Raw genomic sequence first — 57154 nt, 5'->3', positions numbered from 1 at the left:
ACGCTCGGTGACCGCACGATCCTCGGTGGCCCACGCCTCCACGGGAAGCTTGTGGTTGTACTTCAGGTGCGTGTGGCCGGACACGATCGCGTCGACGTTCTCGTTCGCGCCGTTGACGATCTGCGCGAACTTGGAGCCATCGGTCAGCGAGGAGAGCGCCGGCGTCGCGGCACCCTCGTGGACCAGCTCGATGACGAGGTCGCAGCCGTCGTCGGAGCCGCAGCCCCCGGGGCCCTTGAGCCGGTCGGCGGCCGCGTTGACCTCGGCGACGATCGGGGTGACGTCGACCTCCTCGAGCGCGGACGGCGCCACCAGGGACGGCAGGTCCTCGGTGACCGCGCCGATGAACCCGACCGTGTGGCCGTCGTCCAGCGTCTTCCACCAGGTCGCGCCGTCGGAGTGGTCGTAGCCGTGGTCCGCGCGGTCGGACTTCAGCGCGTAGCTGCCGTCCGACTTGAGCCGCACGTTGGCCGCGAGGTAGGGCCAGTTCGCGCCGCCGTACTTGTTGTCGGTGGCGTCGTAGGGCTTCATGACCCGGTCGATCAGGTCGCGGTAGCCCTTGTCGAACTCGTGGTTGCCCGCCGACGAGACGTCCAGGCCGGCCTCGTTCATCGCGTCGATGGTCGGCTTGTCCTTGGCGATGAAGGACTCGAACGTCGAGCCGCCGATGAGGTCGCCGGCCATCGCGAAGAGCGTGTTCGGGTTGTCGGCACGCAGCCCCTTGACCGCGCCGGCCATCGCGGCGGCACCGGCAGCGGCGCTCGCCGGGTCGTCGAGGATCCGGCCGTGGAAGTCGTTCGAGGCGAGCACCTGGACGGTGTCGACGTCCTCGAGCGGCGGGTTCACCGGAGCGTCGACGCCGATGATCTCCGGGTTGTGGTCCGAAGCGCGGAACGGGACGGTGCCGTCGTAGAACTGGGTGAGGTCGTAGTTGTACCGGCTGTACTCGTAGTAGACCGGCTCGTTGGCGTTGATCGGCCAGACGGTCTGACCGGACACCATGCCGACGGCGGCGTCGTTCGCGAAGACGTGGTCCAGCGACCCGGCCAGGCCGGCGAAGGAGTACGACGCCTCGCCGTTCTGCGGCTCGAGGTTGTGCCAGCCGGCGGCCTCGAGGGTCTGCACCGGGTCCTCGTGGCTGTAGGCGTTGTAGTCGCCGGTCATGAAGACCGCCGGGATGCCCTTGTCCTGGGAGACGGAGTCGGCGAACGCGGCGAGGGCCCTGGCCTGCCGCACCCGGTCGCCGTTGTAGTAGCCGGCGCCCTTGCCGGCGTCGTCGTTGTCGGTGCCGACGACGGTCGTCGGGTCCTGCGGAGCGCTCTTGGACTTGAGGTGGTTGACGATGACGACGAAGCCGTCGTCGCGGTTGCCGCCGACCCGCTTGAAGGCCTGGGCCAGCGGCTCACGGGCGTTGCGGAACGGTGCGGAGTTCACCAGGATCTCCGAGCGGCCGACCGTCTCGATCTTGCGGGGGTTGTAGATGAAGGCCGAGCGGATGGCGTCCTGCTCGGCGATCGTCGGCTGGGCCTCCGGCCGCGGGCTGGGCACGAACGCCCAGCGCGGGTTGGCCACCGTGTCCTCGCCGCCGTGTCCGGCGCTCCAGGCCTGGTTCAGCACGTCGACCAGGTGGGCGACCGCGATGTCGCGGTCGGCAGCGGTCGGCGTGACGCCGCCGTAGCCGAGCTTGATCGGGTTCTCGACCTCCTCCAGGCTCATCACGTCCGCGTCCATCGTGTTGATGGCGAGGATCTCCTTGGCCTGCTGGCGCTCGAAGTCGGCGTTGGGGTCGCTCAGGTCCGCGCAGTTGCACTTCTGCGCCGCACCGCGGGGGCCGAGGCCGCCGTCCACGAGCGGGGTCGCTGGGGGCACGACGCCGCGGGTGTCGGTCCACGAGCACGTGTTGGCGGTGACGCGGTTGCCGGGAGCCGTGCTGCCGCTGCGCTCCGTGTAGTACGTGCAGCCCCGGTCGTGTCCGGCCGCGTCGTCGGGCAGGCTCGCCCAGCTCTGCGCGTCGTGCACGAAGTAGTTGAGCATGTTGAACGTGGCGATCTTGACGTTGCCGGTGGTGCCGAGGACGTCGTCGGGGGCGGCCGGCCGGTCCTGCTCGATCGAGACCTTGCCCTCACCGGTGTCGCCGGCGGTCACCGGGTGGATCGGCTGGAGGTTCCACGCGCTGTTGCGGTAGTCGAGGACGACGGGCTCGGGGAACGTGACGGCGGCGCCGACCCGGACGGTGTGGTCCTTGGTCATCCACGGGAAGGCCGCGCTCGTCGAGGCCGTGCCCGACTGGGCGTCGGACAGCGTGATCGCGTGGGCCTCGTTGAACGCCTCGTTGGCGTTGAACGCGGCCAGGTCGTCGCGGGGGTTGACCAGGTCGACGCTGAGGTAGAGCGGCTTGGTCGAGTTCGCGGCCAGGCCGATCTCACCGAAGTTGCTCGAGCCCGAGTCGGCCCACGGGCTGCCGTCGTACCCGTCGGTGACCGTGAACGGGTCGGTCGGCTGGTAGAGCTCGCCCTCGTGCTTCTCGCGCTCGGCGGCCAGGGCCGCGCCGGTGAGGCAGTCGGCGGCCGCGGCGGTGCAGTCGGTGCCGGGCAGGCGCGTGCCGGGGACGGCCGCGGGCAGCGCGGAGGCGAGCGTGGTGACGTCGCCGGCAGTGCTGGGCGTCAGCTCGGTCATCCCGGAGAACTCCGAGACCCGGCCGGTGACCGAGACGGAGGTGCCGACCGCGGGCGAGGTCTTGCTGCCCATGAAGACGAAGATCGCATCGGACGCGTCGGGCGTGGTCTCGGGCCCACCGGTCTGCAGGTAGAAGCCCTTGAAGTCCGTGGCGCCGGTGCCGTACGACGCGGTGACGACGCCCTGCGTCTCGACGATGGCGTTGGGCATCGGCGTGGTGGTGCCGGTGCCCTGGATCTCGGCGATGGTCAGCTCGGGGATCGCCGGTGCGCCGTTCGGCGTCGGGTCGAGGACGTTGAGGTCGGCGCTGTTGTCGTCGGTGTCGGTGCCGCCGGCCAGGCGGGTGATCGCCTTGGCCGGGGTCACGGTGCTGCTGTCGGCCGCTGCCGTCTCGAAGGTGTTGCTGCTGCCCCAGCCCACGAGGTCGGCGCGGAACTGGTCCGCCGTCACCGCGCCCGTGCCCGGGTCGTAGTCGCTGGTCTTCTTGGCCACGAAGAGGGTGCCGCCAGCGCTGTCGAGGTTCGGCCCGGTGCTGCTGAGGTCGTACTGGACGTCCGCGACGGGCGCGCCGGCGGCGCCGTCGGTGCCGAGCTGGACGATGTCGTAGGAGTTGGCCGCCATGCTGCCGGTCAGGTCGACGATCTTCGTGGCGGTGCCGGTGGCGCCCGGTGCGCGGTACTGCAGGCTGAGCCCGCTCATGGTGAGGGTCGAGCCGCTGGTGTTCTGGATCTCGACGTAGTCGTGGTCGTACGCCGCGCCGGTCCTGCCGCCCTCGGTGTAGACCTCGGTGATCTTGAGCGCGGTCGGGGCGATGCAGTCGCAGACCTCCGGCGTACCGGTCGCCGCGACGGTGAAGTCGGTGCCGTTGTTGTCGGTGTCGGTCGCGCCGTTGCCCGCGCGGTTCAGGACCGGCTTCGGAGGGGTGCCTGTCGTGGTCGGAGCCGGGGCCTTGCTGGTCTCGTAGAGGTTGGGGGTCGTCCCGTAGCCGACCAGATCGATCACGGCGGCCGGGAAGGTCGAGGGGTCGGTCGCGGCCGGCAGGGACAGCAGGGTCTGGCTGTTGGCCAGGACGACGACCCCGCCCGTGCCCGAGAGGTTCATGGCCGTGTTGGCCGCGTCCGGCGTGATGGTCGCCGCGGTGGTGGGCGCCGTCGACGCGCCGCCGACCAGGAAGTGCCCGCCCGCCGGCAGCAGGATCGACGGCAGGTCGACCTTGCTGCTCGCCGCGGTGCCCGTCGCCGACCGGTACTGGACCGACTTGCCGGCCAGCGAGATCGCCGACGCCGTCGGGTTGTAGACCTCGACGTAGTCCTGGTTGTACGCCGCGGCCGCGGCGTTCGCGCCGAAGACCTCGCTGATGACCAGGCCGGTGCTGCCGGCCGCCTGCGCCGGTGCGGCCAGCAGGGCCAGCGGCGAGAGGACGACGGCCAGCACCAGGGCGAGCAGCCCGAGGCGGCGGAGCGGCGTGGAGGGGGCAGTGGACACGCGGGTGGCCTTTCGCGGGGCGGCTGCGGGCATGCCGGAGCAACCGAGATGGAGAGAGTGCTGCGAAGAGATCGGTCCCGAGAGAGCACCCCCGGAAAGTGCGCTCAGCCTAAGCAGCGATCCGGCGTCCTGAAGAGAACCTCAGAAAAAGTATGGACGAACCGTTCGCCGCCGAATTGGCAACAGTTGCCACTTGCTCACCCTTCTGGGTGCCTCATGCCCCCAGATCGGCGGCCCGGAGCGCGGCGACGCGGTCCTCGGGCCCCTCGAAGCTGACGTCCCGGATGGCCGACCGCCCGAACAGGAACAGCACCAGCTCGACCACGGGTCCGCTGACGGTGACCGGGTGGTCGCCCTTGCGCATCGTCGCCGAGGCGCCGGTGTCGGAGCGGCGCAGGACGGTCGGGACCGGGAGCTTGCGGCCGAAGAAGGCACCGCCCCGGCTCAGCTGCGACCAGATCACCTCGGCGTCGGCGGGCGCGAGGTCACGCGGCTCCCAGCCGCCCTCGCCGCGACGCAGGTCCTCGTGGTGCACGACCATCTCGAACGTGTTGATCATCTTGTCGACCGGCCGCAGGGCACGCAGGAGCGGCGACGGCGTCCGGAGCTTCTCGACCTGCACCTCGAAGGACTTCGCCTTCCGGCGCTCCATCGCCCGCGCATTGAGACCCGCGAGCGGGGGCACGATGTTGCCGAGCGACGAGATCGGGTTGCGCTCGCGCACGAGCAGGTGCGCGACCAGGTCCTGGGCGTCCCATCCCTCGCAGAGCGTCGGCGCGTCGGGTCCGAGCGCGAGGGCGAGGTAGCACAGAGCGATCCGCTCGCGCAGCGCCAGGTACTCGGTCATGTCGGGAGGATACGGCGGTCGCGACGGCACCCGTCCCGATGTCAGTGGGTGGGAATAGGCTGACCCGTCCGCGGGTTGGCCCGCGGACAGAGAGGTGGGCAGGTGGCGAAGAGACGGGGTACGACGAGCGCGGGCTTCGCCGTACTCGGGGTCGCGATCCGCCGCGAGCCGCTGATCTTCACCCTCTCCACGATCGGCAGCGTGCTGTTCGGCGCGCTCACCGTCGCCGACGCGTGGGTCCTCGGCTGGGCCACCGACCACGTCGTGCTGCCGGCCTTCGAGAACGGCGAGATCGACAGCTCGCTGCTGTGGGCGGTGTTCGCGCTGTTCCTCGGAGTGGCGCTGCTGCGCGCGGTCGGGATCGTGGCCCGCCGGCTCGGAGCGGGCGTCATGCAGTACCGCATGCAGGCGCACACCCGTCGTGCCGTGACCCGGCAGTACCTCTCCCTCCCGATGGAGTGGCACCAGCGTCACCCGACCGGGCAGCTGCTCTCGAACGCCAACTCCGACGTCGAGGCCGCCTGGGGCCCGATCGCGCCGCTGCCGATGGCGGTCGGCACCGTCGCGATGATGGTGATCGCGATCGTGCAGATGTTCCTCGCGGACGTCGTGATGGCCGTCGTCGGCCTGCTGGTGTTCCCGGCCGTGGTCGTCGCGAACCTCTTCTACCAGCGCTACTCCTCGCCGCTCATGACGAAGGCGCAGCAGCTGCGCGCCGAGCTCAGCGAGGTCGCGCACGAGTCCTTCGACGGCGCGATGGTCGTCAAGACCCTGGGCCGCGAGTCCGAGGAGACGGAGCGGTTCGCCGAGACCGCCCACCGGCTGCGCGACGTCAACATGCGGGCCGGCCGGATCCGCGCGGCGTTCGACCCGACCCTGGCCGCGCTTCCCAGCCTCGGCGTCCTCGTCGTCCTCGCCGTCGGCGTCGAGCGGGTGCTCGGCGGTGCCACCGACGCCGGTGACGTCGTGACCGTCGCCTACCTCCTCACGATCGTCGCGTTCCCGATCCGCTCGATCGGCTGGCTGCTCGGCGAGTTCCCGCGCAGCGTCGTCGGCTTCAACCGGGTGCGCAGCGTGCTGCGCGCCACCGGCGAGATGCAGTACGGCGACGCGCCGGCGGTCCGCTCGCAGGCCGGCGCCCGGCTCGCGGTCGAGGGCCTGGCGTACCGGTACGACCCGGAGCAGCACCTGCTCGAGGACGTGACGTTCACCGTCGAGCCCGGCCGCACGGTCGCGCTGGTCGGTGCGACCGCGTCCGGCAAGAGCACGCTCACCAACCTGATGGCCCGGCTGGTCGACCCCGCCGAGGGCCGGATCCTGCTCGACGGGACCGACCTGCGCGACCTGGCCAGGGGCGAGCTCGCGCGGGTGGTCTCGGTGGTCGCCCAGACGGCGTTCCTCTTCGACGACACGGTGCGCGACAACGTCACCCTCGGGGCGGACGTCTCCGACGAGGCGGTCTGGGCGGCGCTGCGCGCGGCGCAGGCCGACGGGTTCGTCGCCGCCCTGCCGCACGGCCTGGACACCCAGCTGGGGGAGCGCGGCACCTCGCTCTCGGGCGGGCAGCGGCAGCGCATCTCCCTGGCCCGCGCCTTGGTCCGCAAGCCGCGGCTGCTCGTCCTCGACGACGCGACGTCGGCCGTCGACCCGGAGGTCGAGGCACGGATCCTCGAGGCGCTCCGGTCCGGCAGCCACGACAGCACGCTGGTCGTCGTCGCCTACCGCAAGGCCACGATCTCGCTGGCCGACGAGGTCGTGCACCTCGAGGACGGCCGCGTGGCCGACCGGGGCACGCACGCGGAGCTGCTCGCGCGCAGCCCGGCGTACGCCCACCTCGTGAACGCCTACGAGATGCGCGCCGACGTGCCGGCCGAGTCGTCGGCCGAGATGCAGGAGGCGGAGTGAGCACGGCTGCCGGCACGAGCATGGACACCGGCGAGGAGATCGGCGCGATCGCGACGATCCGCCGCGGCGTGCACTTCTCACCCGAGCTGAAGGACGGCATCGGCTGGACGCTGGTGCTCGCGCTCATCGCCTCGATCGGCCAGGTCATCGTCCCGGTGGCGGTGCAGCGGACCATCGACCACGGCCTCAACGGCCCGGACGGCCCGGACGTCGCCTTCACCGTCGAGATGGGCATCGCCGCGGCGCTCGCGCTCGCCGTCACGAGCTTCGCGTCGTACCTGATGACGTCCCGCCTGTTCACCACTTCCGAGCGCGGCCTCGCGACACTGCGGATCAAGGCGTTCCGCCACGTCCACGACCTGCCGCTGCTCACCCAGAACACCGAGCGCCGTGGCGCCCTGGTCTCGCGGGTCACCAGCGACGTCGACCAGGTCAGCCAGTTCCTCGTGTACGGCGGCCTGCTCTTCGTCGTGAGCACCGGCCAGGTGCTGGTCGCGACGATCGTCATGGTCATCTACAGCTGGCAGCTCGCGCTCGTCGTCTGGGTCTGCTTCGCTCCTCTCTTCCTGTCGATCCGCTACTTCCAGCGCAAGCTCTCGGACGCCTACTCCGTGGTGCGCCGGCAGGTCGGCGCGATGCTCTCGGCGATCTCCGAGCCCGTGGTCGGCGCGGCGGTCGTGCGGTCCTACGCCGTCGAGGACCGCACCCAGGCGCGGATCGACCACGCGATCGACGAGTACAAGACGTCGAGCACCAGCGCCCAGCGCTTCACGGTGATCTCGTTCTCCCTCGGCGGCGTCTCGGCGGGCCTGGCCAACGCCGGCGTGCTGATCGTCGGGGTCTGGCTCGGCTTCGCCGGCGACATCACGGCCGGCACGGTGCTGGCGTTCGCCTTCCTCGTGTCGCTGTTCGTCGGCCCGGTGCAGATGGGCACCCAGATCCTCACCGACGCGCAGAACGCGATCGCGTCGTGGCGCCGGGTGATCGGCATCCTCGACACGCCCGCCGACCTCGTGGACCCCGGCCCCGACGGCGCGACCCTGCCGCACGAGCCGGTGGACGTGACGTTCCGCGACGTGACGTTCGCCTACCCGGGCGGCCCGCCGGTGCTCCGCGACATCGACCTGGAGATCGCGGCCGGCACCCGCATCGCGGTCGTCGGCGAGACCGGCTCCGGCAAGTCCACCATCGCCAAGCTGCTCACCCGGCTGATGGACCCGACCGAGGGTGCCGTGCTGCTGGACGGGATCGACGTGCGCGACATCGCGCAGGCCTCGATGCGGCGCAGCGTGGTGCTGGTGCCTCAGGAGGGCTTCCTGTTCGACGACTCGATCGCCGCCAACGTGCGCTACGGCCGTCTCGACGCCACCGACGAGGAGATCGTCGCGGCCGCCGACGACCTCGGCCTCGGCGACTGGCTGGCGGGGCTGCCCGGCGGCATCGCCACCCAGGTGGGCCAGCGCGGCGAGTCGATGTCGGCCGGCGAGCGCCAGCTGGTGGCGCTGTGGCGCGCACAGCTCGCCGACCCCGACCTGCTGGTCCTGGACGAGGCGACGAGTGCCGTCGACCCCGCCCTGGAGATGCGGATCAGCCGGGCGCTCGAGCGGCTGATGCGCGGCCGTACGTCGGTCACGATCGCGCACCGGCTCACGACCGCCGAGGGTGCCGACGAGGTGATCGTGGTCGACAAGGGCCGGATCGTGCAGCGCGGCCCGCACGCCGTCCTCGCCCAGCAGGCGGGCTCGGTGTACGCCGGGCTGTACGCCAGCTGGGTCGCCCAGCAGGCCAGCTGATAGCCACGGCGGGGACAATGGGTGCCGTGACCTCCCTCGACCCGGCGATCGCGGACCGCCTCAAGCGCTCCGCCGACCGACTCGTGCCCGCCGTCGTCCAGCAGCACGACACCGGCGAGGTGCTGATGCTCGGCTGGATGGACGACGAGGCGTTGGCCCGCACGCTGAGCAGCGGGCGGGCGACGTACTGGAGCCGCTCCCGCCAGGAGTACTGGGTCAAGGGCGACACGTCCGGGCACGTGCAGTGGGTCAAGGAGGTCCGGCTCGACTGCGACGGCGACACCCTGCTGGTCAAGGTCGACCAGGTCGGTGCCGCCTGCCACACCGGGGACCGGACCTGCTTCGACGCCGACCTCCTGCTCGCCGATGGCTGACCGCCGGCGTACCTTCGGGCCGGTCGTGCTGCTCGGCCTCGCCGCCGGCACGGTGACCGCGGTCGCCGGCAACCATCCGGCCGTGTCGGGCAGCGGTGCCGCCGCGGGGGCGATGTCGAGCCTGCTGATCTCGTTCGACGCCCACATGCCGCTCGTCACCGCGCTGGGCCTGGTGGTGCTGGCCTGCTGGGGCGTGGTGCTGGTGACCCGCGGCCGGGTACGCCGCGCCGTGGCCGTTCTCGCCGCGCTGGCCTCCACGGGGGCGCTGGTCGCCACGCTCGTCGCCTGGAGCCAGGTGCCCGCCCAGCTGCGCGACGAGCTGGCCCAGGTCGGGGTGACCAGCTCCTCGATCAGCCACACCTGGTGGTGGTGGGCCGCCGCGGTCGGTGCGGTGCTCTCGATGGTGGCCGCGGTGGCTGCGTTCGTGCTCGCGCCGGCGTGGCCGGAGATGGGCGCCCGCTACGACGCGCCCGGGGCAGCCGCCGAGCCGATCGCGGCAGAGCCGGAGGAGCAGTCCTCCCTGGACCTGTGGAAGGCCATGGACGAGGGTCGCGATCCGACGGCCGCCGACCCTGAATAGACTGTCCCAGCAACGCCATGACTTCCCCTGGAGGAGCCCCGCATGTCTGACAACCACGGCAACACCCCCGCTGCCTGGACGGCCGTCACGGTCGCCATGCTCGGCTTCGTGGTCGGCGCCGTGGGCCTGCTGCTGGACCCGGTCAACATGACCATCTTCTGGGTCGGCGTCGCACTCGGCGTCGCGTCGCTGGTGGTGTTCGGCGTGATGGCAAAGCTCGGCTTCCACGAGTCCGGCCACTGAGCCGCTGAGGGTCCAGCCATGACCGTGACCGCGCCGCCGCCCCCGGTGGGTGCGGCGTGGTCGGAGCAGCGCTGGCGCCGGGTCGTCGGACCCGCGGTGACGATCGGCGGGCTCGCGCTCCTCACCGCCGCCCTCCACGTCCGCGACCCGCACGACGGCGGGTCGTGGGGCTACTGCCCCAGTGCGGCGCTGGGCTTCTACTGCCCGGGATGCGGGGGCCTGCGCGCGGTCAACGACCTGACCCGGGGCCAGGTCGGCGCCGCGGCCTCGAGCAACATCCTGTTCGTGGCGTTGCTGCCGCTGCTGGTGTTCCTGCTCGGACGCTGGGGGTACGAGCGGTGGACCGGCCGGGTGCGTGAGCCGAACGTGCGGCTGACCCGGGCCTTCCTGGTCTCGCTCGGCATCGCGGCGGTGGTGTTCACCGTGCTCCGCAACCTCGCGATCGGCGCCTGGCTGGCACCCTGACCGGTCCCGCTGCGTCGGTGGGTCAGCTGACCCGGACGAGGATGTTGACGATGATGCCGACGACCGAGAGCACGGTGCCGATGATGCCGCAGATGTAACCCGCGTTGACCTGGCCGCGACCGCCGTACTGACCGGGGTTGGCGTCGATCTCGGCGAGGGCGCCGCGTCCCAGGATGATCGCCGGGATGCCGGTGAACAGGCCGCAGCACGGGATGCTGAGGATGCCGAGGATCAGCGTCAGCGTGGCTCGCGGGTGGTTCGGCGCCGGCGCTCCACCGTACGGCGGCTGGGGTGCGCCGTACTGCGGCGGCGGGGGAGGCGGTTCGGAGTAGCTCACAGGTGGAACCCTTCGTCGAGGCCGTCCGTCTGCCGGCCGTTGGGCGGGACACTACCCATGCGCGTGGGCCACTGACAGCGTGAAACACTGTGCGTCATGTCCGTGCTCGACGAGATCGTCGCCGGCGTGCGGGTCGACCTCGCCGAGCGGGAGTCCGCGACCAGCCTGGCCGACCTCCGCGCCGCGCTCGCGGACGCCGACCCGCCGCGTGACCCGATGCCGCACCTCCGCGCGCCGGGCTCCAGCGTCATCGCGGAGGTCAAGCGCCGCAGCCCCAGCAAGGGCGACCTGGCCGACATCCCCGACCCGGCCGAGCTCGCGCAGCGGTACGCCGCGGGCGGGGCCGCCGCGATCAGCGTGCTGACCGAGCAGCGCCGCTTCGGCGGCAGCCTCGACGACCTGCGTGCGGTCCGCGCCGCCGTGGACATCCCGGTCCTGCGCAAGGACTTCATCGTCACGAGCTACCAGCTCGTCGAGGCCCGCGCGGCCGGTGCCGACCTGGTGCTGCTGATCGTCGCCGCCCTCGACGACGACACCCTCCGCCGCCTGCACGACGAGGCCAGCGAGCTGGGGCTCACCGTGCTCGTGGAGGTGCATGACGAGGCGGAGACCGAGCGGGCGGTCGCGCTCGGCGCCGAGCTGGTGGGCGTGAACGCCCGCAACCTCAAGACCCTCGCGATCCACGACGACACCTTCGGGCGGCTCGCGCCGCTCGTCCCCGACGACCGCGTCAAGGTCGCGGAGAGCGGGATCTTCAGCCCTGCCGACGTGCGGCGCTTCGCGGCCGAAGGCGCCCGCGCGGTGCTGGTCGGTGAGGCGCTGGTGAAGGACGGCGACCCGGAGGCCGCGGTCGCCGCGATGACAGGAGTGGTGGCATGAGCACGGCACCGACCCGCTTCGACGCCGACGAGCGCGGCTGGTTCGGCGACCCGGTCACGGGGTTCGGGGGCCGGTTCATGCCGGAGGCCCTGGTCGCCGCCCTGGACGAGCTGACCGTCGCCTGGCACGAGGCGATGGCCGATCCCGCGTTCGTCGCGGAGTTCGAGGCGATCCTGCGCGAGTACGCCGGCCTGCCCAGCCCGCTCTACCACGCGGAGCGGCTCAGCCAGCGGCTCGGCGCCCGGATCCTGCTCAAGCGCGAGGACCTCAACCACACCGGCGCACACAAGATCCGCAACGTGCTCGGCCAGGCGCTGCTCACCCGCCGGATGGGCAAGACCCGCGTGATCGCGGAGACCGGCGCCGGCCAGCACGGCGTCGCGAGCGCCACCGCGGCGGCGTACTTCGGCCTGGACTGCACGGTCTACATGGGCTCGGTGGACACCAGGCGCCAGGCACTCAACGTGGCGCGGATGAACCTGCTCGGCGCGACGGTCGTCCCGGTCGACTCCGGCAGCGCGACGCTCAAGGACGCGATCAACGAGGCGCTGCGCGACTGGGTGGCCAGCGTCGACCACACGGCGTACCTCTTCGGCACCGCGGCCGGCCCGCACCCCTTCCCGAGCATGGTCCGCGACTTCACGCGCGGCATCGGCGACGAGGCGCGCGCCCAGTGCCTCGAGCAGTACGGCGTACTCCCGGACGTGATCGCGGCCTGCGTGGGCGGCGGGTCCAACGCGATCGGCCTGTTCACGGCGTTCCTCGACGACGAGGCCGTGGCGATCTACGGGTTCGAGGCCGGGGGAGAGGGCTTCGACACCGGCCGGCACGCCTCGACGATCCACGCCGGAGACCCCGGGGTGCTGCACGGTGCCCGTACGTACGTGCTCCAGGACGACGACGGCCAGACGGTCGAGTCGCACTCGATCTCCGCCGGCCTCGACTACCCGGGGGTCGGCCCCCAGCACGCGCACCTCGCCGCGACCGGCCGGGCGACGTACCTCCCCGCCACCGACGCCGAGGCGATGGACGCGATGGCGCTGCTCGCGCGCACCGAGGGGATCATCCCCGCGATCGAGTCCGCGCACGCCGTCGCCGGCGCCGTCAGGCTCGCGGAGGAGCGACCGGGCCAGACCATCCTGGTCAACCTCTCGGGCCGCGGCGACAAGGACATGGAGACCGCGATGGAGTACTTCGGCCTGAACCGGACGGAGGCGCCGCGGTGACGGCCCGGACCGCGTTCGAGAAGGCCGCGGCCGACGGCCGGGCCGCGCTGGTGGGTTACCTCCCCGCCGGCTTCCCCGACGTCCAGGGCGGCATCGATGCGCTGCGGGCCATGGTCGACGCCGGCTGCGACGTGGTCGAGATCGGGCTGCCGTACAGCGACCCGGTCATGGACGGTCCGACGATCCAGGCCGCGGCGCAGCAGGCACTCGAGGGCGGCGTCCGCACCTCCGACGTGCTCCGCACGGTCGAGGCGGTCGCGGCGACCGGCACGCCCACGCTCGTGATGACCTACTGGAACCCCGTCGTGAGGTACGGCGTCGAGCGCTTCGCCGCGGACCTCGCGAACGCCGGCGGGGCCGGCCTCATCACGCCGGACCTGACCCCGGACAGCGGTCCGGAGTGGATCGCGGCCGCCGACCAGCACGACCTGGACAAGGTCTTCCTGGTGGCGCCGTCCTCGACCGACGAGCGGATCGCGATGACGACGGCCGCCTGCCGCGGCTTCGTCTACGCCACCGCGGTCATGGGCGTCACCGGCGCCCGCACCACCACCAGCGACCTGGCCGGCCCGCTCGTCGCCCGCACCAAGGCCGCGACCGACCTCCCGGTCGGTGTCGGCCTCGGCGTCAGCAACGGCGCCCAGGCCGCCGAGATCGCCAGGTACGCGGACGGCGTGATCGTCGGCTCGGCGTTCGTCCGCGCGCTCCTCGACCACCCCGGCGACGGGGACGCGGGCCTGCGGGCCCTCACCGCGCTCACCGAGGACCTGGCTGCGGGGGTACGGCGTGCGTAGCGCCGCCGCCCTGCTGATCGCCTCCCTCCTCGCGCTCAGCGCCTGCGGCGGATCCGCGCAGGGCGACGGAGAGCTGCACGGGCACGTCCTCGACCCGCCGTTCCCCGTCTCGGCCACGCCGCTGACCGACACCGACGGCCAGCCGTACTCGCTCACCAAGGACACCGACCGCCCCCTGACGCTGGTGTTCTTCGGCTACTCGCACTGCCCGGACATCTGCCAGACGGTGATGTCCAACCTCGGCTCCGCGATGACCCGGCTCGACGAGAATGACCGCGACCGGGTCGACGTGGTCTTCGTGACCACCGACCCCGCCCGCGACACCGCGTCCGCGCTGAAGCAGTACCTCGCGCACTTCGACCCGCAGTTCATCGGCCTCACCGGCGACCTCCGCACGATCATCGACATCGCCAAGCCGATGGGCGTCGGGATCACCCAGGGCGAGAAGCTGCCGACCGGCGGGTACGACGTCACCCACGGCACCACCATCACCGGGGTCGACGCCGACGACGAGGGCTCGGTGTACTGGAACGAGACGACCTCGTCGGCGGACTTCGCCGCCGACATCCACACGCTGCTCGACGACTGACGGGGATGCCGATGCTGACTGCGCTCTCGATCCCGAGCCCGCCCGAGGGCGTCTGGTACCTCGGCCCGCTCCCGATCCGGGGCTACGCCCTGGCGATCATCCTCGGCATCGTCGCCGCGATCTGGATCGGCGAGCGGCGCTGGATCGCCCGCGGGGGCAGGGCCGGCGAGGTCCAGGACCTGGCGATCTGGGCGGTGCCGTTCGGCCTCGTCGGTGGCCGGCTGTACCACGTGCTGACCGACCACGACCTCTACTTCGGTGCCGGCAAGCACCCCATCGACGCCCTCTACATCTGGCGCGGCGGGCTCGGCGTGTGGGGCGCGGTCGCGCTCGGCGCTCTCGGCCTGGTGCTCGGCGCCCGCCGCAAGGGCATCAAGCTGCTGCCGGTGCTCGACGCGTGCGCGCCCGGCGTCCTCGTGGCCCAGGCGTTCGGCCGGTGGGGGAACTGGTTCAACCAGGAGCTCTTCGGGAAGCCCACCGACCTGCCCTGGGGGCTGTCGGTGAGCGACGAGACCGCCGTCAACGCCGGCTACCCGCCCGGCACGACGTTCCACCCCACGTTCCTCTACGAGAGCCTGTGGTGCCTCGCCGCGTTCGCCGTGCTGATCTGGGCGGACCGCCGGTTCCGGCTCGGGCACGGCCGCGTCCTGGCGCTCTACATCATGGTCTACACGGCCGGCCGCGGCTGGATCGAGATGCTGCGGATCGACAACGTGGAGCTCCACGACGTGTTCGGGCTGCGGCTCAACGTCTGGACCTCGATCGTGCTCTTCGTCGCGGGGCTGGTGTGGTTCGTGGCGAGTGCCAAGAGGCGGCCCGGGCGCGAGGAGACGGTGTACGTCGAGCGCGACCAGCCCGGCGTCCACGCGGCGACGGACGGGGAGTCCTCGGGCTGACCTGGTGATAGCCTGACACCTCCCCGCTAGGGCCAATGTCGTCCCCTGCACAGCACTTGCACTGCCGAACCGCCGGCGCCGGCCCCGACAACGTCGTGGGGTCGTCGCGGCGCTGAGACGACGGGAGAATGCCCGGTGCCGTACTCGCACGCATTCCCGCCGCCCCAAGGGTTGTACGACCCCCGCCACGAGCACGACGCCTGTGGCGTGGCGTTCGTCGCGACCCTGACCGGCGTCGCCAGCCACGACATCGTGAAGCAGGGCATCCGTGCCCTGCGGAACCTGGACCACCGCGGTGCCGCGGGCGCGGAGCAGAACACCGGCGACGGCGCCGGGATCCTGCTCCAGGTCCCCGACGCGTTCCTGCGCGCTGTCGTCGAGTTCGACCTGCCGCCGCAGCACGCGTACGCCGTGGGCACGGCGTTCCTGCCGGGTGACGAGGAGCAGGTCGCGAAGACCCGCAGCCGGATCGAGGAGATCGCGGCCGAGGAGGGCCTCACGGTCCTCGGCTGGCGGGACCTCCCGACCGACGACTCCGAGGTCGGTGGGATGGCCCGGGGCGTGATGCCGGCGTTCAGCCAGCTGTTCGTGGCCGGTGCCGGCTCGCGGGTGACCGGGATGGCGCTGGAGCGGCTGGCGTTCTGCCTGCGCAAGCGCGCCGAGCACGAGACCGATGCGTACTTCCCGTCGCTGTCGTCGCGGACCCTGGTCTACAAGGGCATGCTGACGACCGACCAGCTCGACCACTTCTTCCCCGACCTGCTCGACGAGCGGATGGCCTCCGCGCTGGCGGTCGTGCACTCGCGCTTCTCGACGAACACCTTCCCGAGCTGGCCGCTGGCGCACCCGTTCCGGTTCATCGCCCACAACGGCGAGATCAACACGGTGATGGGCAACCGCAACTGGATGCGGGCCCGCGAGGCGCTGCTGGCCTCCGACCTGATCCCGGGCGACCTGGACCGGCTCTACCCGATCTGCACCCCGGGCGCGTCCGACTCGGCGTCGTTCGACGAGGTGCTCGAGCTCCTGCACATGGGCGGCCGGTCACTGCCGCACTCGGTGCTGATGATGATCCCCGAGGCGTGGGAGAACCACGCCGAGATGGACGCCAAGCGCCGCGCGTTCTACGAGTTCCACTCCGCGCTGATGGAGCCGTGGGACGGCCCGGCCTGCGTGGTGTTCACCGACGGCTCGCAGATCGGCGCGGTCCTCGACCGCAACGGGCTGCGCCCCTCGCGCTACTGGGTCACCGATGACGGGCTCGTGGTCCTCGCCTCCGAGGTCGGGGTGCTCGACATCGACCCGGCGACCGTCGTCCGCAAGGGCCGGCTCCAGCCGGGCCGGATGTTCCTCGTCGACACCGACGAGCACCGGATCATCGAGGACGAGGAGATCAAGTCCGAGCTCGCCGCCGAGCACCCGTACGACGAGTGGCTGCACGCGGGCCTGATCCACCTCGGCGACGTCCCGGAACGCGAGCACATCGTGCACACGCACGCATCGGTCACCCGGCGTCAGCAGGTCTTCGGCTACACCGAGGAGGAGCTGCGCATCCTGCTCACCCCGATGGCCAACACCGGCGGGGAGCCGCTCGGCTCGATGGGCACCGACACCCCCATCGCGGCGCTCAGCGAGAAGCCACGGCTGTTGTTCGACTACTTCAGCCAGCTCTTCGCGCAGGTCACGAACCCGCCGCTGGACGCGATCCGCGAGGAGCTCGTCACCTCGCTGGCCGGCACCATCGGCCCCGAGGCGAACCTGCTCGAGCCGGCGCCGGCGTCCTGCCGGATGGTGGAGCTGCCGTTCCCGGTCATCTCCAACGACGACCTGGCCAAGATCCGGCACATCAACCGCGACGGCGACATGCCCGGCTTCATCACCCACGTCGCCCGCGGCCTCTACCCGGTCGAGGGCGGGGGAGCGGGGATGGCGCAGCGGCTCGACGAGATCTGCGAGGAGGTGTCCGCGGCGATCGCCGACGGCGCGCGCATCATCGTGCTCTCGGACCGGCACTCCACCGCGGAGCTGGCGCCGATCCCGTCGCTGCTGCTGACCGGAGCCGTGCACCACCACCTGGTCCGCGAGAAGACCCGCACCCAGGTCGGCCTGCTCGTCGAGGCCGGCGACGTCCGCGAGGTCCACCACGTGGCGCTGCTCGTCGGGTACGGCGCGGCCGCGGTCAACCCGTACCTCGCGATGGAGTCCGTCGAGGACCTCGCGCGTGAGGGCTACTACGTCAAGACCGACGGCGAGAAGGCGGTCGCGAACCTGATCAAGGCGCTCGGCAAGGGCGTGCTCAAGGTGATGTCGAAGATGGGCGTCTCCACGGTCGCGTCGTACACCGGGGCCCAGATCTTCGAGGCGGTCGGCCTCTCGCAGGCGCTCGTCGACCGCTACTTCACCGGCACGGTCTCCAAGCTCGGTGGCGTCGAGCTCGACACGATCGCCGAGGAGGTCGCGCGCCGGCACGCCACGGCGTACCCGCGCGGCGGCATCCTGCCCGCACACCGCGAGCTCGAGATCGGCGGCGAGTACCAGTGGCGCCGCGAGGGCGAGCCGCACCTCTTCGACCCGGAGACGGTGTTCCGGCTCCAGCACGCCACCCGGTCCGGCCGCTACGACGTCTTCAAGCAGTACACGTCCCGCGTGGACGAGCAGTCGAAGCGGCTGATGACGCTGCGCGGGCTGTTCCGGCTGCGGGACGCCGGCGAGGCCGGCCGGCAGCCGATCCCGATCGACGAGGTCGAGCCGGTGTCCGAGATCGTCAAGCGGTTCTCGACGGGCGCGATGTCGTACGGCTCGATCTCCCGGGAGGCGCACGAGACCCTCGCGATCGCGATGAACCGGCTGGGCGCGAAGTCCAACACCGGTGAGGGCGGCGAGGACCCGGACCGGCTGTACGACCCCGAGCGGCGCAGCTCGATCAAGCAGGTCGCGTCCGGCCGCTTCGGCGTCACGGCGGAGTACCTCACGAACTCCGACGACATCCAGATCAAGATGGCGCAGGGCGCGAAGCCGGGCGAGGGCGGCCAGCTGCCCGGCAACAAGGTGTACCCCTGGGTCGCGAAGACCCGGCATTCCACGCCGGGCGTGGGCCTGATCAGCCCGCCGCCGCACCACGACATCTACTCGATCGAGGACCTGGCGCAGCTGATCCACGACCTCAAGAACGCCAACCCGCGGGCGCGCGTGCACGTGAAGCTGGTGTCCGAGGTCGGGGTCGGCACGGTCGCGGCCGGCGTCTCCAAGGCGCACGCCGACGTCGTGCTGATCTCGGGCCACGACGGCGGCACCGGCGCGGCGCCGCTGACCTCGCTCAAGCATGCCGGCGGTCCTTGGGAGCTCGGCCTCGCCGAGACCCAGCAGACCCTGCTCCTCAACGGGCTGCGGGACCGGATCGTCGTGCAGACCGACGGCCAGCTGAAGACCGGGCGGGACGTGGTGATCGCGGCCCTGCTCGGCGCGGAGGAGTTCGGCTTCGCGTCGGCCCCGTTGGTGGTCTCCGGCTGCATCATGATGCGGGTCTGCCACCTGGACACCTGCCCCGTGGGCGTCGCGACGCAGAACCCGGTCCTGCGCGAGCGCTACTCCGGCAAGCCGGAGTTCGTCGTCAACTTCTTCGAGTACATCGCGGAGGAGGTGCGCGAGCACCTGGCCGCCCTTGGCTTCCGCACGCTCGACGAGGCGATCGGCCAGGTCGGCAGCCTGGACGTCGAGGAGGCCGTGGACCACTGGAAGGCGTCCGGTCTCGACCTGTCGCCGGTGCTCCACCAGCCCGACCGGGCGGCGTTCCCCGACCAGGACCTGCGCCGGACGAAGTCGCAGGACCACGCGCTGGAGAAGTCGCTCGACGTCACGCAGCTGGTGCCGCTGGCGCGGGACGCGCTCGAGAAGGGCGAGCCGGTGCGGGCCCAGGTCGCGATCCGCAACGTGAACCGCACCGTCGGGACGATCCTCGGCCACGAGGTGACCAAGAAGTACGGCGGCGCCGGACTGCCCGACGGCACCATCGACCTCACGTTCACCGGGTCCGCCGGTCAGTCCTTCGGGGCGTTCGTCCCCCGGGGGATGACCTTGCGTCTCGAGGGCGACGCGAACGACTACCTCGGCAAGGGGCTCTCCGGCGGGCGGATCGTGGTCCGGCCGGACCGGGCCGCGACCTTCGTCGCGAACGAGCAGATCATCGCCGGCAACGTGATCGCGTACGGCGCGACCGCGGGCGAGATCTTCATCCGCGGTGGAGTGGGCGAACGGTTCTGCGTCCGCAACTCCGGCGCCCGAGCCGTGACCGAGGGGGTGGGCGACCACGGCTGCGAGTACATGACCGGCGGGCGGGTCGTCGTCCTCGGACCGACCGGTCGCAACTTCGCGGCCGGCATGTCCGGCGGCGTCGCGTGGGTCCTCGACCTGGCCCCGCAGCGGGTCAACGGCGAGCTGGTCGAGCTCGGCCCGGTCACCGGCGACGCGGCCACGGAGCTCGAGGAGCTGGTGCGCACGCACCTCGAGGAGACCGGCTCGACGGTCGCCGAGGAGCTGCTCGCCGACTGGGAGACCTCGCTGACCAGGTTCACCGAGATCATGCCGACCGACTACCGCAAGTCGCTGGAGGCGAAGGCCAAGGCGGAGGCCGACGGCCTCGACGAGAACGAGACCGCCCACGCGATGATGGAGGCACTCCATGGCTGAGACGTTGCTTCCCACCTCGCGGTCCGCGCTCCACGCGGTCCGCTCGATGATGGAGGGCTCCGTCAACATGGATGAGCGAAGCGAAGGAATGGAGGGGGTGGCTCGGCATGGCTGATCCCAGAGGCTTCCTCAAGACCGGCCGGGAGGTCGCGGAGCGGCGCCCGGTGGAGGAGCGCATCCAGGACTGGCACGAGGTCTACCCCGGCAGTGCCGGGCGTGCGCTGCTCCCGATCATCACCGAGCAGGCGGGCCGCTGCATGGACTGCGGCATCCCGTTCTGCCATCAGGGCTGCCCGCTCGGGAACATCATCCCGGAGTGGAACGACCTGGTCTGGCGCGACGACTGGGAGGGCGCGATCGAGCGCCTGCACGCGACCAACAACTTCCCGGAGTTCACCGGTCGCCTGTGTCCGGCGCCCTGCGAGACCGCCTGCGTGCTCGGCATCAACCAGGACCCCGTGACCATCAAGAACGTCGAGGTCACGATCATCGACAAGGCGTGGGACTCCGGCCTCGTCCGGCCGCAGCCGCCGGAGTGGCTTTCGGGCCGCACCGTCGCGGTGGTCGGCTCGGGCCCGGCCGGCCTCGCCGCAGCGCAGCAGCTCACCCGCGCCGGCCACACGGTCGCGGTCTACGAGCGCGCGGACAAGATCGGCGGGCTGCTGCGCTACGGCATCCCGGAGTTCAAGATGGAGAAGCAGCACCTCGACAAGCGCCTCGAGCAGATGCGCCGCGAGGGCACCGTCTTCCGCGCCGGCGTCCAGGTCGGCGAGGACCAGCTGACCGGCGAGAAGCTCCGGGAGCGGTACGACGCCGTCGTGCTCGCCATCGGCGCGACCGCGGCCCGCGACCTGCCGGCTCCCGGTCGTGAGCTCGGGGGCATCCACCAGGCCATGGAGTTCCTGCCGCAGGCGAACCGCGTCGCGCTCGGCCAGGAGGTCGAGGGCCAGATCACCGCGACCGGCAAGAACGTCGTGATCATCGGCGGCGGCGACACCGGCGCGGACTGCCTCGGCACGTCGACCCGTCAGGGCGCCGCGTCGATCACGCAGCTCGAGATCATGGCCGAGCCGCCCGAGGTCCGGCCGGCGAACCAGCCCTGGCCGACCTACCCCATGGTGTTCCGGGTCTCCTCGGCGCACGAGGAGGCGGCCGAGGCAGATCTGGGGAGCCGGGTCTACGGCGTCTCGACCAAGGAGTTCCTCGGCGACGAGGACGGCAACGTCCGCGCACTGCGGCTGGTCGACGTGCGGTTCGAGAACGGCACGTTCGCCGAGGTCGAGGGCTCCGAGCGCGAGATCCCGGCGGAGCTGGTGCTGTTCGCGATGGGCTTCACCGGGCCGGAGCGGGCGGGCCTCGTCGAGCAGCTCGGCGTCGACCTCGACGAGCGCGGGAACGTCGCCCGCGACGCGTCGTACCGGTCCTCGGTCGACGGCGTGTTCGTGGCCGGTGACGCGGGTCGCGGCCAGTCGTTGATCGTGTGGGCGATCGCCGAGGGGCGCGCCGCCGCGGCCGCGGTGGACCGGTTCCTGACCGGCTCGACGACGCTGCCGGCGCCGATCCTGCCGACGGAGCGCCCGCTCGTCGTGTGAGCGGCGGGCCGGCGGACGACATCGGGTCGGGGGTTAGGTCTTTGAAGGATCAAAGTCGCGGTAGGGTGAAGCACGTGCGTAGAGCCAAGATCGTCTGCACCCTCGGCCCGGCTACCTCGTCCCCGCGGCGCATCCGGGAGCTGGTGTACGCCGGGATGGATGTCGCCCGGCTCAACATGAGCCACGGCAGCCACGAGGACCACGCCGAGGCGTACCGCCTGGTCCGTGAGGCGTCGGACGCCAGCGGCCACGGGGTCGGCATCTTCGCGGACCTCCAGGGACCGAAGATCCGGCTCGAGTCCTTCGCCGAGGGCTCCGCCCTGCTCCGCCGCGGCCAGGAGTGGACGATCACCACCCGCGACGTGCCGGGCGACGACCAGGTGTGCGGCACGACGTACAAGGGGCTCCCGGGCGACGTGAAGCCCGGCGACCCGCTGCTCATCGACGACGGCAAGATCCGGCTGCGGGTGACGTCGGTCGACGACACCGACGTGGTGACCGAGGTGCTGGTCGGCGGCAAGGTCAGCAACCACAAGGGCATCAACCTCCCCGGCGTCGCGGTCTCCGTGCCGGCGCTCTCGGACAAGGACGAGCGCGACCTGCGGTTCGCGCTGGGCCTCGCGGTGGACTTCATCGCGCTGAGCTTCGTCCGCGATGCCAAGGACGTCGATGACGTCCGGCGCGTCATGGACGACATGGGCGTGCACGTGCCGGTCATCGCGAAGATCGAGAAGCCGCAGGCGATCGAGAACCTCGACGAGATCATCGCGGCGTTCGACGGGTTCATGGTCGCGCGCGGCGACCTGGGCGTGGAGTGCCCGCTCGAGGACGTCCCGTTCCTCCAGAAGCGGATCGTCGAGAAGGCCCGCCTCAACGCGAAGCCCGTCATCGTCGCGACCCAGATGCTCGAGTCGATGATCAGCAACCCGGCGCCGACGCGTGCCGAGGCCTCCGACGTCGCCAACGCCGTCCTCGACGGGGCGGACGCGGTCATGCTGTCGGGCGAGACGAGCGTGGGGGAGTACCCCGTCCACACGGTCGAGACGATGGCGCGGATCATCACCGCCACCGAGCAGAACGCGCTCGAGGAGGCGGACTCCCGGTCGCGCGTGGCCGCGATCGAGTGGGACCCCCACACCCGCGGCGGCGTGATCGCCAAGGCGGCCGCCGAGGTGGCCGAGCGGGTCGGGGCCAAGTACGTCGTCGCGTTCACGCAGAGCGGTGACTCCGCGAAGCGGATGTCGCGCCTGCGCGGCCCGATCCCGATCCTCGCCTTCACCCCGCTGGCCCAGGTGCGCTCGCAGCTCGCCCTGACGTGGGGCGTCGAGACGTTCAAGACCCAGTCGGTCGAGCACACCGACGAGATGGTCCGGCAGGTCGACGAGCAGCTGCTCCAGATCGGCCGCGTCTCGGAGGGGGAGCTGGTCGTCATCATCGCCGGCAGCCCGCCGGGCATCCCCGGCTCGACCAACGCGCTGCGCATCCACCGGATGGGCGACGCCATCAACGAGGTCGCCCCGGCGTACCGGCGCAGCTCCGCGCGCTGAGGGTGCCCCGGGTGGGATTCGAACCCACACTGGACGGTGTTTGAGACCGCTTCCTCTGCCGTTGGGATACCGGGGCCGCCGGGCGCCAGAAACCTTAACCGAACGCCCCTTGGCTGATGTCGAGTGATCTACTACAGTTTCGACCGACCGAGTCTCGGAGCCGTGGAGGTCGCCATGTGGAAGCCGTGGGAGTGGGCCGGCGTCAGCCAGGCCGTGGCGCTCGCCAACGCCCGGGACGGTGCGACCGAGCTGAGCAGGCGGCGGGTCGAGCGCGAGGACGTGGAGATCTTCCTGGCTGGGCACGAGCTCGAGCTCCGGTCCGAGACGGTACGGCGCGTGGGGGCCGGTTAGCCTTCTGCCCGTGAGCGAGCAGCCCGGCCCGGAGCCCAGCCCCGACCCCGCGCCCCGTCGTGTGGTGATCGCCGAGGACGAGGTGCTGATCCGGATGGATCTCGCCGAGATGCTCGGCGAGGAGGGCTACGAGGTCGTCGGCCAGGCCGGGGACGGCGGCACCGCCGTCCAGCTGGCCGAGGAGCTGCGACCGGACCTGGTCATCCTGGACGTGAAGATGCCCGTCCTGGACGGAATCGCCGCCGCCGAGCGGATCGCCGGCCAGCGGATCGCGCCGGTGGTCATCCTCACCGCGTTCTCCCAGCGCGACCTGGTCGAGCGGGCCCGGGACGCCGGGGCGATGGCGTACCTCGTGAAGCCGTTCTCGCAGACCGACCTGGTGCCGGCGATCGAGATGGCGGTGAGCCGGTTCGCCGAGCTCACCGTGCTCGAGTCCGAGGTCGCGGACCTCACCGAGCGGCTGGAGACCCGGAAGTCGGTCGAGCGCGCCAAGAACGTGCTCCAGCAGCAGCTCAGCCTGTCCGAGCCCGAGGCCTTCCGCTGGATCCAGAAGACCGCCATGGACCTGCGGCTGTCGATGCGCCAGGTCGCGGACGGCGTGATCGAGCACGGCCCCGGCATCGCCGGCTGACCGGCTCGTGGCCGATCCTCAGACTCCGTTGCAGCATGATGACCGGATATCGGACGCCCCGTGCGATGCTCTCGGGTTGGTCACGATTCAGCAACCGTCGAAGACGCGATGCCCCAAACCCCCTGCGCGGGTGTCGAGTGACGCTAGGTTGTCCGCCATCGAGAGATGCTCCGTGCCCACCTGCCCGGAGTCCGAGAGTTCGATGGAGGACTTCCATGATTCGCTTCACCAAGTCAGCCCGGGTCCTGGCCGCCGTGGCCGCGACCGGTCTGATGCTCAGCGCTTGCGGCAGCAGCGACAGCGGCGGCGGTAGCGGCAGCGACGGCGGCTCGTCCGACGGCAGCGCCAGCAGCGCCCTCTGCGGCAAGAACCTCGCGTTCATGGGCGCCCTGACCGGCGACGCCGGCGCGCTCGGCCAGAACATGGTCGGTGGTATCGAGCTGGCGCTCCACCAGTACAACGACAAGAACCCCGACTGCCAGGTCAACCTGAAGAAGTTCGACTCCCAGGGAAGCCCCGACACCGCGCCGGGCCTCGCGACCCAGATCGTCAACGACGACTCCATCTTCGGCCTGATCGGCCCCGGCTTCTCCGGTGAGTCGCTGGCGACCGGCAAGACCTTCTTCGAGGCCGGCCTGCCGTCGATCTCCCCGTCGGCGACCAACGTCACGATCACCCAGCAGGGCTGGACCACCTGGCACCGCGTCATCGGCAACGACGACGCCCAGGGCAAGGCCGACGCGGCGTACCTGACCGGTGACGGCGGCGCGACCAAGGTCTTCGTCATCGACGACGGCCAGGACTACAGCAAGGGCCTCGCCGGCACGGTCAAGGACGCGCTGGGCGACGCCCTCGCCGACTCCGACCAGATCTCGGTCGGCCAGACCGACATGTCGGCTGCGGTCACCAAGGTCAAGGCCTCCGGTGCTGACGCCGTCTTCTACGGTGGCTACTACACCGAGGCGGGCCTGCTGGCCAAGGCGCTGCGCCAGGGCGGCTTCACCGGCCTGTTCATGTCGGGCGACGGCTCGGAGGACCCGAACTTCGTGAAGGTCGCCGGTGCGGACGCCGCCGAAGGCGCCGTCCTCTCGGCTCCCGCCGGCCCGCCGCCGGCCGACTTCGGTGCCAGCGGCCTGTACGCCACCCAGTCCTACGATGCGACGAACATCTTCCTCGCCGCGCTCGATGACGGTGCGTCCACGCCGGAGGAGATCAACACCTTCATCGGCAGCTACACCGGTGACGGCGTCAGCGGCCCGATCGCCTTCGACGAGAACGGCGACATCAAGGAGTCGAAGATCTACGCGTACTTCGTCAAGGATGGCAAGCTCGACGTCGACAACCCGCAGGCGATCTCCTGATCCAGGTCGACTGACACAACTGACATAGGCTGCGGCCGGAGGGGGATCCCCTCCGGCCGCAGCTGATCAGAACGACTGAGGAGTCTTCACTTGGATTTGGGCGCGCTCTTCGGCAGCTTCGACAGCTTCCTCAGCTTCACCATCGGGGGGCTGGTCTTCGGCGCGATCTACGCGCTGATCGCACTCGGCTACACCATGGTGTACGGCGTGTTGCAGCTCATCAACTTCGCCCACTCTGAGGTCTTCATGTACGGGACCTTCGCGGTGGCCTGGGTGTTCGTGTTCCTGCACGGCACCGGCTCGGCGACGTGGGACCTCAAGCAGGCCGCACCGACACTCCTGGTGGCCCTCGTGGCCGCCATGGCGATGTCGGCGGCCATCGCGCTGCTGCTCGAGCGCGTGGCGTACCGGCCCCTGATCAAGAAGAACGCGCCGAAGCTGATCATCCTGATCTCGGCGATCGGCGCGTCGTTCGCCCTGTCCGAGGCCATGGGCCTGCGGGACCGCTTCGCCGGCTGGTTCGGGGTGGACAACAAGCTGGCCAACTACGTCACCCCGGCCAAGGCCCGTGACGTCTACACGAACCCGGTCACGATCGAGCCGCACGGCCTGTTCGACATCGGCGGCTACACGGTCACCGACGTGGACCTGACGATCATCGTCGCGGCCCTGGCCATGATGATCGTCCTCGACCAGCTCGTGCGCCGGACGCGGTTCGGCCGCGGCATCCGGTCGGTGGCCCAGGACCCGGAGTCGGCGGCGCTGATGGGGGTGAACGCGACCCGGGTCGTGCAGATCACGTTCCTCATCGGTGGCCTCGCGGCGGGTGTCGCCGCGACCCTGTACATGATGAAGATCGGCGCGACGAAGCAGAGCGCCGGCTTCCTCCTCGGTGTCAAGGCGTTCACCGCCGCCGTCATGGGCGGCATCGGCAACCTGCGAGGAGCCCTCCTGGGCGGTCTGACGCTCGGTGTCATGGAGAACTGGGGCGCGGCCGTCTTCGGCAACGAGTGGCGCGACGTCGTCTCCTTCGTCCTCCTGGTGCTGATCCTGCTGGTCCGTCCGTCCGGCATCCTCGGTGAGTCCCTCGGAAAGGCGCGTGCGTGATGGCCGGGCTCGGAATCGCCAGGCGCTGGGACCGCGTGGTCGACCGCTACAACGCCCAGCCCAAGATCTTCAGGATCCTCTTCGTCACGCTGCTGCTGGTGTTCGTCTACGCGCTGCCGCTGCTGCGGCCGCCGATCCTGACGACCAACAGCATCGACTTCGGCGGCGTGATGTTCCGCGTCATCGCGTTCGCGCTCGTGGCGCTGGGGCTCAACATCGTCATCGGCTACGCGGGCCTGCTCGACCTCGGGTACGTCGGCTTCTACTGCGTCGGCGCCTACACGACGGCCGTCCTGACCGTGTACCACTTCAGCTGGCCGTTCTTCCTGGCGCTCCCGGTCGCGATCGGCGTCACGATGCTGACCGGTGTGCTCCTGGGTGCGCCGACACTGCGCGTGCGGGGTGACTACCTCGCGATCGTCACGCTCGGGTTCGGAGAGATCATCCGGATCACGGTGACCAACGTCGAGTGGGTCGGCGCGGCGGCCGGCATCAAGGACATCCCGCACCCGAACAACCTCGGGCCGGAGCCGACGCCGCCGTTCGACCCGGGCGGCTGGTTCGCGATCCCGCGCGTGCAGTGGGACGGCTTCGTGCCGTCGCTCGACCGGGTGCACGAGACCCACGTGCTGGTGTTCGGTGCGCTCGACGCGGTGCCGTACTACTGGCTCGTGCTCACCGTCCTGATCCTCGTCTTCATCGCCGACAAGCTGATGCTGTCGAGCCGGGTCGGACGAGCGTGGGAGGCGACCCGCGAGGACGAGGAGGCCGCCGAGCTCATGGGCGTCCCGACGTTCCGCTACAAGCTGCTCGCGTTCGCGATGGGCGCGGCCATCGGCGGCCTCTCGGGCTCGTTCTACGCCAGCAGCCAGAGCGGCTACATCAACCCGCAGAGCTTCCCGCTGCTGCTGTCCATGCTCTTCGTGGCCGCGGTGATCGTCGGCGGGGCCGGCAACCGCTGGGGTGCGATCCTCGGCGGCGCGATCGTGGCGTACCTGCCCGAGCGGTTCCGGGACTTCGCCGACTACCGTCTGCTGTTCTTCGGCCTGGCGCTGATGCTGCTGGCGATCTGGCGACCACAGGGGCTGCTGCCGCCACGCAGGACCAGGCGGGCGCTCGCTGCCCAGGAGAAGATCGAGGAACTGGAAGGAGAGCCGGTCGATGTCCTCTGAGAACCCCGGTCGCGCCCTGCTCGAGGTCGACGACGTCACCATCCGGTTCGGCGGCGTGACCGCGCTCGACCAGGTGTCCTTCGACATCCGCGAGGGCGAGATCCTCGGCCTGATCGGCCCCAACGGCGCCGGCAAGACGACCTGCTTCAACGTCATGACCGGCGTCTACCAGGCGACCAGCGGCCAGATCCGCTTCGACGGGACCCGGCTGGCCAAGATGAAGCGGTACGCGATCACCAAGCTCGGGATCGCGCGCACCTTCCAGAACATCCGCCTCTTCAAGGCCATGACGGCCGTGGAGAACGTGATGGTCGGCGCCGATGCCCGCAGCAAGGTGGGGCTGCTGAACGCGCTGTTCCGCACCCCGCTGCACCGGCGCACCGAGGCGGCGGCCCGCGAGGAGGCGCTCGAGCTCCTCGACTTCGTCGGGGTGCGCGGGCGCGCCGACGAGCTGGCCGAGAACCTGTCGTACGGCGACCAGCGCCGCCTCGAGATCGCGCGCGCCATGGCGACGCACCCGAAGCTGCTGTGCCTCGACGAGCCGGCCGCGGGCTTCAACCCGGCGGAGAAGCAGCGCCTGATGGAGTTGATCCGCAAGGTGCGCGACCAGGGCATCACGGTGCTGCTGATCGAGCACGACATGCGGCTCGTGATGGGCGTGACCGACCGGATCGTCGTCCTCGAGTTCGGTCGCAAGATCGCCGAGGGCTCGCCCGCCGAGATCCGCGACAACCCGGCCGTCATCGCCGCCTACCTGGGAGTGGACGAAGAAGATGCTTCTTGAGGTAGAGGGCCTGTGCGTCAACTACGGCCACATCGAGGCGATCCGCGACATCAGCTTCACCGTCGAGGAGGGGTCGGTCGTCACGCTGATCGGGGCGAACGGCGCCGGCAAGACGACCACGATGAAGACGCTGTCCGGCCTGCGCCGGGTGCGTGCCGGCCGGGTGGTCTTCGACGGCAACGAGATCACGCACCTCCCGCCGTACGAGCGGGTGAAGCTCGGGCTGAGCCAGTCGCCCGAGGGCCGCGGGATCTTCCCCGGCATGACGGTGCGCGAGAACCTCGACATGGGCGCCTACGCCCGCAAGGACAAGGCCGGCGTCGCCGCCGACCTGGACCGGGCGCTCGGGCTCTTCCCGCGACTGCAGGAGCGGATCGCGCAGGTCGCGGGCACCCTCTCGGGCGGTGAGCAGCAGATGCTGGCGATCGGGCGCGCGCTGATGGCGCGCCCGCGGGTGGTCCTGCTCGACGAGCCGTCGATGGGCCTGGCGCCCAAGCTGATCCAGCAGATCTTCTCGATCATCAAGGAGATCAACGCGCAGGGCACGACCGTGCTGCTCGTGGAGCAGAACGCCGCGCAGGCGCTCAAGGCCGCCGACGAGGCGTACGTGCTGGAGACCGGCGAGATCGTGCGCTCGGGCACCGGCGCGCAGCTCGCGGGCGACGAGTCGGTGCGGGCGGCGTACCTCGGCGGCGATCTCTGACGAGCCCGCATTCCCCGTCGTCGGTCGCCGCCTGACAGGAGCGCTCACGACCGGGTCGATGTCTCCGTGTTCGGCTTCTCCTCACGCGCGAGCCGGTTGCGGCGGTCCTGCTCTCGCTTGGAGTACGCGGCTGCACGGATCGCTTCGTCCGACTCCAGTCCGCTGCCCAGCGCGCCGCCGACGGTGGCTGCCGATGCGACGAACCAGCTCAGGACGAACAGGTCGCGGTAGCTCAGCGTCATGCCGAGGTATCCGCCCATTACGGCGGGGTCGAGAACGAACATCGCCCACACCAGGTTCAGGCCGCTGTCCGCGCCGGGATCTGCCATGCCGCTGATCAGTTCGCGCAACGCGTGACGGCTGCGTCTGTGCATGCGAAGGCCGCCGAGCGCGGGCAGGGACAGCACCGCTGTCCGGTGCTGCGGGTCGGTCTCGACGAGCAGGTAGCGGCCATCGCCGTCGCGGAGGGGAAGCTCCGTGAGCCCGACGACCACGTCCCAGTGACGCTCCTGGCCTCGATCCGTGAGCCGTGACAGCACCGTACCCACGTCCTCACAGGCGACGGTGAAGGGCTCGCTGACCACTTCGACGTCCCAATCGCGCCGATTCTCACCATCCGACGAACGGCAGCCGCCGAACCGGCGGGCGATCTGGGTGGGCTTGGCTGGGTCAGCGACGAGGCCGACTTCGAGCGGCTTCATTCCGCCGAGGTACCCAGGCGTCTGGCGGACGAACACTGCGGGCAGATGAGTGGACTGGCAGCTACGGACCGGTGGGTGGGGGTCTGCTGTCGCCGGGCTCGCGGGTTGATGGCCGTGGGTGGTGGCGACCGAAAGGCAGCTACGGGGACGGTGGGCGGGTGGTCGTCGCCGGTTCCCGGCCTGCGGGTCCCGGGGGCCGCGCCGGCTGTGGAAAGCGACTCGGAATCGTGACCTGTTCGTGACCCAGATCCCTGTGGAGCAAGGGGTTGTGGGCCTCTCAGTGTCGGTGGCCGGTGCTTGAGTAGAGCCATGACAGCGATGGCCACACCCCGGCACCGGGTCTCGGTCACGGTTGCGCAGATGCGTGACCTGGCCGGCTCGGTGACCGATGCGTCGGTGTGGTCCATGGACGCCGCGGAGACCACTGCGACCCTCGTGGAGATCACCCGGTTGAAGGCGCAGGTGGCAGAGCTCGAGGCCCGGGTCGCCGAGCACGCCGACGACGAGACCGTGGACGCGTGGGCGCACCGGACCCGGCAGACCAAGCCCGCGGTGCTCGGCCAGGTGAAGCTCGGCCAGGCCCTGGTCACCCGCGGTCATGTCCGGGACGCGCTCGCGGCCGGTGACCTGGTGGTCGAACAGGCCCGGGTGATCGTCACCGCGCTGGACCAGCTGCCCGGCGACCTCGACCCGACTCTGGTCGATCGGGCCGAGCGGCACCTGGTCGCCGCCGGACGCGAGCACACCGCCCCCACGTTGCGGGTCCTGGGCAAGCGACTGATGGACGTGGTCGCCCCCGACCTGGCCGACGCCTACGAAGCCAAGCAGCTCGCCCGCGAAGAGGCCGACGCGCTACTGGCCACCAAGCTGGAGATGTGGGACGACGGCACGGCAAGTGCCACGGGAGTTTCACCGTCCCGTCCTTGCACGGCGCCGCGCTGAAGAAGATGCTGCTCGCGATCGCCGCCCCCAAACGGCTGGGACCCCAGGAACCCGGCGTCCCGCTGCGCCCCGGACCCGAACGCCGGGGCCGGGCGTTCTGCGAGCTCATCGAGCGCTACCCCGCCCACCAGCTGCCCCAGACCGGCGGAGTGTCGGCCACCATCGTGGTGACCATGACCCTCGAGGCCCTCGAAGGCCGGCTCGAGCAGGCCGCGCTGCTGGACACCGGGGAGAAGATCTCCGCCGCCACCGCGCGCCGGCTGGCCTGCGAGGCCGGCCTGATCCCCGCCGTGCTCGGCGGACCCTCTGAGGTCCTCGACCTGGGCCGCACCCGCCGGTTCCACACCAAGGCCCAACGGACCGCGATCGGCCTCCGGGACCAGCACTGCACCGAGCCGGGCTGCGATTGGCCCCCGGCGATGTGCCACGTCCATCACGACATCCCCTGGAGCCGCGGCGGACCCACCGACCTCGACCACGGCCGACTCCTCTGCCCGAAACACCACACCAGGTTCCACCGACGAACCTAGGCCGACCTGCCCGACGAAGCACCACCACAGACCGGCCGACGGGCGCGGTCCCGCCTGCGAGCATCCAACGCCGCGAACCGCGCGGGAATGCGAGTAGATGTGCGCCCTTCGCCGAGCCGTCAGTCCAAGGCGAACGGGTCGTCTGGTGACCAGCCGTGCTGTCTCGCTTCCGCCAGGACGCGCTTCCAATCCTTGACCCTGTTGTAGTCGGAGATCCCCGGTCTCTCAGGCCCCAGAACGCGGCAGTCACGGGCCGCATGGAGGAACCCTCGGGTGCTCCACACCGCCTCTTCGTCTCCCTCCGTGATGTGGGTCTCCTTGTACAACTTGACCAACGCTGGATCGTCGTCGAGTTCCGGGGCGAGGGCGATGGTTTCCTGCCACGGCACGTCGTAGCCACGCCCCTCCATGCACTCGCTGTACTCGCCGTTGCGCCGCCATGCGCTCACGACATTGGCTGCCTGATGTCGATCGGCCGTGGAGACCCGTCCTTCCGTCCGCGGGTCGAGCGTGCTGTCGGGTATCAAGCCGATCAACATCGGGGCGACGAAGACCGCTCCGGTCACGGCCCCTGCCGTCAGGGCGACGACCGTCGACTCTCTCTTCCTCACGTGGCGTTCCTCCGCATGATGGCGCCCTGGCTTCCGGGTCCACGATGGGCGCGGCAAGCAGTCACTGGTCGGCGAAGATGGATCATTTCCTCGAAGTTGGCGATGGCGACCAGCTCATCGACTGGCGACCACGCGACGGCTGGTAGCCGATCTGCTCGGCCCCGGGCATCCCCATCCCTGACATGTTCGCTCCCGTATGCGAACACCTCTGAAGACTTTCAGACGAGCGTCGACAAGCGGCTGAACCCGTAGTCGCCCGCCCGTCGATGTTCGCCGGCGGTTCACCCGGAGGTCGAGTGCTGCCCGGAAGGCGACGTCAAAGTTCGGACATCCCCGAACCCAGGAGTGACATGCGCATCTCTCTCGCCCCGCTCGTCGCTGTCGGCGCTGCCCTGGCCGTGCTCCCGCTCGCGGCCCACGCAGCCCCACCCGCGGGAGGTGGGAAGCCGGACACGAACGGCTCGTTCTCCTACGCGGTGTACGGCGATGCGCCGTACGGCGCGAACCCCACCGACTCCTCGGAGACCGACGCGACGCCGGCGTTCATCGACGCGGTGAATGCCGACCCCGACATCAGCACCGTGATCCATGTCGGCGACATCCACTCCGGCAAGCAGTACTGCACCGAGGCGTACGACCGCCAGGTCGCCGACCTCTGGAGCCGCTTCGCGGACCCCCTGGTCTACACGCCCGGTGACAACGAGTGGACCGACTGCCACAAGGCCGCCGAGGGCGGCGGGACGTACAACCGGACGACCGGGGAGGTCGACTACGTCAGGGACTCGAACGGCAACCTGGTCGACTACGCAGGCGGCAACCCGGTGCAGAACCTCGACCTGGTCCGCTCGCTCTTCTTCCCCACGCCGGGTGGCACGCTCGGCAGCGGCGCGCTCCGGACGATCTCGCAAGCCGCGGCGTACGACCCGGCGCACCCGGACGACGCCCAGTACGTCGAGAACGTGATCTGGCAGCGCAAGGGCTTCGTGTTCGTCACGCTCGACATCCCCGGCGGCTCGAACAACGACACCGACCCCTGGTACGGCGCGCCGGCGATGAGCGACGAGCAGGCCACCGCGACCCGGCAGCGCACCGCCACCGACCTGCGCTGGCTGGACCGCGCCTTCGCGATCGCGTCGGCCCGAGACGCGCAGGGTCTCGTCGTGGTCCAGCAGGCGGACATGTGGGACCTCGACGGGAAGCCGCAGACCCACCTGAGCCAGTACGAGCCGCTCGTGAAGAGTCTGGCCGACCACACCCTGGCGTTCGGCCGGCCGGTGCTCGCCCTCGAGGGTGACTCGCACGTCTACCGCTCGGACAACCCGCTCCAGCAGAGCGCACCCTGCGCCGGCGACGGGGACGTGTGTTCCTACGACGCCTGGCGAAGCCACCCGTCGTACGCCGTGCCCAACTTCCACCGCATCGTCGTCCATGGGAGCACGGTGCCGCTGGAGTACCTGAGGCTCGTGGTCACCCCCGGCGGCCACCAGCCCACGACCGGTACGTCCTTCGGCCCGTTCTCATGGTCGCGGACGGAGGGCTGACCCCCGCCGATCAGATCGACATCAGCCGATCTCCATCAGCTGGTACGTGGGCGTGAGCTCTTCCCAGCGGTCCTTCCAGCCGGACGCCCCGGCCTCGGAGCTCCAGCCCTCCGGATGGACCGGCCCGTCGATCTCCAGCGACCGACCGAGATCCTCGAGGTGGACCCGCCAACCGGAGGCGTGGAACGGGAGGTGTGTGATCGGCAGGCCACGCTCCTCCACGACCAAGCGGGACCTGGAGCCCTCCTCGGTCAGCCACGCCTCGATCTGTCCCTCGTCGTCCGTACCCGGCTCCGTCGTCAGCAGCAGGTGGTGGGGCGCCTCGCACACCTCGACGCGTGCCGCGCCGGTCCAGCTGCTCGTGAAGACGCACAGGACCGTACCGCCGACCCGCAGGTCGCCGTCGACCCGGGCGATCCAGCGGGCCAGCCGCTCAGGCGTCGTACACGCCTGCCAGAGGTCGCCGATGTCCGTGTCGTAGACGTCCTCCACGCGGACTGCTCCGCCGGTCTCGTCGAGTGTTCGCATCGTCGCGATCGTGGTCACTGTCGTGCCTTCTTTCCTCGTGCGATCTCGGTGTGGAGGGCGCCGAGCCGGTTCTCCCAGAGCTGGCGGTACTTGCCCAGCCACTCGTCGACCTCGACGAGCGCCTCCGGGCGGAGTGTGTAGATCCGACGCTGCGCGTCCTGGCGGACGTCGACCAGCCCGGCCTCCCGCAGCACGCGGAGGTGCCGGGACACGCCCGGGCGAGCGATCGGAAGGGCCTCTGCCAGCTCTCCCGAGGTCGCTGCGTGGTCGCGGAGGATCTCGAGAACCGTACGGCGGCTCTCGTCCGCCAGCGCGTGCAGCACGACGTCCATGAACCGAAAGTACCGAGTCGGGTATGTAACCGTCAAGGTACATAGCGCGGGCCTGTGCTTGATCAGCCCGCGACGGTGCGGACCCGTAGGTCGTCGATCACTGCCATCAGGTCACCGCCGGCGGCGGCGCGGCGTTGGTGATCGGCGCCGCAGCCTTCGCGGGCCATTCGCGGCAAGCTCGCGGTGACCCGCTCGAGGTCGCCTGCGTCGTCGAGCGCATCTCGCACGTGGTCGACCAAGGTCTCGAGAGCGGTCGCAGCCGGCACCAGCGCGCCGCTTCGGGGGTCGACGAGTGAGTCGTTGACACCGAAGCGACCTGCGCGCCATCCGGCGCTGCGGAGACTGTCCACGCGCCACGGTGCCGGGCCGATGCCCTGGCCGGCCTCGCGGGCAGCTGTCTCGGTCAGTCCGCGAGCCAGGGCCGCTACGAGCAGGGTGTCGTCGAGCGAGGTGCACACATCGGCAATCCGGAACTCCACCGTGGGGTATCGGGCCGACAGCCTGACCTGGAGATTGAGCAACCCCACGTCGAGGATCGTCTGGTCGCGCAGCAGTCGATCGATGAGGGCGTCGTAGGCGGCCAGGTCGCCGAAGACCTCGTGCGGACCGCTGCTCGGCCACAGCTGCCAGAGCTGAGAGCGCCAGCTCGCAAACCCTGTGTCACGGCCGTGCCAGAACGGGGAGTTCGCGCTCACGGCTGTCAGCAACGGCAGCCACGGGCGGACGCCGTCCAGCACCGCGACCCCCTCTTCCCGGCTCGCCACCTCGACGTGCACGTGCAGCGCACACATGAGGGACTCGGCCGCCAGCCCGGCGTAGTGCTGGGTGATGCGAGCGAATCGTTCGTGCTCGACGTACGGACCCGGTGGCGTGGCGAGGACGGGGACGGCGACGGCCAGGGGGCTGACGCCCAGTACTGCCCCGCTGCGGGCCAGCGACGCCCGTGCCGCGCGAAGATGATCTTCCGCGTCGGCAAGCTTGTGGAGCGGAGGGGTCACGGTCTCCACCTGCGCCTGGAAGAACTCATGCACCAGCACGGTGCCGGGGAGCAGGTCGTCGGCAGCGGCGCAGCGGGCAAGCAGGTCGCGTGCTCGCGCCGCGGGCGCGCCGCAGTCGTCGACGAGGAGCAGCTCCTCCTCGATGCCGAACCGGCGTGGGCTCATCGCCTTCCTTTCGAGCGGCAGGCCGTGCTCGTCGTCGGCCGTCGTGTCAGTGTGGGTCCTACCGGCCACCAGATCGACCCCGGAGAACCGCATGTACGCCGACGAGCTGCTCGTTCCCTGGTTCGAAGCCCTGCGCGCGGACGTGGGCGCACTCGAGGTCTACGACGCCCACACCCATGTCGGAGCGCAGGACCCGAGCGGGTTCTCGGCCACGGTCGCCGAGCTGACCGACTCGCTGGACCTGTGCGACGGCCGGGCGCTCGTCTTCCCCCTCACCGAGCCCGATGGCTACCGCGAGCCGAACCGGCGCTGCATCGAGCAGGCCGCAGCCAGCCGCGGTCGGCTCACCGCGCTGGCACGCCTCACCCCGGGTGGAGATCCGGTACGGCTGCTCAGCGACGCACTCGATGCCGGCGCCCGTGGGATCAAGCTGCATCCATCCAGTGACCAGTTCGAGCTGGGTGACCCTCGGCTGGAGGGTGTGTTCGAGATCGCCGACGCTCAGCGGCTGCCGGTAGTGGTGCACGCGGGCCCCGAGCTCGAGACCATCGGGCGCACGGTTCTCGACGTGAGCGAGCGCTATCCGCAGGTGCGGATGATCCTGGCGCACTGCGCCTTGGTCGACCTCGCCTGGCTGTGGCGCGAGGCTGCTTCGGCGCCGTCGATCTTCTACGACACGTCGTGGTGGTCCCCAGCTCACCTGATGGCCCTGATGCGGCTGGTGCCACCCGGGCGCATCCTGGCGGCCTCCGATCTGCCGTACAGCACCCCTCTGGCCGCAGCGATCGCGGCGGTGCGGTGTGGCCTTCAGGCTGGGCTCGACGCTCCGCAGCTGCGCTCGGTGGCGGGCGGACAGGTGGCCCGGCTGGCCAACGGTGAGGAGCCGCTGGATCTCGGTCCGGCGCCTGCCGTTGAGGCACGCCCGATCACACCCGCGCTCGAGGTGCTGGTCGAGAGCCTGGTCGCGGCCCTCGAGCCGATGCAGCGCGGCGAGGACCCGGGCACCCCGATCCAGGTCGCCCGGCACGCGTGTGACCTGCCCGCCGACGACCCCGACCAGCCGGTGGCCGCGTCGGTGCTCCGCCTGCTCGACCTCTACGACGAGCAAAGCCACGACCTTCCCCGCCGCAACCAGTTCGCCCCCGGGCGCGACCTCATCATGATCGCGGCCATGGTGGCCCGCACCCCCGCGGCGACACTGCCGAGCTGACTTGGGGGCCTTCACCAACGTCACGGAACCGGCAACGTGCGGTTGACGGTGCCGGCTCAGGCGGTCAACGCAACACCTCGGCTACTGCTTGTGATGGTGTCTTGAAGGCGAGGGTCTGTCGAGGACGGTCGTTGAGCTCGAGTGCGATGGCGTCGAGGTCGTCTTGTGTGAGAGTGCGGAAGTCGAGTCGTCGGGGCATGTACTGGCGCAGCAGCCCGTTGGTGTTCTCGTTGCTGCCGCGCTGCCAGGGCGACTTCGGGTCGCAGAAGTAGACGTCGATGCCGGTCTGGTTGGTGAACCGCTTGTGCTCGGCCATCTCGTGGCCCTGGTCCCAGGTCAGCGACTTCGCCAGGTGCTTGGGCAGGTGCTGCACTGCTGCGGCCAGGGCGTCGGCGACGGCGTCGGCCTTGTGGTTGCCGGCCGGCAACCCGACCAGCAGCAGGTAGCGGGTGGACCGTTCGACCAGGGTGGCGACCGGACTCATGCCCCGGCCGAAGACCAGGTCGCCTTCCCAGTGACCGGGCACGGCACGGTCCTCGGCTTCAGCTGGGCGTTCGCTGATGTTGACGATCCCCGGCCGGGAACCTCGACCATCAGGCAGCCGCATCCCGTGCGAGCGTCGGATGACCCGGCCGGTGCGCAGGTAGGCGGTCAACTCCTTGCGCAGGGCACCGCGGGACTGCACGAACAGGGTGCGGTAGATGCTCTCGTGCGACACGTGCATCCCTGGGTCGTCGGGATAGGTCAGCTTCAACCAACCGGCGATCTGTTGGGGCGACCACCGGCATTGAAACTTCTCGGTCACGATGCCAGCCAGCACCGGGTTGCCGGCCAACTTGCACGTCTTTGGACGGGTCGACCTGGCCCACGCGGCTTGGTCAGCGACCGTGGCCCGGTACCGGCGCCGGCCGCCGTTGCCGCTGACCTCACGGCTGATCGTCGACGGCGACCGACCCAGACCTGCCGCGATCGCCCGAAGCGACAACCCGGCGGCCAGACCACGCGAGATCTCTTCGCGCTCTTCGAGGCTCAATCGACCGACTGCTCGATGTCGTGGATCAGGTCTGATCCCACCGCACCGAATCAGGTAGGTCCGCACCGTGCTGGTCGGCAGACCCAGAGCCCGAGCAGTCGGCTTGACCGAGTGCCCGGACCGCAACCGCCTCCAGATCTCGTCGATGTCTGCAGGCGACAACCGCTGATAGCTCTGACGCGCCATCGCGACCTCCTTCAATCAGGAAGTGTTGCGATGACTCATTGAGAGCGCCGGTATGTCCGGATTCGTTCGGGACCAATGCCGGGACGCGCCGGCGCTCCGGCGGCGGAGTCTGGCTGGAACGTCGGCCGCCGGTGGTCGTCCACGCGGGTCGGCCGGATGAGCTCAACGCCAGGGGATGGATGGCCGTGGGCTTCCGGCCCTGGGTGGTGGCGACCGAAAGGCAGCAAACGGAACGGTGGGCGGGTGGTCGGCGCCGGCCCCCGGCCTGCGGATCCGATGGCCGCGCCGGCTGTGGAAAGCGGTTCGGAATCGTGACCTGTTCGTTACCCAGGACCCTGTGTAACAACGGGTTCTAGGCCTCTCGATGTCGGTGGCCGGTGCTTGAGTAGCACCATGACAGCGATGGCCACACCTCGACACCGGGTCTCGGTGGCGGTCGCCCACGCCCACGCCGCACTGGATGCGGTGAGCGATGCGTCGGTGTGGTCCATGGATGCCGCGGAGACCACCGCGACCCTCGTGGAGCTCAGTAGGTTGAAGGCGCAGGTCGCCGAGCTGGAGGCCCGGGTCGCCGAGCACGCCGACGACGAACAGGTCGATACGTGGGCGCACCGGACCCGGCAGACCAAGCCCGTGGTGCTGGGCCAGGTCAGGCTCGGCCAGGCCCTGGTCACCCGGGGCCATGTCCGCGACGCGCTGGCGGCCGGTGACCTGGTGGTCGAGCAGGCGCGGGTGATCGTCGCCGCGCTGGACCAGCTGCCCGGGGACCTCGACACGGCCGTGGTGGACCGGGCCGAGCGGCACCTGGTGGCCGCCGGGCGCGAGCACACCGCCCCGACGTTGCGGATCCTGGGCAAGCGGCTGATGGACGTGGTCGCCCCCGACCTGGCGGATGAGTACGAGGCGCGGCAGCTCGCCCGCGAGGAACGCGACGCGCTGCTGGCCACCAAGCTGGTCATGGTCGACGACGGGCACGGCAAGTGCCACGGCCGGTTCACCGTCCCGTCCTTCCACGGTGCCGCGCTGAAGAAGATGCTGCTCGCAATCGCCGCCCCCAAACGGCAGGAACCGCAGGAGCCGGGCGTCCCGCTGCGCCCCGGACCCGAACGCCGGGGTCGGGCTTTCTGCGAGCTCATCGAGCGCTACCCCGCCCACCAGCTCCCCCAGACCGGGGGCGTCTCGGCCACCATCGTGGTCACCATGACGCTCGACAGCCTCCTCGGGAAGCTCGAGCAGGCCGCGCTGCTGGACACCGGGGAGAAGATCACCCCCGCCACCGCCCGCCGGCTCGCGTGCGAGGCCGGGATCATCCCCGCCGTGCTCGGCGGCAACTCCGAGGTCCTCGACCTCGGCCGCACCCGCCGGTTCCACACCAAGGCACAGCGGACCGCGATCGCCCTCCGGGACAAGGGCTGCGCCGAGCCGGGCTGCGATTGGCCGCCGGCGATGTGTCACGTCCATCACGACATCCCCTGGAGCCGCGGCGGACCCACCGACGTCGAGCACGGCAGGCTCCTCTGCCCGAAACACCACACCAGGTTCCACCGACGAACCTAGGCCGACCGGCCTACGAACCTCCACCACAGACCGGCCGATGGGCGCGGTCCCGCCTGCCAACACCCCAACGCCGTGAGCCGCGCGAAGTGCGGCTGCTCCGGGCGAGTCGAGGCGGTGCGGAGTCCGCGGAACCACGGACTCGGACCCGACAGCCGGACGCGCGAGCCTCCGTCTCGGGCGGACGCTCCAATGCCCGGCGTGCCTTGTAAGGCTGCTTCGGCGACCTCGAGCGCATCCGTGGCGGCGAACGCCGCGGACCCCGGTTGACGATCTCGAGCATGGCTGTCCGGCCCGGCTGGACGGCACCTCGCTGCGCTGCGTCGCCGGTCGACGGACGACCAGGCCAGGTCCAAGATCAGTAGCTAAGGTGCCCCCGCGCTCGAACCAGGGAGACGAACACCTCAGGTCGCTGGTTCTGATTGCAGCCAACGCCGTGCCCGTGCACCACATACCGACCGTGGCCGCGCACGTCGTCGTAGGCCCGCGTGCCCCGAACTGCCTGCCAGGTGCCACGCTCGACGAACGAGAAATGACAGGTGACCGGGTCGTAGTGGTCGCGCGAGTGGCGTGGCTTGTGCCGGACGATGATGTTGCCGGCCGAGAAGACGAATCGATCCCGTCGCGGACCGAGAACCCGGTCAATGCCGTGGTCGTGAATGACGCCGTTCGCCACAACACTGTCGGGTCCGTGCCCATCTCCGATGGCCAAGAACCGGACGTTGCCTGAAACGCGCTCCTGCACTGCTCCGGCTGCGGTACCGGACGGGACGCCGACCAGCGCTCCGGCCAGGATGGCGGCAAGAGCGAACGCACGCATACGTGGTGTGGACATGAGACTCCCCATCCATAGTTGAGTTGGCGGTTGCCTCCATCGTGTTCGGATCTCCGCTGCTGGGAATACCCAAGTTGCGCGAAATGGGAGCGGGTATCCATCCGCCCACGACGCCGCAGCGACCGACCGATCGTCAACGCGGCATGCAAGTGCGTATCGACCGGACCGCCTGAGCCCTACCCGTGGACAACCGCTGTCCCCAGGCCGGGGCATGGAATGTTCGGCGCAGCATCCCGTTGCGATCCGTCCATGACGCGGCGGGGAATCCGGCGGCGTGCTGTCGGCTCGATGCGCGCGTCAGAGACCGAAATGCTTGGCAATATTCGCGAAGGCGGCTCCGGCGAGGATGGCGACGACGATAGTGACGGCGATCATCATGGGGTGTCCCTTCTGCGCGAGACACGCCCTTTCGAACCTCGAAGGCGTTCGGCCGTGCTATCGCGATGATCGGATCCTGCTCTTCAACCGTTTCCTGGTGCATCCCACACATTGGGGGATTCGTCGGTTCCGAGCGCTGGTACGGACCTCTTGCCGCCGAAGCGCACGGTCATCGGCTCATCCGGTGACCGCGGCCGTCCCGGTCCGCGGCAGCCGCCGGGACCCCCTCAACGGAAGGTCAAAGAACCTTGGAGAGGAAGGCCTGGGTCCGCTCGTGCTGCGGGGCGGAGAGGACCGTGCGCGGGTCGCCCTCCTCGACGATCACGCCGTCGTCCATGAAGACCAGGTTGTCGCCGACCTCGCGGGCGAAGCCCATCTCGTGGGTGACGACCATCATCGTCATGCCCTCGGCCGCCAGGTCGCGCATGACCGCCAGCACGTCGCCGACGAGCTCGGGGTCGAGCGCGCTCGTGGGCTCGTCGAAGAGCATCATGTCCGGGTCCAGCGACAGCGCGCGGGCGATCGCGACCCGCTGCTGCTGGCCGCCGGAGAGCTGCGCGGGGTAGGCGGTCTCGCGCTCGGCGAGGCCGACCTTCGCCAGGTTGCGCCGGGCGACCTCGACGGCCTCGCTCTTCGAGCGCCGCTTCACCCGTCGCTGCGCGACGCAGAGGTTGCCCAGCACGCTCATGTGCGGGAACAGGTTGAACTGCTGGAAGACCATCCCGATCCGGCTGCGGACAGCGTCCAGGTCGACCTCCGGGTCGCAGATGTCGATCCCCTCGACGAAGATCTGGCCGGACGTCGGCTCCTCGAGGCGGTTGACGCAGCGCAGCAGCGTCGACTTGCCCGAGCCGGACGGGCCGATCACGCAGACGACCTGGCCCTCGGCGACCTCGAAGTCGATGCCCTTGAGCACCTCGTGCTCGCCGAAGGACTTGTGCAGGCCGGAGACCTGGATGGCCGGGGTGCTCATCGGGCCGCCCTCATCTGTCGTCGTTCGAGGTAGGCCACCAGCTGGCTGGCCGGGATCGAGATGATCAGGTAGACCAGCGCGATCGCGATGAGCGGGCTGGCGTTGGCGTAGGTCACGAGGCCCTGCTGGCCGAACGAGGTGAGGTCGACCTGGTTGGCCTGCATGCCCACGAACGCCAGCAGCGAGGTGTCCTTGACCAGCAGGATGAACTCGTTGGTCAGCGGCGGGATCACGATCCGGATCGCCTGGGGGAGCACGACGGTGACCATCGTCCAGAAGCCGCTCATGCCCAGGGACTGCGCGGCCTCGCGCTGCCCTTTCGGCACGGCCTGGATGCCGGCCCGCAGGGTCTCGGCCATGTACGCCGACGACACCAGGATCAGCGCGATGATGCCGGCGCCGACGGTGCCGCCCGGCGGCTGCCACTGGAACGCCAGCGGTACGCCGAGCGCCATCACGATGATGACCACCAGGGCCGGCAGGCCACGGAAGAACTCGATGTAGATCGTCGCGAGGTACCGGTAGCCGCGCAGCGGCGAGAGCTTCATCAGCGCCAGCACGAGCGCCAGCGCGATGCCGCCGGCGAAGGCGAGCACCGTGTACTTCACCGTGTTCTTCGCCGCCGTGAGGATGATGTCGGGCCACAGGGCCTGCCAGGTCTCGGAGTCGAAGAAGTTGACCTTGACGGCCTCCCAGTCCGCGCCCAGCACCACGGCGAGCGCGGCGACCACGAGGACGCCGTAGAGCGCCCCGTGTCGCAGGCGGCGCTTGGTGGTCCGCCTCAGGCTCACTGGTCGGTGGCGAAGTAGGTGTCGTAGATCTTCTTGTAGTCGCCGTCGTCCTTCATCTTCTGCAGGGCCGCGTTGACGGCGTCGATGAGGCCGGTGTTGGTCTTCTTCATCGCCAGGCCGTAGGTCTCACCGGTGTCGTAGGTCTCGACGACCTTGAACTGGCCGGCGGCCTTGGGGTCGTTCTGGTGGTCGAGGTTGACCGGCAGGTCCTGGAGCAGCGCCTCGACCTGGCCGGCCTTGATCGCGGCGTACATCTCGCCGTCGCTCGGGAAGACCACGATGTCCGCGCCCGAGGCGTGCTCGTTGGCGTACGACTCGCCGGTGGTGCCCTTCTGGACCCCGACCTTGACGCCGTCCAGGTCGTCGATCGAGGTGATGCTCGAGTCGGCGGGGACCAGCAGGGACTGCTCGGAGTCGTAGTAGCCGTCGCTGAAGCCGATCTTCGCCTCGCGCTCCGGCGTGATCGTCATCGCGCTCGCCGCCATGTCGCACTGGCCGGCGTTCAGCGCCAGGCCGCTCTGGAGGGCGTTGAAGTCGGAGTCCTTGATCTCGACCTTCACGTTCAACTGCTGGGCGATCGCCTCGACGATGTCGACGTCGAAGCCCGCGAAGCCGGTCGGGGTCGACTTGTCGAAGTTCTCGAACGGCGGGTACGGGACGTCGGAGCAGACGGTCAGCGTGCCCGAGGAGATCAGGCCCAGGTCGGCGGAGCCGGACGAGTCGGTGCCCGACGAGTCGGAGTCGGAGCCACACGCGGTGAGCGAGATCGCGAGCGCCGCGAAGGCGGTGGCGGCGAGGGCGGAGCGCAGGGGTCGGATCAGCATGCGAGCACTGTAGTGGTGGCGCTCACGTCCCGTGCAACGGTCCCCGTCGGGGCTGGATCACGGTCCGGTACCGGTCCATCCGCTAGCGCACGGCGCTGACGATCTCGACCAGCAGGGGAGCGGCCACGAGGGCCGGGAGCAGGTCCGCGACCGGGATCTCGCGGATCCGGAGGAGCCGCAGCGCGACCCCGACCAGGAGCAGGCCTCCGGTGGCGGTGATCGCCGCGAGGTGGGCGTCGGGGAGCACGTCGCCGAGCGCGTAGCCGAGCAGCGTCAGGGAGCCCTGGATCGCGACGATCGTGATCGCGCTGGCCGCGACGCCCCAGCCGAACGACGCCGCGAACGCGATCGCCGCGAAGCCGTCCAGCGCCGCCTTCAGGAACAGCTGGTCGGCGCCGTTCCCGAGCCCGTCGTTCAGCGACCCCAGGATGGTGAGGGGACCGGTGCAGAACACCAGCGAGGAGACCACGAAGCCCTCGATGAAGCGGTGCCGCTCCGCGGAGTCCGCGGCACCGGCCAGGCGCGCCTGGAGCCAGCCGCCGAACCCCTCGACCCGGCTCTCGAGCCGCAACAGCGAGCCGGCGATCCCGCCCAGGAGCAACGACCCGAGCACGATCAGCATCGGGGCGCTGTCGCCGACCTCGGCCGAGAGGTCGTCGCTGGTGACCGCGATCGCCGACGTGCCCGCGATCAGGAGGGTGACCAGGCCGAGCGCGTCGGTCACCAGGTCGCGCGTGCGCATCGGCAGCCGGTTGCCCAGCAGCACGCCGATCGTGGCGCCCACGAGGACGGTGGCGACGTTGACGACGGTGCCGATACCGGGGATCAAGGGACTCCTCTGACAGGAAGGCGGGCCTGAGCGTAGTCTCCTTCTTTGGTGCCGCGTTCGGGGGACACGAGACGTGGCGAGGAGGAGGTCTCGAAAGGCCATGACTCGATGACGCGTACCCTCGTGTCGCTGCGCGCCGCCACGACCGCGGACGCGCCGCACCTCGCTGAGCTCTGGACCGACGTCATCCGTCGGAACGGCCGTGAGGAGCAGGTCGCCGACCTCGACACCGTGATCGCCCGGGTCGAGGCGTCCGAGGACGAGCGCATCGTCGTCGCGGAGTATGACGGCGAGTTCGCCGGGGCCGTGCACCTCCAGGCCACCACGATGTCCCCGCTCAACCACGAGCCGGTCCTCCGAGCGCTCTCGCCGCACGTGCTGCCCCGGTTCCAGCGGCACGGCATCGGCAGCGCGCTGATGGACGCCGCCGTCTCGTGGGCCGAGGAGCTCGGCATCGGGCACGTCGCCACCGCAGCAGTCGCCGGGTCACGGGACGCGAACCGCTTCATGGCCCGCATCGCGCTCGGTCCGTACGCCGTGCTGCGCATCGCGACGACCCACGCCGTGCGCTCCCGGCTCTCCGCCCACCGCCGCCCGGTCACCTCGAGCGGTGGCCGGCAGCTGACCCAAGTGCTCGCGGCCCGGCGCTCGATGCGCCGCTCGCGGGCCTCCGCGGCTCAGGAGTCGTAGCGGTCCCGCGGCATCAGGGCGCACGTGATCCGGGACGTGCAGACCCGCTTGCCGCGCTCGTCGGTGATGACGACCTCGTAGGTCGCCGTCGTGCGGCCGAGGTGGATCGCGGTCGCCGTACCGGTCACGGTGCCGGAGGTCGCGGAGCGGTGGTGGGTCGCGTTGATCTCGATGCCGACCGACAGCTTGTCGGGGTGCGCGTGGATCGCCGAGCCGACCGACCCCAGCGTCTCGGCGAGGACCACCGACGCGCCGCCGTGGAGGAGTCCGTAGGGCTGGGTGTTGCCCTCGACCGGCATGGTCGCGACCACCCGCTCGGCGGAGATCTCGAGGAGCTCGATGCCCATCTTCTCGTTGAGGCCGCCCATGCCCTGCGGCATCTGGGCGATGAAGTCGTCGATGTCCAGCTCGTTCCCGCCACCAGAGGTCATGGGCACATCCTGCCTGTCGGCGCCGGCTACTAGAGTCGGAGGGTGCCTCGCCTCCTGCTCCTCGACGGACACTCGCTCGCCTACCGCGCCTTCTTCGCGCTGCCCGTCGAGAACTTCTCCACCACGACCGGGCAGCACACGAACGCCGTCTACGGCTTCACCTCGATGCTCATCAACGTGCTGCGCGACGAGCAGCCCACGCACGTCGGCGTCGCGTTCGACGTCTCCCGGCAGACGTTCCGCCTCGAGCAGTACGCCGAGTACAAGGCCAAGCGCAACAAGACCCCCACCGAGTTCAGCAGCCAGCTGCCGCTGATCGAGGAGGTCCTCAACGCGCTGCGGATCCCGTTCCTGAAGAAGGACGGCTACGAGGCCGACGACATCATCGCGACCCTCGTCACGCAGGCGCTCGAGGACGACGAGATGGAGGTCCTGATCCTCACCGGCGACCGGGACTCGCTCCAGCTCGTGACCGAGCGGTCGACCGTGCTCTACCCGATGCGCGGCGTCTCGGACCTGGCCCGGATGACCCCGGCCGCCGTCGAGGAGAAGTACGGCGTCCCGCCGTACCGCTACCCCGAGCTCGCGGCGATCGTGGGGGAGACCTCCGACAACCTGCCGGGCGTGCCGGGCGTCGGCCAGGGCTACGCCGCGAAGTGGATCAACCAGTACGACGGCCTCGACAACGTCATCACCCACGCCGACGAGATCACCGGCAAGAAGGGCGAGGCGCTGCGCGAGCACCTCGGCGACGTGATCCGCAACCGCCAGCTGAACGCCCTGGTCCGTGACCTGCCGCTCGACAAGGCCCCCGTCGACCTCGTCGTACGCCCCTGGGACCGGCACGAGGTGCACACCCTGTTCGACGGGCTGGAGTTCCGGGTGCTGCGGGACCGGCTGTTCGAGACGCTGACGTCGGAGGAGGACATCGACGACTCCGGCTTCGACGTCGCGATGAGCGTCCTGGGCGCCGGCGAGCTGGCCGGCTGGCTGGAGCAGAACGCCGCCTCGGGCGACCGCGTCGGCGTGCATGTCGTGGGCCGGTGGGGCGGCGGCAGCGGTGACGTCACCAGTGTCGCGCTGGCGACCGGCGACGGGGCCGCCGGCTGGGTCGCCACCGACGAGCTCGACGCCGACAACCAGGCGGCGCTGGCCGGGTGGCTGGCGGACCCGAAGCAGCCCAAGGTGCTGCACGACGCGAAGGGCCCGATGCTGGCGCTCGCGGCGTGGGGCATGCCGCTGTCCGGCCTCGAGAGGGACACCGCGCTCTCGGCCTACCTCGCCCGCCCCGACCAGCGCTCCTACGACCTCGCCGACCTGACCGTGCGCTACCTCAAGCGCGAGCTCAAGCAGGGCGGGGCCGACGACGGGCAGCTGAGCCTCGACGGCCTCGACGACACGCTCGACGGGACCCGCGCCGGAGAGGTGGAGATGCTGCACGCGCGGGCCGTCCTCGACCTGGCCGCTGCCCTGGACGACGAGCTCGAGGAGCGCGGCGGCACCCGTCTGCTCCACGACATCGAGCTGCCGCTGGTCGACCTGCTCGCGAAGATGGAGCAGACCGGCATCGCCGTCGACACCGAGCACCTCGAGTCGCTCGAGGGCCACTTCGCGGCCGAAGTCCGCGAGGCCGCCGAGCAGGCGTTCGCGGTGATCGGCAAGGAGATCAACCTCGGCTCGCCCAAGCAGCTGCAGACCGTGCTGTTCGACGAGCTCGGCATGCCGAAGACCAAGCGCACCAAGACCGGCTACACCACCGACGCCGACGCGCTGCAGGCGCTGTACGTCAAGACCGAGCACCCGTTCCTGCTGCACCTGCTGCGCCACCGGGACGTCTCCCGGCTGCGGCAGACCATCGAGGGCCTGCTGAAGACGGTGGCCGGCGACGGGCGGATCCACACGACGTTCAACCAGACGATCGCGGCGACCGGCCGGCTCTCGAGCACCGACCCGAACCTCCAGAACATCCCGATCCGCACCGAGGAGGGTCGCCGGATCCGCGAGGGCTTCGTCGTCGGACAGAGCGTCGTCGGGCAGGGCTTCGAGTCCCTGATGACCGCGGACTACAGCCAGATCGAGATGCGGATCATGGCGCACCTGTCCGAGGACGCGCTGCTCATCGAGGCGTTCCGGTCCGGTCGTGACTTCCACTCGATCACCGCGGCCCGGGTCTTCGACGTCCCCGCCGACGACGTGACCGTCGAGATGCGGGCCAAGATCAAGGCGATGAACTACGGCCTGGCCTACGGGCTGTCCGCGTTCGGCCTCAGCCAGCAGCTCGGGATCGAGGCGGGCGAGGCGCGCGGGCTGATGGACGAGTACTTCCAGACCTTCGGCGGGATCCGCGACTACCTCGGCGGCGTCGTCGAGGAGGCCCGGAGGACCGGCTTCACCGAGACCATCAAGGGCCGGCGCCGCTACCTGCCCGACCTGACCAGCGACAACCGCCAGCGTCGCGAGATGGCCGAGCGGATGGCGCTCAACGCCCCGATCCAGGGCTCGGCGGCCGACATCATCAAGATCGCGATGCTCTACGTCGACGGCGCGATCGAGCAGGCCGGGTTGCAGTCCCGGATGCTGCTCCAGGTGCACGACGAGCTCGTGTTCGAGGTGGCGACCGGCGAGCAGGAGGCGCTGGAGGCGCTGGTCCGTGAGCAGATGGGCCGCGCGGCCGACCTCGCCGTACCGCTGGACGTGTCAGTCGGCTTCGGCCGGAGCTGGCACGACGCGGCCCACTGACGGGCGCAGCACGTACACGCTGACCGCCAGCAGTACGGCCAGCAGGACCGAGTCGACCGTGATGACCACCGCCAGCAGCCCGCGCAGGCTGGACGTGGTGAGGCCGAGGACGACGACCACCACGAACGCCGACCACACCAGGTACGCCGAGCGCTGGCCCTGCCGGGCGAGCACCGAGTAGACGAGCAGCTGCAGCATCGACAGCACGGTGCCGAGGATCGCGAAGATCCAGAGGTGGTCGGCGATCTCCTCGAACTGCTGGCCGCCCACGAAGACGAGCGCCAGGCGCGGCAGCAGCGCCGCCCCGGCGGTCGCGACGGCACCCAGCACCGCGACCAGGCCGAGGCTGGCGGTCAGCGCGCGCCGACGCTCGCCCACCGTCGACATCGAGGGGAACGCGACGACCACGACGAACTGTGGCAGGAACAGCACGGCCTTGGTCAGGATCAACCCGCCGGCGTAGAGGCCGGCGTCGTGCTCGGTCAGCACGTTGCGGGCGATCACGATGTCGGTGTTGGAGAGCGCGAAGAACGCGAGCAGCACCTGAGAGTTGTGGAACGACTCCCGGATCACCCTCCGGAAGCCGTGGTCCTCGCTCTGGACCCCTTCGTCGCGCGCGCGACGAAGGAACCACCAGCCGGCGACCACCGGGGCGCAGGCGCCGAGCCCGGTGCCGACGAGCGCGGCGGCCTCGGTCGGGTGCCAGGCGATCAGGAGCGTGCCGATGACCAGGCGGGGCACCCCACTGAGCACGTACAGCACCGACAGCGCCTGCCAGCGGCGCTCGCCCTGGAGGATGCCGGCCTGGCCGCCCATGATCGTGAACGGCACCGAGATGACCGAGACCAGCGCGGCGGTGAGCAAGCTGTCCAGCCGGAGCACCACGTTCAGCAGCGGCGACAGCACCAGGAGCAGCACGCCGAGCGCCGCGGCCGCCCGGTAGGTGACCCCGAGGATGGTCTTCTCGATCTGCGCGATGTGCTCGGGCTCGGCCGCGATCCGGCGCGCGGCGGTGGCCTGGATGCCCAGCTGGAGGACCGTGATCACCAGCAACGTGGCCATCAGGCTCGCGAACGCGCCGTACGCCTGCGGGCCGAGCAGCCGGGCGGCGATCATCGTGAAGCCGTACGTCGCCACGTTCATGACGGCCATCGCCACGGCGATCGAACCGCCGCCGCTCAGCAGCCGGGTGAGGCGGCGCGAAGGGGTCACGGGAGGGAAGCGTATGCGAGACTCGCGCGCGTGATTCGCGCCGGTGCCGTGCTGCGGTCCCTGCGGCCGAAGCAGTGGACCAAGAACCTCCTCGTGGTCGCGGCACCGCTCGCCGCCGGCGACCTCGGCGACGCCGGCGTCCTCGGGCCGACCGTGCTGGCGTTCCTGGCGTTCTGTGCGGCCTCCTCCGCGATGTACCTGGTCAACGACTGCGCGGACGTCGAGGCGGACCGGCTGCACCCCCGCAAGCAGTCCCGGCCGATCGCGGCCGGCGAGCTGTCCGTCCGGGGGGCGCTCCTGGTCGCCACGCTGCTGTTCCTGGTCAGCGTCGGCCTGGCCGCGCTGACCCGCTGGGAGTTCGTGCTGCTGCTCGTCTCCTACGTCGCGGTGATGCTCGCCTACTCGCTCCGCCTCAAGCACGAGCCGGTGATCGACCTGGCGCTGGTCGCCGCCGGGTTCCTGATGCGCGCGGTCGCCGGCGGCCTCGCCGCGGCGATCCCGATCTCGGACTGGTTCCTCATGGTGGCCGGCTTCGGCTCGCTGTTCATCGTGGCCGGCAAGCGCTACTCCGAGCTGCACACGCTCGGCAGCGAGGCGGGCACCCGGCGTTCGCTGGTGCACTACACCGACAGCTACCTCCGGTTCGTCTGGAGCATCGCGGCGGCCGTCACCGTCGCGGCGTACTGCCTGTGGGCGTTCGAGAACGCCGCCGAGACCGGCATCCCGTGGCACACGCTCTCGATCCTGCCGTTCGTGGTCGGGCTGCTCCGGTACGCCGTGGACGTCGACGCGGGGGCGGCCGCCGAGCCCGAGGACATCGTCTGGGGCGACCGGCTGCTGCAGGGGATCGGCGTGATCTGGGTGGTCGCGCTGACCCTCGGGGTGCTGGGTGTCTGACTCCTCCACGTTCCACGGCTGGGGCCGCACGGCACCGTCGGTCGGCCGCCCGGTCACGGCGACCGCGAACGGCGTGCCGCACCTCGTCCGCCGGGCCGGGCCCCGCGGGCTGATCGCCCGCGGCCTGGGACGCTCGTACGGCGACCCGGCGCAGAACGCCGGGGGCGACGTGCTGCTCCCGCTGCCGACCGAGATCGGCGCGGTCGCGGCCGACGGCACGGTTCGCGCGAGCGCCGGGACCAGCCTGCACGACCTGATGGCGGCGCTGCTGCCGCGCGGCCGGTTCCTGCCGGTCACGCCCGGCACCCGGTACGTCACCGTCGCCGGCGCGATCGCCTGCGACGTGCACGGCAAGAGCCACCACCGCGCCGGGAGCTTCGGCGCCCACGTCGTCGACCTCGACCTGGTGATCGCGAGCGGCGAGACCCGCACGGTCGGCCCGGACCGGGACCCCGACCTCTTCTGGGCCACGGTCGGCGGCCTCGGTCTGACCGGGGTGATCACGGCGGCCACGCTGCGGACCATCCCCGTCGAGACGGCGTACGCCGAGGTCAGCACCCAGCGCCTGCCCGACCTGGACGCCGTCATGGCCGAGATGCGCGAGGGCGACGACGCCGTGACGTACTCCGTCGCCTGGATCGACACCCTGGCCCGCGGCGCCGCGCTGGGCCGCTCCGTGCTCTCGCGCGGCGAGCACGCCACTCGCGAGCTGCTCGGTGACCGCGGCGACCTCCTGACCCCGCCCGCCGCACCGCGCCTGGCGGTGCCGTTCACCCCACCGGTCAACCTGGTCGGATCACTCGGCGTGCGCGCGTTCAACGAGGCGTGGTTCCGCAAGGCTCCTCGCCACCGCACCGGCGAGATCCAGCCGCTCGCCACCTTCTTCCACCCGCTGGACGGCGTCGCGGGCTGGAACCGCGTCTACGGTCCGCACGGCCTCGTGCAGTACCAGTTCGTGGTGCCCGACCACGAGGACGCCGCGCTGGTGCGCATCCTGGAGCAGATCGCCGCCGCCCGGCTCCCGTCGTTCCTCGCCGTGCTCAAGCGGTTCGGCCCCGGCAACGACGGCCCGCTGTCGTTCCCGATGGCCGGCTGGACGCTGGCCTACGACGTCCCTGCGCACCCGGACCTCGCCCCGCTCCTCGACGGCCTCGACGACCAGGTCGTCGCCGCCGGCGGGCGGGTCTACCTCGCCAAGGACTCCCGGCTACGGGCGGGACTGCTGCCCGCGATGTACCCCCGGCTCGACGAGCTCCGCGCCGTCCGCGAGAAGGTCGACCCCGACCGCGTGTTCCGCTCCGACCTGTCCCGCCGCCTCGAGATCTGATGGAGATCTGATGCTCAACGCCCTCGGCCAGCCCCAGACCGTGCTGCTGCTCGGCGGGACCAGCGACATCGCGCTCGCCACGGCCGAGCGGTGGGCCCGCTCCGGTGACCTGCACGTGGTCCTCGCCGCTCGGCCCGGCGAGCGTCGGGACGCCGCCGCCACGCGGCTCGAGCAGTCCGGCGCCGTCGTGGAGGCGGTCGACTTCGAGGCCGAGGCCACCGGGACCCACCCCACGCTGGTCGAGGCGATCGAGCGCGACATCGACGTGGCGGTGGTCGCCTTCGGGGTGCTCGGGGACGAGGAGCAGGCCTGGCAGGACCACGCGGCCGCCGTGCACCTGGCCACCGTGAACTACACGGCGCCGGTCAGCCTCGGCGTCTGCCTCGCAGCGAGGCTCAGGAAGCAGGGCCACGGCGTGATCGTCGCGCTGTCGTCGGTGGCGGGGGAGCGGGTGCGCCGCTCCAACTTCGTCTACGGCTCGAGCAAGGCCGGAATGGACGGCTTCTACCTCGGCCTCGGCGAGGCGCTCCGCGGCACCGGCGCCCGGGTGCTCGTCGTCCGCCCGGGCTTCGTCCGCACCAAGATGACCGAGGGCCGCGACCCGGCGCCGCTGTCGGTGGACGCCGATGACGTCGCGGCCGCGATCGTCAAGGGCGTCGCCGGCGGTGACGACCTGGTGTGTGGGTGCCGGCCGCGATGCGCGGCGTGATGTCCGGCCTGCGACACGTGCCCCGCGCGCTGTTCCGGAAGCTGCCGCTGTAGTGCACCCTGCGCGGTGGCTCGTGCCGGCGTGGGCCGTCGCCCTCGCCGTGCTGATGCTGGGCCCGGTCCTCGGCGCGGGCTATCTGCTGACCTACGACATGGTGTGGGTGCCCGACCTCGCCCTGCGGACCGACTTCCTCGGCCTCGGCTCGGCACTGCCTCGCGCTGTCCCGTCGGACGCCGTGGTGGCGGTCCTCGACGAGGTGCTGCCCGGGATGCTCCTCCAGAAGGTCGTCCTGCTCGGCGCCCTGGTCATCGGCGGCCTCGGCGCCGCCCGGCTGGCGGGCCGCTCGACGGTGGCCCGGCTGGCCGCGGTCAGCGTCTACGTCTGGAGCCCCTACGTCGTCGAACGACTCTGGATCGGGCACTGGCCGTTGCTGCTCTGCTGGGCGGTGCTGCCGTGGCTGGTCGCCGAGGGGATCCGGCTCCGCACCGACGCACGCCTCGGCGCGGCACTGCCGTTCCTGCTGGTCGTCGGCAGCCTCAGCGCGAACGCCGGGCTGATGGCGGCCGCCACCCTGCTCGCCGTCGGTGTCACCCGTAGCAACGCGGCCCGCCTGGTCGCGGTCACCGTCGCCGCGAACGCGCCGTGGCTGGTCGCCGGACTGCTGCACCTCGACACCGCCACGTCCAGCACATCGGGCGCGGTCTTCGGGATGAACGCCGAGGGCCCGCTGCCCGCCCCCCTCGCCGCCCTCACCCTCGGCGGCATCTGGAACTCCGAGGTCGTCCCGGGCTCACGCGGACTGCTGGTGCTCCCGCTCGTGCTCACCGTCGGGTACGGCGCTCTGGCTCTCGTCGGCGCCCGTCCACTCGCCCGGCGGCTCGGCCGCCGGACGACCACCGCCCTGGTGTCGCTGTGGGCCGTCGGGTACGCCGTCGCGCTGCTGTCGTGGGCGGTCCCGGACGGGCTCGGCTGGGTGGCCGGCCACGTGCCCGCGGGCGGCCTGCTCCGTGACGGGACCCGCTCGCTGGCCCTCTGCGCACCGCTGACCGCGGCGCTGGTCGCCGCGGGGGTCCAGTGGTGCGGGGAACGGGCGCCCCGGATCCCGGTCGCGGCTGCCGGCGCCGTGCTCCCGCTGGCCTTCATGCCGGACGCGGCCTGGGGGATCTCCGGCGCGCTCCAGCCGGCGGACTACCCGGCCGAGTGGGCCCAGGCGCGGACCGCGCTGGGCGCCGGGCAGGGCGACGTGCTGGTGCTGCCGTTCACGAGCTACCGGGCGCCGGCGTGGAACCACCACCGCAAGGTGCTCGACCCGCTCCCGCGCTACCTGCGGCCGGACTACGTCGTCAACGACCAGCTCGCCGTGGACGGCCGGATCATCGCGGGTGAGGACCCACGGGTGCCCGACGTGCTGGCCGCGCTCGCGCTGCCCGACGCCGGCGACCGCGCGGTCGCGCTGGCCGACCTCGGCATCGGGGCGGTGGCGCGGGACCGCACCGTGCCCACGACCAGCACCTACGACGCCGAGGTCGCCGGCACCGTCGTCCTCGACGGGGAGGACCTCGAGGTCACGATCCTCGACGTGCCGGTCGACGAGCGGGAGGCCTCGGCCGGGTCGCTTGTGGCGCTCGGCAGCGCCTGGGCGGCGTACGTCGCGCTGGTGCTGGCCGGCGCGTGGAACACGTGCAGACCCATCTCGTCGGGAATGCCCACCCGGCGTCGGTCCGGGTGATACGTTCTGCGCCGAGAGGGAGGAACCCACGTGCAAGCTTTTCTCATCACCTTTGCGAGCGTCGTCGTCGGCGGAGGGCTCGCAGGTGCCACCGTGGTCGGTCTGGTGAACTCCCAGACCGCTCCTCCCGCGCAGTCGCCCGCGAACGTCAGCAACCCGACCCTGGACTACGGCTCCACCCAGTGAGCTAGTCCTCGGTGGCGTCCTGGTCGCTGACCAGCTCGCCGCGGAGCGCGCTCGCGACCACGTGCGCGAACGCCGCCTGCGAGTGCGCCCACGTGAACCCCGCGCCGTGCCGCACCGCTCCCTCCGCCAGGATCCCGCGGCCCTGCTCGTCGCGCAGCAGCGCGCCGAGTGCCGACGTCAGCTCGGCCTGGCTGCCGACGAGGATGCCGGAGACGCCGTCGACGATCGACTCCCGGGTGCCGCCGGCGCTCGCGTAGGCGACGGTCGGGGTGCGGTGCGCGGCCGCCTCGCCGACGACCAGCCCCCAGCCCTCCTTGAGGGAGGGCAGCGCCATCAGCCACGACTCCTCGTAGATCTCCTGCTTCCGCACCTCAGAGACGTGACCCTCGAAGACCACCGAGCCGCAGGCGACCTGGTCGGCGGCGTACGCCCGCAGCTCGGGCTCCCACCAGCCGCTCCCGACCACCCGCAGCCGGAGGTCCGGGAACTCGCCGAGCAGCGCGGTGACCGCGTCGACGGCGTGCTCGACCTGCTTGTGGGGGACCAGCCGGCCGACCACGCAGATCGACGGGTTGGTGGACTTGCGGGCGTCGACGTTGACGACCGGGTCGGTCCCGTTGTGCACGACGGCGACGCGCGGCCCGGTGACGCCGAGCTCGCGGAGCTCGGCGCGGGTGGCGCGGGACACCGCGACGTACTGCCGGCCGCGGTAGAGCCGCGGCGCGAGCCGGCTCTCGATCCACCAGCCGACCCGGCCGGTGAGCCCCGGGTAGACGACCGGCCACTGCTCGCGGTGCACGTGGTGCACGAGCACGATGACGGGCTTGCGGGTCACCAGCGGGGTGAAGAACGGCAACCCGTTCTGCACGTCGACCACGACGTCGACCCGGCCGAGCCGGCGGCGCAGCAGCGCCCACATGCCGAGCAGGTAGACGCTCAGCTTCGAGCCGCGGCGCACGAACCGGACGCCGTCGACGGTCTCGTCGGGGGCGGCGCCGGCGTACGCGACGCAGAAGATCGTGACGCTCGCGCCGCGCTCGACGAGCCCCGCCGCCATCTTCTCCAGGTACCGCTCAGCGCCGCCGCCCTCGGGGTTGCGGGTGTCCCGCCAGCTGAAGAACGCGACGTGGCGTCCGGCGAGGGCGTCGGTCGTCGGCACCCGCCGAGGTTACCGGTTGGTTCGGATAGGGTCCCGGGCATGCCGTGGACCGCCGACCTCCAGCGGTCGGTGCGGCTGTTCCGGGACTTCAGGGTCGAGCAGAGCGACCCGCGACGCTTCTACTCCGCGCTCGCCGAGGACTCGGTCGGCCAGCTCTCGACCTACCACGACCTGGCGGGCGCGACGCTCCTCGACGTGGGCGGCGGGCCGGGCTACTTCCGGGACGCGTTCCGGGCCGCGGGCGCGACGTACTGGGCCCTGGACGCCGACGTCGGCGAGCTGTCCGGGCTCGGTGGGATCGCCCACGGCACGGTCGTCGGCGACGGCATGAACCTGCCGTTCCGCGACGGCGCCGTCGACGTCTGCTACTCCTCGAACGTGCTCGAGCACGTCCCGCGGCCGTGGGACATGGCCGACGAGATGCTCCGCGTCATCCGCCCCGGCGGCATCGCCTTCCTCTCCTACACGCTGTGGTGGGGACCGTGGGGCGGCCACGAGACGTCGCCCTGGCACTACCTCGGCGGTCGTCTCGCGCGCCGGCGCTACCGGCGCAAGCACGGGCACGAGCCCAAGAACAGGTACGGCGAGTCGCTGTTCGCGGTGACGGTCCGCGACGGTGTCGCGTGGGCGCGGCGGCAGCAGGCCGGGGTGGTGCTGGACGTGGTCCCGCGCTACAACCCGCGGTGGAGCCGCTGGCTCACCCGGGTGCCCGTCGTCCGCGAGCTCGCGACGTGGAACCTCGTGATCGTGGTGCGCAAGGCATGACCGAGGAGCAGCAGCCCGCGCGGGCGGGCGTGGCGACGTCGCGTCTGCGCATGTGGGGGTACGCCGCGATCCTGACGGCGCTGGCGTTCTCCCAGTCGGCCGGGAAGATGGTGGCCGACACGAAGTTCGACCTCCTGACCGGGCCGTTCCGGTTCCTCGCCAACGGCCTCCGGCTCTGGGACCCGGCCGCGGCATTCGGCCAGATCCAGAACCAGGCCTACGGCTACGCCTGGCCGATGGGCCCGTTCTTCCTGGTCGGGCACTGGCTCGAGCTGCCGCCGTGGGTGATCCAGCGGGTGTGGTGGAGCCTGCTGCTCTGCCTGGCGTTCTTCGGCGTGGTCCGGCTCGCGCAGCGGCTGAACCTGGGGTCGCCGTTCACCCAGGTGCTGGCCGGCTTCGCGTTCGTGCTGACGCCGCGGATCACCACGCTGCTCGGGGGCGCCTCGGTCGAGATCTGGCCGATGGCGCTCGCCCCGTGGGTGCTGCTCCCGTTGATCCGCGGCGCCGAGCGAGGGTCCCTACGCCGCGCGGCGGCGTGGTCGGCGCTCGCGGTCGCGTGCTGCGGCGGGGTGAACGCGATCGCGGTGGCGGCCGTCCTGCCGCTCGGGGTGATCTGGATCCTGACTCGGGCGCGCGGCGGCCGGAAGTGGCCACTGCTGGGCTGGTGGACGCTCTTCACGATGATGGCGACGCTCTGGTGGAGCGCGCCGCTGGTGTTCCTCGGCCGGTACAGCGTGCCGTTCCTCGACTACATCGAGAACGCCACCATCACCACGGTCCCCACCGACCTGGCCCGCACCGTGCTCGGCCAGTCCGACTGGGTCGCCTACTTCGCCGGCATCGACTTCCCGGCCGGCCAGCAGCTGGTGACCACGCCGTTCCTCATGCTCGACGCGGCCGTCGTCGCGGGCTTCGGCCTGGTCGGGGTCGCGATGCGCTCCAACCCGCACCAGCGGTTCCTCACCTGGGGGCTGCTGACCGGCCTGGTGCTGGTCGGCTTCGGGTACGCCGACGAGCTGGCCGGCTTCCTCGCCGGCGACCGGGTCGCGTGGCTGGACGGGCCGCTGGCCGCGCTGCGGAACCTGCACAAGTTCGACGTGGTGCTCCGGATCCCGCTGGTGCTCGGGCTCGCGCACGCCCTGGCGGTGGTCGCGGCGTACGCCCGGGACCGGGCCTCCACGTGGGCCGCGCGCTTCCTCCAGGCCGCCGCGGTGCTCGCGGTGGTGGCGCTCGCGCTGCCGTGGGCGCAGGACCGGCTGGCGCCGCGCGAGGGCGTCGCGGCCGTGCCGGACTACTGGCACCAGGTCGCGGACTACCTGCACGACA

General features: G+C 71.0%; 52 protein-coding genes and 1 tRNA gene (2 of these 53 only partly in view). 35 read left to right on the top strand and 18 right to left on the bottom strand.

Annotated features, from left to right (window positions below; genetic code table 11):
- Nucleotides 1-4161, bottom strand: partial view of an ExeM/NucH family extracellular endonuclease gene (locus ACVW2K_RS17980; protein ID WP_457203449.1) — the 5' portion only. The gene continues 2865 nt to the left of window position 1, outside the view; 4161 of the gene's 7026 nt are visible here — the first part of the coding sequence; the start codon lies at nt 4159-4161; its stop codon lies beyond the left edge, outside the window.
- A 214-nt stretch (nt 4162-4375) separates the two neighbouring features.
- Nucleotides 4376-5008, bottom strand: coding sequence for a TIGR03085 family metal-binding protein (locus ACVW2K_RS17975; RefSeq protein ID WP_457203448.1), 633 nt, complete (start codon nt 5006-5008; stop codon nt 4376-4378).
- A gap of 102 nt (nt 5009-5110) precedes the next feature.
- On the opposite strand from ACVW2K_RS17975, the gene ACVW2K_RS17970 reads away from it, so the two are divergent.
- Genes ACVW2K_RS17970 through ACVW2K_RS17945 form a run of 6 tightly spaced genes read left to right on the top strand, consistent with a single transcriptional unit; the run spans nt 5111 to nt 10368 of the window.
- Nucleotides 5111-6913, top strand: a complete 1803-nt coding sequence (locus ACVW2K_RS17970) for an ABC transporter ATP-binding protein (RefSeq protein ID WP_457203447.1) — start codon at nt 5111-5113, stop codon at nt 6911-6913.
- A complete protein-coding gene (locus ACVW2K_RS17965; RefSeq protein WP_457203446.1) occupies nt 6910-8706 on the top strand; it encodes an ABC transporter ATP-binding protein in 1797 nt (598 codons plus the stop codon). Before ACVW2K_RS17970 ends, ACVW2K_RS17965 begins: the two co-directional genes overlap by 4 nt.
- Nucleotides 8707-8732: 26 nt before the next feature.
- Complete coding sequence (hisI, locus tag ACVW2K_RS17960) at nt 8733-9080, top strand: phosphoribosyl-AMP cyclohydrolase (protein ID WP_457203445.1); 348 nt, start codon at nt 8733-8735, stop codon at nt 9078-9080.
- The gene (locus ACVW2K_RS17955; protein ID WP_457203444.1) at nt 9073-9660 is read left to right on the top strand and encodes a Trp biosynthesis-associated membrane protein; all 588 of its coding nucleotides are present in this window, start codon (nt 9073-9075) and stop codon (nt 9658-9660) included. Before hisI ends, ACVW2K_RS17955 begins: the two co-directional genes overlap by 8 nt.
- Before the next feature lie 42 nt (nt 9661-9702).
- Nucleotides 9703-9903, top strand: a complete 201-nt coding sequence (locus ACVW2K_RS17950; protein WP_457203443.1) for an HGxxPAAW family protein — start codon at nt 9703-9705, stop codon at nt 9901-9903.
- A gap of 18 nt (nt 9904-9921) precedes the next feature.
- Entirely contained in the window at nt 9922-10368 is a 447-nt protein-coding gene (locus ACVW2K_RS17945; protein ID WP_457203442.1) for a DUF2752 domain-containing protein, read from the top strand.
- A gap of 22 nt (nt 10369-10390) precedes the next feature.
- On the opposite strand, the gene ACVW2K_RS17940 is transcribed toward ACVW2K_RS17945, so the two are convergent.
- Nucleotides 10391-10705, bottom strand: a complete 315-nt coding sequence (locus tag ACVW2K_RS17940) for a DUF4190 domain-containing protein (RefSeq protein ID WP_028635904.1) — start codon at nt 10703-10705, stop codon at nt 10391-10393.
- 96 nt (nt 10706-10801) lie between these two features.
- Between ACVW2K_RS17940 and trpC the strand changes: the two genes are divergently transcribed.
- The 8 genes from trpC to pyk all read left to right on the top strand — a co-directional run bounded on the left by trpC (nt 10802) and on the right by pyk (nt 22914).
- Complete coding sequence (gene trpC, locus ACVW2K_RS17935) at nt 10802-11584, top strand: indole-3-glycerol phosphate synthase TrpC (protein WP_457203441.1); 783 nt, start codon at nt 10802-10804, stop codon at nt 11582-11584.
- The gene (trpB, locus tag ACVW2K_RS17930) at nt 11581-12810 is read left to right on the top strand and encodes a tryptophan synthase subunit beta (protein WP_028635902.1); all 1230 of its coding nucleotides are present in this window, start codon (nt 11581-11583) and stop codon (nt 12808-12810) included. The genes trpC and trpB overlap by 4 nt, the downstream gene beginning before the upstream one ends.
- The gene (trpA, locus tag ACVW2K_RS17925) at nt 12807-13604 is read left to right on the top strand and encodes a tryptophan synthase subunit alpha (protein ID WP_457203440.1); all 798 of its coding nucleotides are present in this window, start codon (nt 12807-12809) and stop codon (nt 13602-13604) included. The genes trpB and trpA overlap by 4 nt, the downstream gene beginning before the upstream one ends.
- Entirely contained in the window at nt 13597-14193 is a 597-nt protein-coding gene (locus tag ACVW2K_RS17920; protein ID WP_457203439.1) for an SCO family protein, read from the top strand. Before trpA ends, ACVW2K_RS17920 begins: the two co-directional genes overlap by 8 nt.
- Nucleotides 14194-14204: 11 nt before the next feature.
- Nucleotides 14205-15089 (top strand): prolipoprotein diacylglyceryl transferase, encoded by an 885-nt coding sequence (lgt, locus tag ACVW2K_RS17915; protein WP_457203438.1) that lies wholly within the window; start codon nt 14205-14207, stop codon nt 15087-15089.
- Nucleotides 15090-15224: 135 nt separating this feature from the next.
- Nucleotides 15225-19775: a glutamate synthase large subunit gene (gene gltB, locus ACVW2K_RS17910; RefSeq protein WP_457203437.1), complete on the top strand. Its 4551-nt coding sequence runs from the start codon at nt 15225-15227 to the stop codon at nt 19773-19775.
- Nucleotides 19776-19882: 107 nt separating this feature from the next.
- On the top strand, nt 19883-21367 hold the full coding sequence (locus ACVW2K_RS17905; protein ID WP_028635898.1) for a glutamate synthase subunit beta: 1485 nt from the start codon (nt 19883-19885) through the stop codon (nt 21365-21367).
- Between the two features lie 74 nt (nt 21368-21441).
- A complete protein-coding gene (pyk, locus tag ACVW2K_RS17900; RefSeq protein WP_028635897.1) occupies nt 21442-22914 on the top strand; it encodes a pyruvate kinase in 1473 nt (490 codons plus the stop codon).
- 3 nt (nt 22915-22917) lie between these two features.
- On the opposite strand, the gene ACVW2K_RS17895 is transcribed toward pyk, so the two are convergent.
- Nucleotides 22918-22990 (bottom strand) — tRNA-Leu (locus ACVW2K_RS17895).
- 86 nt (nt 22991-23076) lie between these two features.
- Here ACVW2K_RS17895 and ACVW2K_RS17890 point away from each other — a divergent pair.
- From ACVW2K_RS17890 to ACVW2K_RS17860, 7 genes are all read left to right on the top strand, one after another.
- Nucleotides 23077-23265 carry a hypothetical protein gene (locus ACVW2K_RS17890; RefSeq protein ID WP_155991933.1) on the top strand — a complete coding sequence of 63 codons (189 nt, stop codon included), beginning with the start codon at nt 23077-23079 and terminating at the stop codon, nt 23263-23265.
- A gap of 4 nt (nt 23266-23269) precedes the next feature.
- Nucleotides 23270-23896, top strand: coding sequence for an ANTAR domain-containing response regulator (locus ACVW2K_RS17885; RefSeq protein WP_457204089.1), 627 nt, complete (start codon nt 23270-23272; stop codon nt 23894-23896).
- 215 nt (nt 23897-24111) lie between these two features.
- Complete coding sequence (locus ACVW2K_RS17880) at nt 24112-25257, top strand: branched-chain amino acid ABC transporter substrate-binding protein (protein ID WP_457203436.1); 1146 nt, start codon at nt 24112-24114, stop codon at nt 25255-25257.
- A gap of 90 nt (nt 25258-25347) precedes the next feature.
- The gene (locus tag ACVW2K_RS17875) at nt 25348-26364 is read left to right on the top strand and encodes a branched-chain amino acid ABC transporter permease (protein ID WP_231496110.1); all 1017 of its coding nucleotides are present in this window, start codon (nt 25348-25350) and stop codon (nt 26362-26364) included.
- Nucleotides 26364-27536: a branched-chain amino acid ABC transporter permease gene (locus ACVW2K_RS17870; protein WP_457203435.1), complete on the top strand. Its 1173-nt coding sequence runs from the start codon at nt 26364-26366 to the stop codon at nt 27534-27536. The genes ACVW2K_RS17875 and ACVW2K_RS17870 overlap by 1 nt, the downstream gene beginning before the upstream one ends.
- Nucleotides 27526-28320, top strand: a complete 795-nt coding sequence (locus ACVW2K_RS17865) for an ABC transporter ATP-binding protein (protein ID WP_028635892.1) — start codon at nt 27526-27528, stop codon at nt 28318-28320. The genes ACVW2K_RS17870 and ACVW2K_RS17865 overlap by 11 nt, the downstream gene beginning before the upstream one ends.
- Nucleotides 28310-29023 carry an ABC transporter ATP-binding protein gene (locus ACVW2K_RS17860; protein ID WP_457203434.1) on the top strand — a complete coding sequence of 238 codons (714 nt, stop codon included), beginning with the start codon at nt 28310-28312 and terminating at the stop codon, nt 29021-29023. The genes ACVW2K_RS17865 and ACVW2K_RS17860 overlap by 11 nt, the downstream gene beginning before the upstream one ends.
- Nucleotides 29024-29067: 44 nt before the next feature.
- Here the strand turns inward: ACVW2K_RS17860 and ACVW2K_RS17855 are convergent, their stop codons facing one another.
- The gene (locus ACVW2K_RS17855; protein ID WP_457203433.1) at nt 29068-29724 is read right to left on the bottom strand and encodes a hypothetical protein; all 657 of its coding nucleotides are present in this window, start codon (nt 29722-29724) and stop codon (nt 29068-29070) included.
- 309 nt (nt 29725-30033) lie between these two features.
- Between ACVW2K_RS17855 and ACVW2K_RS17850 the strand changes: the two genes are divergently transcribed.
- A complete protein-coding gene (locus ACVW2K_RS17850) occupies nt 30034-30666 on the top strand; it encodes a hypothetical protein (protein WP_457203432.1) in 633 nt (210 codons plus the stop codon).
- Entirely contained in the window at nt 30648-31196 is a 549-nt protein-coding gene (locus tag ACVW2K_RS17845; RefSeq protein WP_457203431.1) for a DUF222 domain-containing protein, read from the top strand. The genes ACVW2K_RS17850 and ACVW2K_RS17845 overlap by 19 nt, the downstream gene beginning before the upstream one ends.
- Nucleotides 31197-31315: 119 nt before the next feature.
- On the opposite strand, the gene ACVW2K_RS17840 is transcribed toward ACVW2K_RS17845, so the two are convergent.
- Nucleotides 31316-31807: a hypothetical protein gene (locus tag ACVW2K_RS17840; protein ID WP_457203430.1), complete on the bottom strand. Its 492-nt coding sequence runs from the start codon at nt 31805-31807 to the stop codon at nt 31316-31318.
- A 350-nt stretch (nt 31808-32157) separates the two neighbouring features.
- Between ACVW2K_RS17840 and ACVW2K_RS17835 the strand changes: the two genes are divergently transcribed.
- Nucleotides 32158-33348 (top strand): metallophosphoesterase, encoded by a 1191-nt coding sequence (locus ACVW2K_RS17835; protein ID WP_457203429.1) that lies wholly within the window; start codon nt 32158-32160, stop codon nt 33346-33348.
- Between the two features lie 21 nt (nt 33349-33369).
- Here ACVW2K_RS17835 and ACVW2K_RS17830 read toward each other — a convergent pair whose 3' ends face one another.
- The 3 genes from ACVW2K_RS17830 to ACVW2K_RS17820 form a co-directional block, all read right to left on the bottom strand.
- The gene (locus ACVW2K_RS17830; protein ID WP_457203428.1) at nt 33370-33876 is read right to left on the bottom strand and encodes an SRPBCC domain-containing protein; all 507 of its coding nucleotides are present in this window, start codon (nt 33874-33876) and stop codon (nt 33370-33372) included.
- 14 nt (nt 33877-33890) lie between these two features.
- Nucleotides 33891-34208: an ArsR/SmtB family transcription factor gene (locus ACVW2K_RS17825; RefSeq protein WP_028635888.1), complete on the bottom strand. Its 318-nt coding sequence runs from the start codon at nt 34206-34208 to the stop codon at nt 33891-33893.
- Nucleotides 34209-34270: 62 nt separating this feature from the next.
- Nucleotides 34271-35464 carry a carboxylate-amine ligase gene (locus ACVW2K_RS17820; protein WP_457203427.1) on the bottom strand — a complete coding sequence of 398 codons (1194 nt, stop codon included), beginning with the start codon at nt 35462-35464 and terminating at the stop codon, nt 34271-34273.
- Here ACVW2K_RS17820 and ACVW2K_RS17815 point away from each other — a divergent pair.
- The gene (locus tag ACVW2K_RS17815) at nt 35463-36581 is read left to right on the top strand and encodes an amidohydrolase family protein (protein ID WP_457203426.1); all 1119 of its coding nucleotides are present in this window, start codon (nt 35463-35465) and stop codon (nt 36579-36581) included. The two genes, ACVW2K_RS17820 and ACVW2K_RS17815, sit on opposite strands and share 2 nt — an antisense overlap.
- A gap of 64 nt (nt 36582-36645) precedes the next feature.
- Here ACVW2K_RS17815 and ACVW2K_RS17810 read toward each other — a convergent pair whose 3' ends face one another.
- Nucleotides 36646-37800: an IS30 family transposase gene (locus ACVW2K_RS17810; RefSeq protein ID WP_457203425.1), complete on the bottom strand. Its 1155-nt coding sequence runs from the start codon at nt 37798-37800 to the stop codon at nt 36646-36648.
- Between the two features lie 402 nt (nt 37801-38202).
- Here ACVW2K_RS17810 and ACVW2K_RS17805 point away from each other — a divergent pair, with 402 nt between their 5' ends.
- Nucleotides 38203-39357, top strand: coding sequence for a DUF222 domain-containing protein (locus ACVW2K_RS17805; protein ID WP_457203424.1), 1155 nt, complete (start codon nt 38203-38205; stop codon nt 39355-39357).
- A gap of 355 nt (nt 39358-39712) precedes the next feature.
- Here ACVW2K_RS17805 and ACVW2K_RS17800 read toward each other — a convergent pair whose 3' ends face one another.
- From ACVW2K_RS17800 to ACVW2K_RS17780, 5 genes are all read right to left on the bottom strand, one after another.
- A complete protein-coding gene (locus ACVW2K_RS17800; protein WP_155991905.1) occupies nt 39713-40189 on the bottom strand; it encodes a hypothetical protein in 477 nt (158 codons plus the stop codon).
- Between the two features lie 616 nt (nt 40190-40805).
- A complete protein-coding gene (locus ACVW2K_RS17795) occupies nt 40806-41540 on the bottom strand; it encodes an amino acid ABC transporter ATP-binding protein (protein WP_028635762.1) in 735 nt (244 codons plus the stop codon).
- Nucleotides 41537-42331 (bottom strand): amino acid ABC transporter permease, encoded by a 795-nt coding sequence (locus tag ACVW2K_RS17790; protein ID WP_155991906.1) that lies wholly within the window; start codon nt 42329-42331, stop codon nt 41537-41539. Before ACVW2K_RS17790 ends, ACVW2K_RS17795 begins: the two co-directional genes overlap by 4 nt.
- Nucleotides 42328-43155, bottom strand: coding sequence for an ABC transporter substrate-binding protein (locus tag ACVW2K_RS17785; protein ID WP_036569085.1), 828 nt, complete (start codon nt 43153-43155; stop codon nt 42328-42330). Before ACVW2K_RS17785 ends, ACVW2K_RS17790 begins: the two co-directional genes overlap by 4 nt.
- Before the next feature lie 82 nt (nt 43156-43237).
- Nucleotides 43238-43984: a DUF554 domain-containing protein gene (locus ACVW2K_RS17780; RefSeq protein ID WP_028635765.1), complete on the bottom strand. Its 747-nt coding sequence runs from the start codon at nt 43982-43984 to the stop codon at nt 43238-43240.
- 108 nt (nt 43985-44092) lie between these two features.
- Here ACVW2K_RS17780 and ACVW2K_RS17775 point away from each other — a divergent pair, with 108 nt between their 5' ends.
- Complete coding sequence (locus tag ACVW2K_RS17775) at nt 44093-44674, top strand: GNAT family N-acetyltransferase (RefSeq protein ID WP_036569087.1); 582 nt, start codon at nt 44093-44095, stop codon at nt 44672-44674.
- Here ACVW2K_RS17775 and ACVW2K_RS17770 read toward each other — a convergent pair.
- Nucleotides 44662-45105 (bottom strand): PaaI family thioesterase, encoded by a 444-nt coding sequence (locus ACVW2K_RS17770; protein WP_028635767.1) that lies wholly within the window; start codon nt 45103-45105, stop codon nt 44662-44664. The genes ACVW2K_RS17775 and ACVW2K_RS17770 overlap by 13 nt on opposite strands.
- Before the next feature lie 42 nt (nt 45106-45147).
- Here ACVW2K_RS17770 and polA point away from each other — a divergent pair, with 42 nt between their 5' ends.
- The gene (polA, locus tag ACVW2K_RS17765) at nt 45148-47844 is read left to right on the top strand and encodes a DNA polymerase I (RefSeq protein ID WP_457203423.1); all 2697 of its coding nucleotides are present in this window, start codon (nt 45148-45150) and stop codon (nt 47842-47844) included.
- Here polA and ACVW2K_RS17760 read toward each other — a convergent pair.
- Complete coding sequence (locus ACVW2K_RS17760) at nt 47803-49056, bottom strand: oligosaccharide flippase family protein (protein ID WP_457203422.1); 1254 nt, start codon at nt 49054-49056, stop codon at nt 47803-47805. The genes polA and ACVW2K_RS17760 overlap by 42 nt on opposite strands.
- A gap of 30 nt (nt 49057-49086) precedes the next feature.
- Between ACVW2K_RS17760 and ACVW2K_RS17755 the strand changes: the two genes are divergently transcribed.
- From ACVW2K_RS17755 to ACVW2K_RS17735, 5 genes are read left to right on the top strand one after another with little or no spacing between them, the layout of a single operon-like run.
- Entirely contained in the window at nt 49087-49953 is an 867-nt protein-coding gene (locus tag ACVW2K_RS17755; protein WP_457203421.1) for a decaprenyl-phosphate phosphoribosyltransferase, read from the top strand.
- The gene (locus ACVW2K_RS17750; protein WP_028635769.1) at nt 49946-51280 is read left to right on the top strand and encodes an FAD-binding protein; all 1335 of its coding nucleotides are present in this window, start codon (nt 49946-49948) and stop codon (nt 51278-51280) included. Before ACVW2K_RS17755 ends, ACVW2K_RS17750 begins: the two co-directional genes overlap by 8 nt.
- A gap of 10 nt (nt 51281-51290) precedes the next feature.
- The gene (locus tag ACVW2K_RS17745) at nt 51291-51989 is read left to right on the top strand and encodes a decaprenylphospho-beta-D-erythro-pentofuranosid-2-ulose 2-reductase (protein WP_457203420.1); all 699 of its coding nucleotides are present in this window, start codon (nt 51291-51293) and stop codon (nt 51987-51989) included.
- A 52-nt stretch (nt 51990-52041) separates the two neighbouring features.
- A complete protein-coding gene (locus ACVW2K_RS17740; RefSeq protein ID WP_457203419.1) occupies nt 52042-53718 on the top strand; it encodes a hypothetical protein in 1677 nt (558 codons plus the stop codon).
- Nucleotides 53719-53748: 30 nt separating this feature from the next.
- A complete protein-coding gene (locus ACVW2K_RS17735) occupies nt 53749-53904 on the top strand; it encodes a hypothetical protein (protein WP_155991907.1) in 156 nt (51 codons plus the stop codon).
- A gap of 1 nt (nt 53905) precedes the next feature.
- Here ACVW2K_RS17735 and ACVW2K_RS17730 read toward each other — a convergent pair whose 3' ends face one another.
- Entirely contained in the window at nt 53906-55063 is a 1158-nt protein-coding gene (locus tag ACVW2K_RS17730; RefSeq protein ID WP_457203418.1) for a glycosyltransferase family 4 protein, read from the bottom strand.
- A 39-nt stretch (nt 55064-55102) separates the two neighbouring features.
- On the opposite strand from ACVW2K_RS17730, the gene ACVW2K_RS17725 reads away from it, so the two are divergent.
- Both ACVW2K_RS17725 and ACVW2K_RS17720 read left to right on the top strand, forming a co-directional pair.
- Nucleotides 55103-55828: a class I SAM-dependent methyltransferase gene (locus ACVW2K_RS17725; protein ID WP_457203417.1), complete on the top strand. Its 726-nt coding sequence runs from the start codon at nt 55103-55105 to the stop codon at nt 55826-55828.
- Nucleotides 55825-57154, top strand: partial view of an alpha-(1->3)-arabinofuranosyltransferase domain-containing protein gene (locus tag ACVW2K_RS17720; protein WP_457203416.1) — the 5' end (the start) only. It continues 2804 nt past the right edge of the window; the window shows 1330 of its 4134 coding nt (coding positions 1-1330); it begins with the start codon at nt 55825-55827; the stop codon falls past the right edge of the window. Before ACVW2K_RS17725 ends, ACVW2K_RS17720 begins: the two co-directional genes overlap by 4 nt.

Source organism: Nocardioides sp. HB32 (genome assembly GCF_054058995.1).
Note: the sequence above shows the minus strand (reverse complement) of the source record. Positions and strands in the feature narration are given on the sequence as shown.

Coding starts and splice junctions, on each gene's coding strand:
- ACVW2K_RS17975 (WP_457203448.1), bottom strand. CDS start 5,008: ATGACCGAGTACCTGGCGCTGCGCGAGCGGATCGCTCTGTGCTACCTC.
- ACVW2K_RS17955 (WP_457203444.1), top strand. CDS start 9,073: ATGGCTGACCGCCGGCGTACCTTCGGGCCGGTCGTGCTGCTCGGCCTC.
- ACVW2K_RS17950 (WP_457203443.1), top strand. CDS start 9,703: ATGTCTGACAACCACGGCAACACCCCCGCTGCCTGGACGGCCGTCACG.
- ACVW2K_RS17945 (WP_457203442.1), top strand. CDS start 9,922: ATGACCGTGACCGCGCCGCCGCCCCCGGTGGGTGCGGCGTGGTCGGAG.
- trpC (WP_457203441.1), top strand. CDS start 10,802: ATGTCCGTGCTCGACGAGATCGTCGCCGGCGTGCGGGTCGACCTCGCC.
- trpB (WP_028635902.1), top strand. CDS start 11,581: ATGAGCACGGCACCGACCCGCTTCGACGCCGACGAGCGCGGCTGGTTC.
- lgt (WP_457203438.1), top strand. CDS start 14,205: ATGCTGACTGCGCTCTCGATCCCGAGCCCGCCCGAGGGCGTCTGGTAC.
- ACVW2K_RS17905 (WP_028635898.1), top strand. CDS start 19,883: ATGGCTGATCCCAGAGGCTTCCTCAAGACCGGCCGGGAGGTCGCGGAG.
- ACVW2K_RS17880 (WP_457203436.1), top strand. CDS start 24,112: ATGATTCGCTTCACCAAGTCAGCCCGGGTCCTGGCCGCCGTGGCCGCG.
- ACVW2K_RS17870 (WP_457203435.1), top strand. CDS start 26,364: ATGGCCGGGCTCGGAATCGCCAGGCGCTGGGACCGCGTGGTCGACCGC.
- ACVW2K_RS17865 (WP_028635892.1), top strand. CDS start 27,526: ATGTCCTCTGAGAACCCCGGTCGCGCCCTGCTCGAGGTCGACGACGTC.
- ACVW2K_RS17860 (WP_457203434.1), top strand. CDS start 28,310: ATGCTTCTTGAGGTAGAGGGCCTGTGCGTCAACTACGGCCACATCGAG.
- ACVW2K_RS17855 (WP_457203433.1), bottom strand. CDS start 29,724: ATGAAGCCGCTCGAAGTCGGCCTCGTCGCTGACCCAGCCAAGCCCACC.
- ACVW2K_RS17850 (WP_457203432.1), top strand. CDS start 30,034: ATGACAGCGATGGCCACACCCCGGCACCGGGTCTCGGTCACGGTTGCG.
- ACVW2K_RS17835 (WP_457203429.1), top strand. CDS start 32,158: ATGCGCATCTCTCTCGCCCCGCTCGTCGCTGTCGGCGCTGCCCTGGCC.
- ACVW2K_RS17830 (WP_457203428.1), bottom strand. CDS start 33,876: ATGCGAACACTCGACGAGACCGGCGGAGCAGTCCGCGTGGAGGACGTC.
- ACVW2K_RS17825 (WP_028635888.1), bottom strand. CDS start 34,208: ATGGACGTCGTGCTGCACGCGCTGGCGGACGAGAGCCGCCGTACGGTT.
- ACVW2K_RS17815 (WP_457203426.1), top strand. CDS start 35,463: ATGTACGCCGACGAGCTGCTCGTTCCCTGGTTCGAAGCCCTGCGCGCG.
- ACVW2K_RS17820 (WP_457203427.1), bottom strand. CDS start 35,464: ATGCGGTTCTCCGGGGTCGATCTGGTGGCCGGTAGGACCCACACTGAC.
- ACVW2K_RS17810 (WP_457203425.1), bottom strand. CDS start 37,800: ATGGCGCGTCAGAGCTATCAGCGGTTGTCGCCTGCAGACATCGACGAG.
- ACVW2K_RS17805 (WP_457203424.1), top strand. CDS start 38,203: ATGGCCACACCTCGACACCGGGTCTCGGTGGCGGTCGCCCACGCCCAC.
- ACVW2K_RS17800 (WP_155991905.1), bottom strand. CDS start 40,189: ATGTCCACACCACGTATGCGTGCGTTCGCTCTTGCCGCCATCCTGGCC.
- ACVW2K_RS17795 (WP_028635762.1), bottom strand. CDS start 41,540: ATGAGCACCCCGGCCATCCAGGTCTCCGGCCTGCACAAGTCCTTCGGC.
- ACVW2K_RS17785 (WP_036569085.1), bottom strand. CDS start 43,155: ATGCTGATCCGACCCCTGCGCTCCGCCCTCGCCGCCACCGCCTTCGCG.
- ACVW2K_RS17775 (WP_036569087.1), top strand. CDS start 44,093: ATGACGCGTACCCTCGTGTCGCTGCGCGCCGCCACGACCGCGGACGCG.
- ACVW2K_RS17770 (WP_028635767.1), bottom strand. CDS start 45,105: ATGACCTCTGGTGGCGGGAACGAGCTGGACATCGACGACTTCATCGCC.
- ACVW2K_RS17745 (WP_457203420.1), top strand. CDS start 51,291: ATGCTCAACGCCCTCGGCCAGCCCCAGACCGTGCTGCTGCTCGGCGGG.
- ACVW2K_RS17725 (WP_457203417.1), top strand. CDS start 55,103: ATGCCGTGGACCGCCGACCTCCAGCGGTCGGTGCGGCTGTTCCGGGAC.